Source organism: Streptomyces sp. AV19 (genome assembly GCF_015999245.1).
GTDB lineage: Bacteria > Actinomycetota > Actinomycetes > Streptomycetales > Streptomycetaceae > Streptomyces.
The window spans coordinates 327906-383526 of sequence record NZ_JAEAMR010000009.1 but is presented as its reverse complement, the minus strand read 5'-3'; the positions used below and the strand labels follow the sequence as shown (position 1 = coordinate 383526).

General features: G+C 72.2%; 56 protein-coding genes and 1 riboswitch (1 of these 57 running past the window's edge). Of the genes, 28 read left to right on the top strand and 28 right to left on the bottom strand.

The window, feature by feature from the left end; translation table 11 throughout:
• Both I5Q34_RS18235 and I5Q34_RS18230 read left to right on the top strand, forming a co-directional pair.
• Positions 1–990, top strand: partial view of a bifunctional lytic transglycosylase/C40 family peptidase gene (locus I5Q34_RS18235; protein ID WP_277965554.1) — the 3' portion only. The gene continues 15 nt to the left of window position 1, outside the view; only the last 990 of its 1005 coding nucleotides appear in the window; its start codon lies beyond the left edge, outside the window; it ends in the stop codon at positions 988–990.
• 240 nt (positions 991–1230) lie between these two features.
• A complete protein-coding gene (locus tag I5Q34_RS18230) occupies positions 1231–1926 on the top strand; it encodes a phosphatase PAP2 family protein (RefSeq protein ID WP_374193038.1) in 696 nt (231 codons plus the stop codon).
• A 328-nt stretch (positions 1927–2254) separates the two neighbouring features.
• On the opposite strand, the gene I5Q34_RS18225 is transcribed toward I5Q34_RS18230, so the two are convergent.
• Positions 2255–3823, bottom strand: coding sequence for an FAD-binding oxidoreductase (locus I5Q34_RS18225; protein ID WP_199893346.1), 1569 nt, complete (start codon positions 3821–3823; stop codon positions 2255–2257).
• A 100-nt stretch (positions 3824–3923) separates the two neighbouring features.
• Positions 3924–4130 carry a hypothetical protein gene (locus I5Q34_RS18220; RefSeq protein ID WP_199893410.1) on the bottom strand — a complete coding sequence of 69 codons (207 nt, stop codon included), beginning with the start codon at positions 4128–4130 and terminating at the stop codon, positions 3924–3926.
• 82 nt (positions 4131–4212) lie between these two features.
• Between I5Q34_RS18220 and I5Q34_RS18215 the strand changes: the two genes are divergently transcribed.
• Together I5Q34_RS18215 and I5Q34_RS18210 are read left to right on the top strand one after the other, a co-directional pair.
• Positions 4213–5148 carry a hypothetical protein gene (locus tag I5Q34_RS18215; RefSeq protein WP_199893345.1) on the top strand — a complete coding sequence of 312 codons (936 nt, stop codon included), beginning with the start codon at positions 4213–4215 and terminating at the stop codon, positions 5146–5148.
• A 134-nt stretch (positions 5149–5282) separates the two neighbouring features.
• Positions 5283–5471 carry a hypothetical protein gene (locus I5Q34_RS18210; RefSeq protein WP_199893344.1) on the top strand — a complete coding sequence of 63 codons (189 nt, stop codon included), beginning with the start codon at positions 5283–5285 and terminating at the stop codon, positions 5469–5471.
• Positions 5472–5513: 42 nt separating this feature from the next.
• Here I5Q34_RS18210 and I5Q34_RS18205 read toward each other — a convergent pair whose 3' ends face one another.
• Complete coding sequence (locus tag I5Q34_RS18205; RefSeq protein ID WP_199893343.1) at positions 5514–5891, bottom strand: metal-sensitive transcriptional regulator; 378 nt, start codon at positions 5889–5891, stop codon at positions 5514–5516.
• Positions 5892–6156: 265 nt separating this feature from the next.
• Between I5Q34_RS18205 and I5Q34_RS18200 the strand changes: the two genes are divergently transcribed.
• Positions 6157–6777: a DUF47 domain-containing protein gene (locus I5Q34_RS18200; RefSeq protein ID WP_185941617.1), complete on the top strand. Its 621-nt coding sequence runs from the start codon at positions 6157–6159 to the stop codon at positions 6775–6777.
• Positions 6778–6783: 6 nt separating this feature from the next.
• Entirely contained in the window at positions 6784–7782 is a 999-nt protein-coding gene (locus I5Q34_RS18195) for an inorganic phosphate transporter (RefSeq protein WP_199893342.1), read from the top strand.
• Positions 7783–8008: 226 nt separating this feature from the next.
• Here I5Q34_RS18195 and pstB read toward each other — a convergent pair whose 3' ends face one another.
• From pstB to pstS, 4 genes are all read right to left on the bottom strand, one after another.
• Entirely contained in the window at positions 8009–8788 is a 780-nt protein-coding gene (gene pstB / locus I5Q34_RS18190; protein ID WP_199893341.1) for a phosphate ABC transporter ATP-binding protein PstB, read from the bottom strand.
• Between the two features lie 16 nt (positions 8789–8804).
• Positions 8805–9884, bottom strand: coding sequence for a phosphate ABC transporter permease PstA (pstA, locus tag I5Q34_RS18185; protein WP_199893340.1), 1080 nt, complete (start codon positions 9882–9884; stop codon positions 8805–8807).
• The gene (pstC, locus tag I5Q34_RS18180) at positions 9881–10849 is read right to left on the bottom strand and encodes a phosphate ABC transporter permease subunit PstC (RefSeq protein WP_234429067.1); all 969 of its coding nucleotides are present in this window, start codon (positions 10847–10849) and stop codon (positions 9881–9883) included. Before pstC ends, pstA begins: the two co-directional genes overlap by 4 nt.
• Positions 10850–11034: 185 nt before the next feature.
• Entirely contained in the window at positions 11035–12165 is a 1131-nt protein-coding gene (pstS, locus tag I5Q34_RS18175; protein WP_199893339.1) for a phosphate ABC transporter substrate-binding protein PstS, read from the bottom strand.
• A gap of 358 nt (positions 12166–12523) precedes the next feature.
• Between pstS and I5Q34_RS18170 the strand changes: the two genes are divergently transcribed.
• The gene (locus tag I5Q34_RS18170) at positions 12524–13612 is read left to right on the top strand and encodes a C40 family peptidase (protein WP_199893338.1); all 1089 of its coding nucleotides are present in this window, start codon (positions 12524–12526) and stop codon (positions 13610–13612) included.
• Between the two features lie 224 nt (positions 13613–13836).
• The gene (locus tag I5Q34_RS18165) at positions 13837–15210 is read left to right on the top strand and encodes a SpoIIE family protein phosphatase (RefSeq protein ID WP_374193034.1); all 1374 of its coding nucleotides are present in this window, start codon (positions 13837–13839) and stop codon (positions 15208–15210) included.
• 4 nt (positions 15211–15214) lie between these two features.
• Here the strand turns inward: I5Q34_RS18165 and I5Q34_RS18160 are convergent, their stop codons facing one another.
• From I5Q34_RS18160 to I5Q34_RS18150, 3 genes are all read right to left on the bottom strand, one after another.
• Entirely contained in the window at positions 15215–15553 is a 339-nt protein-coding gene (locus I5Q34_RS18160) for a DUF2516 family protein (protein WP_199893336.1), read from the bottom strand.
• A gap of 131 nt (positions 15554–15684) precedes the next feature.
• Positions 15685–16287: a hypothetical protein gene (locus I5Q34_RS18155; RefSeq protein ID WP_199893335.1), complete on the bottom strand. Its 603-nt coding sequence runs from the start codon at positions 16285–16287 to the stop codon at positions 15685–15687.
• A gap of 40 nt (positions 16288–16327) precedes the next feature.
• Positions 16328–16708, bottom strand: a complete 381-nt coding sequence (locus I5Q34_RS18150; protein WP_199893334.1) for a helix-turn-helix domain-containing protein — start codon at positions 16706–16708, stop codon at positions 16328–16330.
• A gap of 125 nt (positions 16709–16833) precedes the next feature.
• Here I5Q34_RS18150 and I5Q34_RS18145 point away from each other — a divergent pair, with 125 nt between their 5' ends.
• A complete protein-coding gene (locus tag I5Q34_RS18145; RefSeq protein WP_199893333.1) occupies positions 16834–19959 on the top strand; it encodes a BTAD domain-containing putative transcriptional regulator in 3126 nt (1041 codons plus the stop codon).
• Here I5Q34_RS18145 and I5Q34_RS18140 read toward each other — a convergent pair.
• The 7 genes from I5Q34_RS18140 to I5Q34_RS18110 all read right to left on the bottom strand — a co-directional run bounded on the left by I5Q34_RS18140 (position 19940) and on the right by I5Q34_RS18110 (position 26180).
• Complete coding sequence (locus I5Q34_RS18140) at positions 19940–20731, bottom strand: ABC transporter permease (RefSeq protein WP_199893405.1); 792 nt, start codon at positions 20729–20731, stop codon at positions 19940–19942. The genes I5Q34_RS18145 and I5Q34_RS18140 overlap by 20 nt on opposite strands.
• Before the next feature lie 277 nt (positions 20732–21008).
• Positions 21009–21989 (bottom strand): folate-binding protein YgfZ, encoded by a 981-nt coding sequence (locus tag I5Q34_RS18135; protein ID WP_199893332.1) that lies wholly within the window; start codon positions 21987–21989, stop codon positions 21009–21011.
• Between the two features lie 9 nt (positions 21990–21998).
• Positions 21999–22442 carry a Fur family transcriptional regulator gene (locus I5Q34_RS18130; RefSeq protein ID WP_199893331.1) on the bottom strand — a complete coding sequence of 148 codons (444 nt, stop codon included), beginning with the start codon at positions 22440–22442 and terminating at the stop codon, positions 21999–22001.
• Positions 22443–22481: 39 nt separating this feature from the next.
• On the bottom strand, positions 22482–23495 hold the full coding sequence (locus I5Q34_RS18125; protein WP_234429066.1) for an ABC transporter substrate-binding protein: 1014 nt from the start codon (positions 23493–23495) through the stop codon (positions 22482–22484).
• Between the two features lie 11 nt (positions 23496–23506).
• A complete protein-coding gene (locus I5Q34_RS18120; protein WP_199893329.1) occupies positions 23507–24277 on the bottom strand; it encodes an ABC transporter ATP-binding protein in 771 nt (256 codons plus the stop codon).
• Positions 24277–25335, bottom strand: coding sequence for an iron ABC transporter permease (locus I5Q34_RS18115; RefSeq protein ID WP_199893328.1), 1059 nt, complete (start codon positions 25333–25335; stop codon positions 24277–24279). Before I5Q34_RS18115 ends, I5Q34_RS18120 begins: the two co-directional genes overlap by 1 nt.
• Positions 25336–25467: 132 nt before the next feature.
• Positions 25468–25547: riboswitch (cobalamin riboswitch) on the bottom strand.
• 27 nt (positions 25548–25574) lie between these two features.
• The gene (locus I5Q34_RS18110) at positions 25575–26180 is read right to left on the bottom strand and encodes an FABP family protein (RefSeq protein ID WP_199893327.1); all 606 of its coding nucleotides are present in this window, start codon (positions 26178–26180) and stop codon (positions 25575–25577) included.
• Positions 26181–26440: 260 nt separating this feature from the next.
• On the opposite strand from I5Q34_RS18110, the gene I5Q34_RS18105 reads away from it, so the two are divergent.
• Positions 26441–26806, top strand: a complete 366-nt coding sequence (locus tag I5Q34_RS18105) for a DsrE family protein (RefSeq protein WP_199893326.1) — start codon at positions 26441–26443, stop codon at positions 26804–26806.
• A 12-nt stretch (positions 26807–26818) separates the two neighbouring features.
• Here the strand turns inward: I5Q34_RS18105 and I5Q34_RS18100 are convergent, their stop codons facing one another.
• The 6 genes from I5Q34_RS18100 to I5Q34_RS18075 all read right to left on the bottom strand — a co-directional run bounded on the left by I5Q34_RS18100 (position 26819) and on the right by I5Q34_RS18075 (position 30982).
• The gene (locus I5Q34_RS18100; protein WP_199893325.1) at positions 26819–27073 is read right to left on the bottom strand and encodes a DUF3099 domain-containing protein; all 255 of its coding nucleotides are present in this window, start codon (positions 27071–27073) and stop codon (positions 26819–26821) included.
• Between the two features lie 74 nt (positions 27074–27147).
• Positions 27148–27435 (bottom strand): DUF1416 domain-containing protein, encoded by a 288-nt coding sequence (locus I5Q34_RS18095; protein WP_199893324.1) that lies wholly within the window; start codon positions 27433–27435, stop codon positions 27148–27150.
• A gap of 29 nt (positions 27436–27464) precedes the next feature.
• Entirely contained in the window at positions 27465–28307 is an 843-nt protein-coding gene (locus tag I5Q34_RS18090; RefSeq protein ID WP_199893323.1) for a sulfurtransferase, read from the bottom strand.
• A gap of 303 nt (positions 28308–28610) precedes the next feature.
• Positions 28611–29315, bottom strand: coding sequence for a DUF2993 domain-containing protein (locus tag I5Q34_RS18085; RefSeq protein ID WP_199893322.1), 705 nt, complete (start codon positions 29313–29315; stop codon positions 28611–28613).
• A 106-nt stretch (positions 29316–29421) separates the two neighbouring features.
• Complete coding sequence (locus I5Q34_RS18080; protein ID WP_199893321.1) at positions 29422–30684, bottom strand: hypothetical protein; 1263 nt, start codon at positions 30682–30684, stop codon at positions 29422–29424.
• A 10-nt stretch (positions 30685–30694) separates the two neighbouring features.
• Positions 30695–30982 (bottom strand): MoaD/ThiS family protein, encoded by a 288-nt coding sequence (locus tag I5Q34_RS18075; protein ID WP_199893320.1) that lies wholly within the window; start codon positions 30980–30982, stop codon positions 30695–30697.
• Between the two features lie 153 nt (positions 30983–31135).
• Here I5Q34_RS18075 and I5Q34_RS18070 point away from each other — a divergent pair, with 153 nt between their 5' ends.
• Together I5Q34_RS18070 and I5Q34_RS18065 are read left to right on the top strand one after the other, a co-directional pair.
• Positions 31136–32869 carry an ABC transporter ATP-binding protein gene (locus tag I5Q34_RS18070; protein ID WP_199893319.1) on the top strand — a complete coding sequence of 578 codons (1734 nt, stop codon included), beginning with the start codon at positions 31136–31138 and terminating at the stop codon, positions 32867–32869.
• 68 nt (positions 32870–32937) lie between these two features.
• Positions 32938–34836, top strand: coding sequence for an ABC transporter ATP-binding protein (locus I5Q34_RS18065; protein ID WP_199893404.1), 1899 nt, complete (start codon positions 32938–32940; stop codon positions 34834–34836).
• Between the two features lie 444 nt (positions 34837–35280).
• Here the strand turns inward: I5Q34_RS18065 and I5Q34_RS18060 are convergent, their stop codons facing one another.
• Positions 35281–36120 carry an alpha/beta hydrolase gene (locus tag I5Q34_RS18060; protein ID WP_199893318.1) on the bottom strand — a complete coding sequence of 280 codons (840 nt, stop codon included), beginning with the start codon at positions 36118–36120 and terminating at the stop codon, positions 35281–35283.
• Between the two features lie 200 nt (positions 36121–36320).
• Between I5Q34_RS18060 and I5Q34_RS18055 the strand changes: the two genes are divergently transcribed.
• From I5Q34_RS18055 to I5Q34_RS18020, 8 genes are all read left to right on the top strand, one after another.
• The gene (locus I5Q34_RS18055) at positions 36321–37118 is read left to right on the top strand and encodes a response regulator transcription factor (RefSeq protein WP_199893317.1); all 798 of its coding nucleotides are present in this window, start codon (positions 36321–36323) and stop codon (positions 37116–37118) included.
• Between the two features lie 24 nt (positions 37119–37142).
• Positions 37143–38165, top strand: a complete 1023-nt coding sequence (locus I5Q34_RS18050; RefSeq protein ID WP_199893316.1) for a LacI family DNA-binding transcriptional regulator — start codon at positions 37143–37145, stop codon at positions 38163–38165.
• A 272-nt stretch (positions 38166–38437) separates the two neighbouring features.
• A complete protein-coding gene (locus I5Q34_RS18045; RefSeq protein WP_199893315.1) occupies positions 38438–39529 on the top strand; it encodes a S1C family serine protease in 1092 nt (363 codons plus the stop codon).
• A 51-nt stretch (positions 39530–39580) separates the two neighbouring features.
• Positions 39581–40303, top strand: coding sequence for a response regulator transcription factor (locus I5Q34_RS18040; RefSeq protein ID WP_199893314.1), 723 nt, complete (start codon positions 39581–39583; stop codon positions 40301–40303).
• Positions 40300–41685, top strand: coding sequence for a cell wall metabolism sensor histidine kinase WalK (locus tag I5Q34_RS18035; protein ID WP_199893313.1), 1386 nt, complete (start codon positions 40300–40302; stop codon positions 41683–41685). Before I5Q34_RS18040 ends, I5Q34_RS18035 begins: the two co-directional genes overlap by 4 nt.
• A 453-nt stretch (positions 41686–42138) precedes the next feature.
• Positions 42139–43038 carry an Rpn family recombination-promoting nuclease/putative transposase gene (locus I5Q34_RS18030; RefSeq protein WP_199893312.1) on the top strand — a complete coding sequence of 300 codons (900 nt, stop codon included), beginning with the start codon at positions 42139–42141 and terminating at the stop codon, positions 43036–43038.
• On the top strand, positions 43035–43334 hold the full coding sequence (locus I5Q34_RS18025; protein ID WP_234429065.1) for a hypothetical protein: 300 nt from the start codon (positions 43035–43037) through the stop codon (positions 43332–43334). The genes I5Q34_RS18030 and I5Q34_RS18025 overlap by 4 nt, the downstream gene beginning before the upstream one ends.
• A gap of 138 nt (positions 43335–43472) precedes the next feature.
• Positions 43473–43973 carry a hypothetical protein gene (locus I5Q34_RS18020; protein ID WP_199893311.1) on the top strand — a complete coding sequence of 167 codons (501 nt, stop codon included), beginning with the start codon at positions 43473–43475 and terminating at the stop codon, positions 43971–43973.
• Here the strand turns inward: I5Q34_RS18020 and I5Q34_RS18015 are convergent.
• The 3 genes from I5Q34_RS18015 to I5Q34_RS18005 form a co-directional block, all read right to left on the bottom strand.
• Positions 43963–44457 carry a hypothetical protein gene (locus I5Q34_RS18015; protein ID WP_199893310.1) on the bottom strand — a complete coding sequence of 165 codons (495 nt, stop codon included), beginning with the start codon at positions 44455–44457 and terminating at the stop codon, positions 43963–43965. The two genes, I5Q34_RS18020 and I5Q34_RS18015, sit on opposite strands and share 11 nt — an antisense overlap.
• Before the next feature lie 132 nt (positions 44458–44589).
• Complete coding sequence (locus I5Q34_RS18010; RefSeq protein ID WP_199893309.1) at positions 44590–44781, bottom strand: DUF397 domain-containing protein; 192 nt, start codon at positions 44779–44781, stop codon at positions 44590–44592.
• A 9-nt stretch (positions 44782–44790) separates the two neighbouring features.
• On the bottom strand, positions 44791–45642 hold the full coding sequence (locus tag I5Q34_RS18005; protein WP_199893308.1) for a Scr1 family TA system antitoxin-like transcriptional regulator: 852 nt from the start codon (positions 45640–45642) through the stop codon (positions 44791–44793).
• 154 nt (positions 45643–45796) lie between these two features.
• Here I5Q34_RS18005 and I5Q34_RS18000 point away from each other — a divergent pair, with 154 nt between their 5' ends.
• Positions 45797–46066 carry a hypothetical protein gene (locus I5Q34_RS18000; RefSeq protein ID WP_199893307.1) on the top strand — a complete coding sequence of 90 codons (270 nt, stop codon included), beginning with the start codon at positions 45797–45799 and terminating at the stop codon, positions 46064–46066.
• A 69-nt stretch (positions 46067–46135) separates the two neighbouring features.
• Here I5Q34_RS18000 and I5Q34_RS17995 read toward each other — a convergent pair whose 3' ends face one another.
• Positions 46136–47935 (bottom strand): bifunctional UDP-sugar hydrolase/5'-nucleotidase, encoded by a 1800-nt coding sequence (locus I5Q34_RS17995; protein WP_199893306.1) that lies wholly within the window; start codon positions 47933–47935, stop codon positions 46136–46138.
• A gap of 227 nt (positions 47936–48162) precedes the next feature.
• On the opposite strand from I5Q34_RS17995, the gene mshD reads away from it, so the two are divergent.
• The 7 genes from mshD to I5Q34_RS17960 all read left to right on the top strand — a co-directional run bounded on the left by mshD (position 48163) and on the right by I5Q34_RS17960 (position 55392).
• Complete coding sequence (mshD, locus tag I5Q34_RS17990; protein WP_199893305.1) at positions 48163–49080, top strand: mycothiol synthase; 918 nt, start codon at positions 48163–48165, stop codon at positions 49078–49080.
• A 124-nt stretch (positions 49081–49204) separates the two neighbouring features.
• A complete protein-coding gene (locus I5Q34_RS17985; protein WP_199893304.1) occupies positions 49205–49642 on the top strand; it encodes a GntR family transcriptional regulator in 438 nt (145 codons plus the stop codon).
• On the top strand, positions 49639–50574 hold the full coding sequence (locus I5Q34_RS17980) for an ATP-binding cassette domain-containing protein (protein WP_199893303.1): 936 nt from the start codon (positions 49639–49641) through the stop codon (positions 50572–50574). The genes I5Q34_RS17985 and I5Q34_RS17980 overlap by 4 nt, the downstream gene beginning before the upstream one ends.
• Positions 50571–51524, top strand: coding sequence for an ABC transporter permease (locus I5Q34_RS17975; RefSeq protein WP_199893302.1), 954 nt, complete (start codon positions 50571–50573; stop codon positions 51522–51524). Before I5Q34_RS17980 ends, I5Q34_RS17975 begins: the two co-directional genes overlap by 4 nt.
• A 199-nt stretch (positions 51525–51723) precedes the next feature.
• Positions 51724–54087, top strand: a complete 2364-nt coding sequence (locus I5Q34_RS17970; protein ID WP_199893301.1) for an RNA degradosome polyphosphate kinase — start codon at positions 51724–51726, stop codon at positions 54085–54087.
• On the top strand, positions 54068–54988 hold the full coding sequence (locus I5Q34_RS17965) for a CHAD domain-containing protein (RefSeq protein WP_277965520.1): 921 nt from the start codon (positions 54068–54070) through the stop codon (positions 54986–54988). Before I5Q34_RS17970 ends, I5Q34_RS17965 begins: the two co-directional genes overlap by 20 nt.
• Positions 54985–55392, top strand: coding sequence for an NUDIX hydrolase (locus tag I5Q34_RS17960; RefSeq protein WP_374193033.1), 408 nt, complete (start codon positions 54985–54987; stop codon positions 55390–55392). The genes I5Q34_RS17965 and I5Q34_RS17960 overlap by 4 nt, the downstream gene beginning before the upstream one ends.
• The last annotated feature ends 229 nt before the right edge of the window (positions 55393–55621 follow it).

The window sequence follows — 55621 nt, the reverse complement described above, 5'->3', positions numbered from 1 at the left end:
GTGGGCGCCGGAGTCGGTGTCGGGATGTGCCTCGGTCTGCTGGGGCTGCTCTTCTTCGCCGTGTACACCGCCGCCATGAACATCGGAGGCGGAGTCCGGGGCGCGGTGGGCCTTGCCAAGGGCGCGGCTCCCGCCGACTACCAGCCGATGCTGGAGAAATGGGGCAATCTCTGCCCGGCCATAACTCCGGCGCTGCTGGCCGCGCAGCTCTACACCGAGAGCAACTGGGACCCCAAGGCCAAGAGTCCGGCCGGTGCCCTGGGGCTGGCCCAGTTCATTCCGGAGACATGGGCGCACTACGGGGTGGACGGGGACGGCGACAACAGATCGGACGTCTGGAACCCCCATGACGCGATCGCCTCGGCGGCCACCTACGACTGTGCGCTGGCCAAGGACGTCAAAGCTGTCGGCGGGGACGCCACCAACAACATGCTCGCCGCCTACAACGCCGGTCCGTACCGCGTGATCGATGCCGGCGGCATCCCGCGCATCTCCGAAACCCAGGGCTACGTCAAGTCCATCCGCGACCTGGAGAAGAGCTTCGCCCGGCCCGTCGGGCGGGTCGCGCCCTCCCAGCAGGCCGCCGGGGCCATCTACTTCGCCCAGGAGCAGCTCGGCAAGCCCTACCTCTGGGGCGGGGACGGCACCAAGGAGGACGGCGGGCGGTTCGACTGCTCGGGGCTGACGAAGGCCGCGTACGCCTCCGTGGGGATCGAGCTGCCCCGCGTCGCCAACGACCAGTGGAACGCGGGTCCGCACCCCAAGCGGGACGAGCTGATGCCGGGGGACCTGGTCTTCTTCGCACACAACCTCAACGACCCGCGCTCGATCCACCACGTGGGGCTGTACGTGGGCGGCGGTTACATGATCAACGCGCCGCACACGGGTGCCGTGAACCGGTTCGACAAAATCGATACCCCGGACTACATCGGTGCCACGCGCGTTACGGATGCGGGGGCGAAAGCGTTGCCCAGGCCGAACGGCGTGTGAACCCCGGGCCTCCTGCACCGCTCCTGGTCACCCTTGGATAACGTCCTGGTGATCATTGAGTGGAGAGCGGAACGCCGGGTCGGAGCGGCGCGTTCCATGGGGGTGGGAAAGCCGCGCCCCATCAGGGGCGCACGAACCACGGGGGTTTGGCAGCTGCACCGAGCTACAGGCGACAGATAAGGGGGCAAACAGATGCCCGGATCCGGACTCGTGACGGTCCGTCCCCTGGCGGACGCCGCCCTGGCGAACGCCAGGGGAGGCTCGTCGGGCCCCGACGTCGGCCTGCTCTACGACATCAACGGACTGGCCAAGGACGCCCCCGGCTGGTTCGACCGCACCATGGAGTTCGTGGGCGAGTACGGGATCGTGCTCGGGCTGTGTGTGCTGATGGTCTGCGCGTGGTGGAGCCTGCGGCGCGGGCCGGACGCGGCGGGGGGCGTGGCGGCGCTGCTGTGGGCGCCGCTCGCGGCGGGGATCGCGCTGCTGGTGAACGTGCCGATCCGGGGCTTCGTGCGGCGGCCCCGGCCGTTCCTGGAACACCAGGGGCTGGACGTGCTGGTGCGCGGGAAGACGGACTTCTCGTTCGTGAGCGATCACGCGACGCTGACGATGGCGTTGGGCGTGGGGCTGTTCGTGGCGCACCGGAAGTTCGGGCTGGTGGGGATCGGGCTGGCGTTCCTGGAGGGGTTCTGCCGGGTGTTCATGGGGGTGCACTATCCGACGGATGTCGTCGGGGGGTTGGCGCTGGGGACGGCCGTGGTGCTGCTGCTGGCGCCGCTGGCGATGATGGCGTTGACGCCGGTGGTGGGGGTGGTGGCGGGGTCCCGGGCGGGGTGGCTGGTTCGGTCGCGCCGTGCGCGGGTCGCTGTCGCGGACGGGGCGGAGAGTGTGGTCGTGCGACAGGCTCGGCATCGGGACAACGGGCTGGCCGCGTAGGGGGTTTTGCCCCCGCCCCGCCCTTTCACCGTTTCTTCCGGGGCTCCGCCCCTCGGCCCGGCACCGCGCTCCGCGCGGTGGTGCGGGGGCTCCGCCCCCTGCGCCCCCACCGGGGCTGCGCCCCTGGCCCCCCTTGCGGGGCTGCGCCCCCCGCGCCCCGCTTCGGGGCTCCGCCCCGGACCCCGCATCGCGGCTCCGCCGCTTGTCCTCAAGCTCCCCGGAGGGGCAACCCCCGGACGGGCTGGATTGGCGCGCCGATTCAGCCCGTCCGGGGGTTGCCCCTCCGGGGAGCTTGAGGACAACCGCGCCGAGCGCGGTTTCAGGCCCCCTACAGCCCCTGCGGGAACGTGAAGACCCGGCCCGGGTCGTACTGGCGCTTCAGCTTCGCCAGGCGGGGCGCCGCGTCGCCGTAGTACGCGCGGCGCCAGTCCTTCAGGGACGCGTCCGCGTAGTTCTGGTACGCCGCGCCGGACGCGTACCGGCGCATCGCCGTGTGGATGCCGTCCAGCCACGCCGTCTGCGTCGCGCCCGACGCGCTCGGCGACCACGACGTCAGGTACTGGGCGAGGAACCGCGACCGGCGGTGCACGAACGCCGTGTCCAGCGGCTTGACCCGGTTGACCGCGCCGCCCAGGGCCGTCAGCTGAATCGATCCGCCTCCGCCCCCGCCGCGCCGGGCGAAGCGCTCGGTCCGGTCGAGGAGGGTGCGGATGCCGGCCGCGTTCAGGGAGCGGTCGTAGAAGTCGGAGCGCGCCGCGTACGTCTCGCGGCCGAGCTTGCCGGAGCGGTCGCGGCCGGGGGTGCGGCCCGGCAGGTGGGACTGGGCCAGGGTCAGGTCGGCGCAGCCGGCGTAGCGGCGCATGCTGTCCAGGTACGGGCGGCTGCGCACGGAGATCTTCGCCTTGCCGCCGCCGACCTTGGCGGCCAGCTTGTCCAGCTCGTTGGCGAGGTCGCCCTTCGTGCCGAGGGAGAAGGCGGCGACGGCGATCCGCGGGGTGCCGCGGTAGGCCACGGACAGGTCGCAGGCGGACCAGATCTCGTCCGGCCGGCTCGGCCCCCACTCCTGCCAGGCGCGGATCACGTCGGCGGCCTTGGCCCAGGGCCAGGAGACGTAGCCGGTGACGCCGTCGCCCACCCGCCGGGTGCGGAAGCGGAGTTCGGTGACGACGCCGAAGTTGCCGTTGCCGGCGCCGCGCAGGGCCCAGAAGAGGTCGGGGTTGCGCTTGGCGTCGCAGTCGAGGGTCTTGCCGTCGGCCGTGACGAGGGTGGCACCGGTGAGGCTGTCGCAGGTCATGCCGTACGCGCGGGAGAGGACGCCGTGGCCGCCGCCGAGGGCGAGGCCGGAGACGCCGACGGTGGGGCAGGAGCCGGCGGGGATGGTGACGCCGTGCGCGGCCAGGCCGGTGTAGACGTCGATGAGCTTGGTGCCGGCGCCGATGACGGCGGTCGAGGAGGTGGGGGTGCGCACGGTCTTCAGGCGCGATACGTCTACGACCAGCCGGTCGTTTCCGCTCGACCAACCCGCGTAGCTGTGGCCTCCGTTGCGTATGGACACCGGTATGGAGAAGCGGCGGGCGAAGGCGAGGCAGGAGGCTATGTCCGCGGTGCCCGCGACGTAGGCGACGCCGGCGGGCCGCTGGCCGTCGAAGCGGGTGTTGTAGAGCTGCCGCGCGGTGGCGTAGTCGGCGTCCCCGGGGCGGACGATGCCGCCCTTGAGGCCCTTGCCGAGGGCGGTCCAGTCCGCGGCGCGGACCTTCGCCGGGCGGGCGGCCGCCACCGGGCCGGCCGGTCCGGTCGGGCGGGCGGCGGCGCCCGCGGATGTGCTGGTGCCGGCCCAGGCCGTCGCGGTCAGTCCCGTCGCCGCCGCGGCCAGCAGAGTGCGCCTGTCCAAGGCCATGTTTCGCCCCCGGTGTTGCCTGTTGTTCCCCATCTGACTGATGGAACAGATGTCCGGAAGGCGAGGGATGGTTCCGCTGCTTCGTCCGCTAGTTCGTCCGCTAGTTCGTGTGGTTCGTGGCGGTCTGGTTCGTGTGGTTCGTGGCGGTCCCCGCGAGGTGCGCCTCCGCGTCGCCGCGGGCGAGGGAACGGGCGCGGCGGGCGGGGCCGAGCCAGCCGCAGGTGCAGCGGGCGGAGCAGAAGGAGCCGCGTTCGCCGGTGCTGACCATGTGATCGTCGGCGGAGGGTGCGGGGTGCGTATCGGACACACCACCACGCTACCGGCCCGTGACGGCGGCCCGGACGCGGTCGTTGGAAGGAACAGGTTCCACCCGGAGGGGGCTGACGGTCATGGCGGCGCAGGGGCACAGACGCAGGTCCGCCGTGGCCACGGCGGTGGCGGGCGGGCTCGCCCTCGGACTGCTGGTGAGCGGCTGTGCCGAGCAGGAGCCGGCCGAGGAGGCGCAGGACGGGTCCGTCGGCGGGGGCGGGGAGGCCCGCTGGGCGGTGCGGACCGCCGACGCGGTGCGTCCCGGCCGCGCGGTCGAGGCGATGCGGCGGGTCTCGGGGGCGCTCGCGCGGACGGGCGGGGCGCGGGTGCGGACGTCCATGGAGACGGAGAGCGGCGGCACCCGGCTGACGATCCTGGGCCGGGGGGTGTACGACTTCACCCGGCCCGCCGGGAGGCTGACGGTGCTGGTGCCGGAGGACGCGCGGGGCGCCGAGGAGCACCGGCCGATCACCGAGGTGTTCACCCCGGGGGCGCTCTACATGAAGAACCGCGGCGCGGGCGTCCCGCCGGACAAATGGGTACGTCTCGACACCGCCGCGCTCGCCGACGGCGATCTGCTCACCAGCGGTGCCACGGATCCGCTCGCGGCGGCCGAACTGCTGGGCGGGGCGCGGGAGGTGACCTCCATGCGCGACGAGGGGCTGGACGGCATGCCGGTGCGGCACTTCTGGGGGACGATCGACCTGGCCGAGGCGGCCCGCCGGGCGCCCGAGCGGGACCGGGCGGTGCTGGCCGCGGCGGCGCGGGGGTTCTCCGCGGGGACCGTCGCCTTCGACGCCTTCCTCGACGAGGAGGGGCTGCCGCGGCTGCTGCGCTACCGGTTCGGCGTCGGGGGCGGGCGGGACGGAGAGGGACGGGACGGGGGCGGTCCCGGGAAACGGACGACGACCGTGGTCTCCACGGTCGAACTGTCCTCCTTCGGATTCGCGCCCGACATCCGGCTCCCGGAATCCGCCGATATCTATGCGGGGACGGTGGGTTCACCGCGGAAATAACGCGGCCCGGAGTGGTTGGCCATGGAAATGGTCCTTCTGTGTCATGCCCGGGGTCTGTGCCGGTCCCTAACCTGGGAACCGGACCCTCCCTCGGAGGGGGCACTCACGACGCAAGAGCCGAGGAGGTGAATCACGTGGTTTCGCGGCGCGGTTCGTCGGCCGGTCCGGATCCCGTGGCCCTCATCGAGATCGATCTCTACGGTGAGTTGATGATCGCCGCCACGGGCGCGGCGGAGGAGCGGCTGAGTCCGGACCGCATCGACGAGGTGCTCAGGGTCGTCCGGTTCCGGCGGCCCGGCGCGTCCGGGGACGCCGACGTCTGAGGCCCGCCCCGGGGGCTTCCCGGGGCGGCGCGGCGGTGTCCGTCAGGTGCGCAGCAGCCGGGCGATGGCCGCGGTGGCCTCGGCGACCTTGGCGTCGATCTCGTCCCCGCCCTTGACGGCCGCGTCGGCGACGCAGTGCCGCAGGTGCTCCTGGAGGAGCTGGAGGGCGAAGGACTGGAGCGCCTTGGTGCCCGCCGAGACCTGGGTGAGTATGTCGATGCAGTAGACGTCCTCCTCGACCATGCGCTGGAGGCCGCGGATCTGGCCCTCGATCCTGCGCAGGCGCTTGAGGTGCTGGTCCTTCTGCTTGCTGTAGCCGTGGGGGCCGTGGTTGTGACCCTCGTCGCTCCCGGGGCCGGTGTGGCAGGCTGCCGCGGCGGGCTCGCCGGCGTCGGCCGCTGTGGTGTCCGTGGTCGTCATGGCGTCCTCCGTGGCGGTGCTCCGTGGCGGTGTTCCGGTGTGTGCCTCGGGGCTTATACCTCGTCGATATACCCCCACCGGGTATATCGTACCGAATTCGCCGGTGCGAGTCGGTGCGGGACCGGTGCGGGACGGGCCGTGAGGCCGTACCGGCTTGGTGAGCACTCTGCCCGATGGGCGACACTGAGGGAATGCCAGTTAGCTGTGGCCCGATGATGCGCCTAGCATCAACGAGACCGAATCCGCTGCACCCCGAGGATCCCACGTGCGCTTTCGTCTGACCCCCAGGGAGACGAGCTTCTACGACATGTTCGCCGCGTCCGCGGACAACATCGTCACGGGCTCCAAGCTCCTGATGGAACTGCTCGGTGCGGAGCCGTCCGCCCGAGCCGAGATCGCCGAGCGGATGCGGGCAGCGGAGCACGCCGGGGACGACGCGACGCACGCGATCTTCCACCAGCTGAATTCGTCGTTCATCACGCCGTTCGACCGCGAGGACATCTACGCCCTCGCGTCCTCGCTCGACGACATCATGGACTTCATGGAAGAGGCCGTCGACCTGGTCGTCCTCTACCAGATCGAGGAACTGCCCAAGGGCGTCGAGCAGCAGATCGAGGTCCTGGCGCGGGCGGCCGAGCTCACGGCCGAGGCGATGCCGAACCTGCGCACGATGACCAACCTCACCGAGTACTGGATCGAGGTGAACCGCCTGGAGAACCAGGCGGACCAGATCCACCGCAAGCTGCTCGCACACCTCTTCAACGGCAAGTACGACGCCATCGAGGTGCTCAAGCTGAAGCAGGTCGTGGACGTACTGGAAGAGGCGGCGGACGCGTTCGAGCACGTGGCGAACACGGTCGAAACCATCGCGGTCAAGGAGTCCTGACCTCCGGTGGATACGTTTGCACTTGTCGTGACCATCGCGGTCGCGCTCGGATTCACCTATACGAACGGCTTCCACGACTCCGCGAACGCCATCGCGACCTCGGTCTCCACGCGGGCGCTGACCCCGCGCGCGGCCCTGGCGATGGCGGCGGTGATGAACCTCGCCGGTGCCTTCCTCGGCAGCGGGGTCGCGAAGACCGTCAGCGAGGGCCTGATCGAGACGCCGGTGGGCGACAAGGGGATGGGCATCCTCTTCGCGGCCCTGATCGGCGCGATCGCCTGGAACCTGATCACCTGGTACTTCGGCCTGCCCTCGTCCTCCTCGCACGCCCTGTTCGGCGGCATGGTGGGCGCGGCGCTCGCGGGCGGCACGACCGTCATCTGGTCGGGAGTCGTCGAGAAGATCGTCATCCCGATGTTCCTCTCGCCGTTCGTCGGTCTGATCCTCGGCTATCTGGTGATGGTCGCGATCATGTGGATGTTCCGCAGGGCCAACCCGCACAAGGCCAAGCGCGGCTTCCGGATCGCCCAGACGGTGTCGGCCGCCGGCATGGCGCTCGGTCACGGTCTGCAGGACGCCCAGAAGACCATGGGCATCGTGGTGATGGCGCTGGTCATCGGCGATGTGCAGGGCAAGGGCGACGCCATCCCGGTCTGGGTGAAGGTCGCCTGTGCGCTGATGCTCTCGCTGGGCACGTACGCGGGTGGCTGGCGCATCATGCGCACGCTGGGCCGGAAGATCATCGAGCTGGACCCGCCGCAGGGGTTCGCGGCGGAGACGACCGGCGCGTCCGTCATGTTCACCACCGCGTTCATGTTCCACGCGCCGATCTCCACGACGCACGTCATCACCTCGGCGATCATGGGCGTCGGTGCGACCAAGCGGGTCAACGCGGTGCGCTGGGGAGTGGCCAAGAACATCATCCTCGGCTGGTTCATCACCATGCCGGCCGCGGCGGTCTTCGCCGCGCTCAGCTTCTGGGCGGTCAACCTCGTGTTCGGCTGATGTGTTCGGCCGATGCGTTCGGCCGATGCGTTCGGCCGACGCTTTCGGCTGATGCTTCGGAGAAGCGTGTGGGCCCGCCCCTCGGTACGTACGTACCGAGGGGCGGGCCTTTTGCCTCGCGGCGGCACCGCCATGCAGCGCCGCAAGGCGGCTTGCGGTTCCGGGGCCGGGCGCGGCCCGTCCCCCGGTTCCCCCCTTGCGGAACGACTGCCCGCAACCGTCCGGCTCAGCCGAAGCGGCCCGAGATGTAGTCCTCCGTCGCCTGGACCGACGGGTTCGAGAAGATCCGCTCCGTGTCGTCGATCTCGACCAGCTCGCCCGGCCGTCCGACACCCGCCAGGTTGAAGAAGGCCGTGCGGTCCGAGACCCGCGCCGCCTGCTGCATGTTGTGGGTCACGATCACGATCGTGAAGCGCTCCTTCAGCTCCCCGATGAGGTCCTCGATCGCGAGCGTCGAGATCGGGTCGAGCGCCGAGCACGGCTCGTCCATGAGCAGGACCTGCGGTTCGACCGCGATCGCGCGGGCTATGCAGAGGCGTTGCTGCTGGCCGCCGGAGAGGCCCGCGCCCGGCTTGGCCAGCCGGTCCTTGACCTCCTTCCAGAGGTTCGCGCCCTTGAGCGACTTCTCGACGATCGCGTCCAGTTCCGACCTGCTGCGGCGGCCGCCGTTGAGGCGGACGCCCGCGACGACGTTCTCGTAGATCGACATCGTGGGGAAGGGGTTCGGGCGCTGGAAGACCATGCCGACGGTGCGGCGGACGGAGACGGGGTCCACGCCCGGCCCGTAGAGGTCCTCGTCGTCGAGCAGCACCTTGCCCTCGACGCGGCCGCCGGGTGTGACCTCGTGCATCCGGTTCAGGGTGCGCAGGAAGGTGGACTTGCCGCAGCCGGACGGCCCGATGAAGGCGGTCACCGAGCGCGGCTCGACGGTCATGGAGATGTCGTCGATGGCCTTGTGGCTGCCGTAGTAGGCGGAGAGGCCGCTGACGTCGATTCGCTTGGCCATGGGGATCGTGCCTCTTTCAGCGGGGGTTCTTCGGGGCCTTCCAGCGGGCGATGCCCCTGGCCACCAGGTTGAGGATCATGACGAAGGCGATCAGGACGAGAGCCGCCGCCCAGGCGCGGTCGTAGCCGGCGTCGTTGCCGGCCGCCCACTGCTCGTAGATGTAGTAGGGGAGGGAGGACTGCGCCCCGTCGAACGGGTTGTTGTTGATCACCTGCGAGCCGAAGACCAGCAGCACGATCGGCGCGGTCTCGCCCGCGACGCGGGCGACGGCGAGCATGACGCCGGTGGCGATGCCGCCGATGGCGGTGGGCAGGACGACCTTGAGGATCGTGCGCCACTTGGGCACCCCGAGGGCGAGGGACGCCTCGCGCAGCTCGTTCGGGACGAGCTTGAGCATCTCCTCGGTGGAGCGGACCACGACCGGCATCATCAGGATCGCGAGCGCCATCGCGCCGGCGAAGCCGGAGTAGCCGAAGTCCAGCATGATGATCCAGAAGCTGAGGACGAACAGGCCGGCGACGATCGAGGGGACGCCGGTCATGACGTCCACGAAGAAGGTCACGGCCTTGGCGAGCCGCCCGCGCCCGTACTCGACCAGGTAGACCGCGGTGAGCAGGCCCACCGGGGCCGCGATGGCGGTGGCGAGGCCGACCTGCTCCAGGGTGCCGATGATCGCGTGGTAGACGCCGCCGCCGGGCTGGACGGTCAGCACGCCGGCCATGGAGTGGGTGAGGAAGCCCCCGTCGAGGACCTTCACGCCGCGCGCGACGGTCTCCCAGATCAGCGAGACGAGCGGGACGACCGCGACCAGGAAGCAGGTCCACACCAGGCTGGTGGCGAGGCGGTCCTTGGCCTGGCGGAAGCCCTCGACGCGGGCCGTCAGCCCGTACGTCAGGGCGACGAAGAGCACCGCGGCGATCAGGCCCCACTGGAAGCGGCTGCTCAGACCGGCCCCGAGGCCGATGCCGCAGCCGACGGCGGCCGAGAGGGCCGCGATCGCGGCCGGGGCCCAGCGGGGCAGCCGCGGGCGGCGCAGGCCGGCGGACGGGGGGACGGCGTCGGCCGGTACGGGCCGGCCCAGGGTCGCGTCGGTCATGCCGAGTACTCCTTGCGGCGCGCGATGATCATCCGGGCCGCGCCGTTGACCAGCAGGGTCAGGACGAACAGGACGAGGCCGGAGGCGATCAGCGCGTCCTTGCCCGTCTCGCCGGACTCCTTGAAGCTGCTCGCGATGTTCTGGGCGAACGTGCCGCCGCCCGGGTCGAGCAGGCTCTTGGAGATCAGGAAGCTGGGGGAGAGGACGGTGGCGACGGCCATCGTCTCGCCGAGCGCGCGGCCCAGGCCCAGCATCGAGGCGCTGATGACGCCGGAGCGGCCGAAGGGCAGCACCGACATCCGGATGACCTCCCAGCGGGTCGCGCCGAGCGCGAGCGCGGCCTCCTCGTGCGTCTGGGGGGACTGCCGGAAGACCTCGCGGCTGACGCTGGTGACGATCGGCAGGATCATGATCGCCAGCAGGATGCCGATGGTGAACAGCGAGCGCGCGGCGCCGTCGTGGTAGGCCAGGACGCCGGTCCAGCCGAAGTATTCGTCCAGCCAGGAGTAGAGCCCGCCGAGGTGCGGCACCAGGAACAGGGCGCCCCACAGGCCATAGACGATCGAGGGCACGGCGGCCAGCAGGTCGATGACGTACGACAGCGGCGCGGCCAGCCTGCGCGGCGCGTAGTGCGAGATGAACAGCGCGATGCCGACGGCGACCGGCACGGCGAGCACCATGGCGATCAGCGAGCTGACGACCGTGCCGAAGGCGAGGACGGCGATGCCGAAGACCGGCGGATCGACGTTGGCGTTCCACTCGAAGGTCGTGAAGAAGTTGCCCTGGTCCTGCGATATCGCGTGCGCGGCGCGGACGGTGAGGAAGACCGCGATGGCGGCCATGATCACCAGGAGGAGGATCCCGGAGCCCCGGGAGAGCCCGAGGAAGATCCGGTCGCCGGGGCGGGCGGCGGCCTTGGCCGGGCGTCCGGCGGGTGGTTCTGCTGGTTCTGCTGAAGTCGTCATTTCCATGTCGTCCACGGGAGTCTCCGGTCTGCGGGGCCGGGCGCGGGGCGTCCGGCCCCGGTGCGGCGGTGCACCGGACGGCGCGGCCTGCCGGGATCCGGAGGGGGAGCTCCGGGGGAGGGCCGGCCGCAGGGTTCAGAAGTGGCCCGCCGGGCCCGTCGGGCTTGCCGGGCCCGGCGGGTTCGTCAGGAGAGGCTCGCGATGTTCTCGCGGACCTTCTTGGCGATCTCGGCGGGCAGCGGGGCGTAGCCGAGGTCCTTGAGGACGGACTGGCCCTCCTCGCTCGCGATGTAGGTGAGGAAGGACTTGGTGGCGGGCAGGGTCTCGGCCTTGTTGCCCTTGTCGCCGACGATCTCGTAGGTCACCAGGGTCAGCGGGTAGGCGCCCTCGGCCTTGGTGGTGTAGTTCAGCTTGAGCGCGAGGTCCTTGCCCTGGCCGGTGATCTTCGCTTCGGCGATGGCCTTGGAGGCGTTCTCGGAGCTGGCCTCGACCGGGGCGGACGCGCCGGTGTTCAGCTTGACCGTCTTGATGCTGCTCGCGGTGGCGTAGGACAGCTCGAAGTAGGAGATGGCGCCCTGGGTCTGCTTGACCTGGGAGGAGACGCCGGCCGAACCGTCCGCCGCCTGGCCGCCCTTGGGGGCCCAGGCCTTGGCGGGGGCGTAGGGCCACGACTTGTCGGCGGCGGCCTTGAGGTACTTGGTGAAGTTGTCCGTGGTGCCCGACTCGTCGGAGCGGTGGAACGCCTGGATCTTCAGATCGGGGAGCTTGGCGTCCTTGTTGAGCTTGGCGATCGCCTCGTCGTTCCACTTGTCGATCTTGCCGTCGAAGATCTTGGCGAGGGTCTCCGCGTCCAGCACCAGGTTGTCCACGCCCGGGACGTTGTAGCCGATGGCGATGGGGCCGCCGACCAGGGGGAGGTTGATGCCCTGGCCGCCCTTGACGACGCTCTTGGACTTGGCGACCTCCTCCGGCTTCAGCGGCGAGTCGGAGCCCGCGAAGGCGGTCTTGCCCTGGAGGAACTCCTGGATGCCGGCGCCGGAGCCAGTGGCCTTGTAGTTGATCTGGATGTCCTTGCAGGCCGCCATGAAGTTCTTGACCCACAGGTCCATGGCGTTCTTCTGGGCGGACGAGCCGGAGGCCAGCAGCTGGCCCTTGCCGTCGCACTTGACGTCGCCGGCGGCCTTGGTGGAGCCGGTGCCGCCGGAGCCGCCGGCGCTGTTGTCGTCGGAGCCGCACGCCGTGAGGACCAGGGCGCCGGAGACGGCGATGGCGCCGAAGGCGACGGCCCGGAGCCGGTTCTTGCGCTGAAGCTTCACTTTTCGGGTGTTCCTTCCGATGGCCGCCGCTGGGGCGGCGTGCGAGAGCTGGGTGCGGGTGTGGCGGGAGTTTCCACAGCGCGGCCACTGGTTCGTGGGTGGCCGTGCAGCCCCTGTTCCACGGCCGAAATTAAGCAGATCAGGTGAAGCCGTCGAAGGGGTGGGGTGAACACGCGGTGAACCTCGGCCATCAGTGCGGTGCCACCGAACGGATCTCGCCAGAACGGGTTTCCGGCCAAGTGTGATGCAGCTCTCTGTTGGTTTTGTGACGCTCGTGACACGATCCGTTCCGCGCGTCGCGGCAGGTGAAGCCGTGGGGGTCGAATCGCGGAGGTGTCCGGTGGGGCGGAACGGTGCCATGGTCGGCAGGAGCACGGGCGGCGGGGACGGGGCCGTCCGGAGACCGCCGCACGCCCGGCGCGTCCTCGTCGCCACCGCCCTCGTCTGCGCGGCCGTCGCGGCCGTGCCCCAGACCGCGTGGGCCGATCCGGCGCCCCCGAAGCGGAGCCTGGAGGACGTCCACAAGGAGGTGGAGTCCCTCTACCGCAAGGCCGAGGCGGCCACCGACGCGTACAACGCCGCCGACGAGCAGGCCAAGCTCCAGGAGAAGAACGCCACCGGCCTCGCCAAGAAGGTCGCCGACGCCGAGAAGCGGCGGCGGGAGATCGAGGACCGCATCGGCGAACTCGCCCGCTCCCAGTACCGCTCCGGCGGCCTGGCCCCCTCGGCCCGGCTGTTCCTCGCCCCCTCGCCCGACGACTTCCTCGCCGCGCTGGACTCGACCCGCCGCGGCCAGGACGCCACCCGCCGCCTGCTCGCCGAGACCGAGTCGGTCAAAGAGGAGCTCGGCCGCTACGCGAAGGCGGCCGACGAGCGCTGGAAGCGGCTCAAGGAGGAGCGGAAGAAGAAGGCGGACGCGAAGAAGGAGATCGAGGCCCGGCTCGACGCCGCCAGGAAGCTCGAATCGCGTCTGGAGGACGCGGAGCGCGAGCGGCTGAAGAAGCTGGAGGAGGAGAAGGCCCGCCGGGCCCAGCAGCAGTGGCTCGCCTCCGACGCGGTCAAGGGCCTCTCCCTCAAGGACTCCGCGGGGTCCTCCACCGACGCGGGGCGGCGCGCGGTCGAGTTCGCGACCGCACAGATGGGCAAGAACTATGTGTGGGGCGCGGTCGGTCCCGACACGTACGACTGCTCGGGCCTCACCTCCCGGGCCTGGGCCACGGCCGGGCGCCCGATACCGCGCACCTCGCAGGAGCAGTGGCGGCAGCTGCCCAAGGTCGAGGTCAAGGACATGCGGCCCGGGGACCTGATCATCTACTTCTCGGACGCCAGCCACGTGGCGATGTACATAGGCGACGGGACGATGGTGCACGCGCCCCGGCCCGGGCGGCAGGTGACGCTCGCGGGCGCCGGCTCGATGCCGGTCCTCGGGGTGGTCCGGCCGGGCTGAGCCGGACGAGGCCGGCGCCGGAACGGTCACCGAAGCCGTCACGGGGACTGGGACCCCTGCCGCACAACGGCCATGAGACGCCCGCCACAACGGTGTTGAGGCGCGCGTCACGTAACCCCCGTCACTCGTCCTCCTGAACGCCCGCCGCACACCCGTCCCCGGCGTGACGTATCTCATGGCGCATTCCCGCCTCCTCGCCCCAAAAGCCCCGTTGGCAACGGCATATGACAGAGGCGGGTGGCTCCGTACCATTCCGTTCGCCCGCGCCCTCCCGCTACTGTCACGTCGGGCGCCGCTCCCCGCGGAGCCGCCCCGGGGGGCACCTCCCGGCAGCCGCCGGGGGAGGAAGGAATACCGACGTGACGCCCGTAACCGCACCCGGCCCGGCGGGGACCCCCGCCGGACCGCCCGACGGCGGGCTGACCCTGCTGGTCATCGAGGACGACCCGGCGGGGTCGCTCTCCGTGCCCGAGCTGGCCGACATGACCGTCGTGGCCGGCAAACCCGTTCGCATCCGCACCGCGCGCAACCTCACCGAGGCCGAGCGGCTGCTCACCGACGACGTCCACTGCGTCCTGCTCGACCTCGACCTGCCCGCCGCGGACGGCGCCGCCGGTGAGCTGGAGGCCCTGCGCCGCGTGCTGCGCCTGGCCCCCGGTCACGCCGTGCTCGCGCTGACCTCCGGGAACGACGCCGAGCGCGCCGCCGAGGCCGTGCGCGTCGGCGCGCAGGACTACCTCTGCCGCGACGAGCTCGACGGCCCCGTGCTCAGCCGCGCCGTCCGCTACGCCGTCGAGCGCAAGCGCGCCGACCTCGCCCAGCGGCAGCTCACCGAATCCCGGCTGCGCGCCCAGGAGAACGCCCGGCTGGAGCGCGGGCTGCTGCCCAACCCCCTGCTCGACGGCTCGGAGTTGAGCTTCGCCGCGCGCTACCGGCCGGGCCGCAGCCGCGCCCTGCTCGGCGGCGACTTCTACGACACCGTCCGCACCCCCGACGGCACCGTCCGCGCGATGATCGGCGACGTCTGCGGCCACGGCCCCGACGAGGCCGCCCTCGGTGTCGAACTGCGCATAGCGTGGCGGGCGTTGACCCTCGCCGGGCTGAGCGGCGAGGCGCTGCTCGGCACGCTCCAGGAGGTGCTGGAGCACGAGCGCGCCGACCACGAGATCTTCGCGACGCTGTGCATGCTGGACATCGCGCCGGACGGCCGCTCCGCCGGGCTCCACCTGGCCGGGCACCCGGCCCCGCTGCTCGCGCGCGGCGGCGAGGAGCCCCGCCTGCTGCCGCAGGACGGCGGCGGCCCGGCCCTCGGCCTGCTCGCCGGGGCGCGCTGGCCCCGCCTGGACGTCGGACTCGGCGGTTCCTGGAGCCTGTTGATGTACACCGACGGCCTGATAGAGGGCCGGGTGGGCGCGGGCGCGCGGCGGCTCGGACAGGAGGGGATGGTCGAGATGATCGGCCGTCGGATGAAGGAGGGGCTGGCCGGCGAGGAGCTCCTCGACGCCGCCGTGGCCGAGGTACGTGCCCTGAACGGCGGGGAGTTGACGGACGACCTGGCCGTCCTGCTGCTCGACCGCGCCGGCCGTCTCGGTCGCTGACCGGTCAGCGGCCGCCGTTGTACGGCCCGTACGGACCGTCCGAGCTGGAGCCGCGGCGGCGCGGGCCGCGGCCGGAGACCTGCTTGAGTGCCGGGCGCACGTCCACGAAGTAGACGATCGTGGCGATCAGGCCGAGGATCGGCAGGAAGCCCCAGACGCCGAGGAAGATGTTCACGGCGACGGCGACGCCGAGGATGATCAGCCAGAAGCCCTTGTTCTGCTTGTCCGCGGCGCGGTACGCGTCGTCCCGGTGGACGGCCGCGTTGACGAAGGCGGCCAGCGCGAAGACCAGGAGGCCGAGGGAGATCCAGCCCCAGATCATGTTGAAGCCCTGTACCAGCATTGCCGCCCACCTCTTGTCGTCTGCGACGTCGCCTGTGACGCGTACGGTCAGCCTCTCGCTGCCCACCGTACCCGGGGAACGATCCGGGCACCGTGGAGGTGCCCGGATCGTTTCCGCGTACGTGCCGGCGGCTAGGAGGCGTCGTCCGCCTTGGCCTCGGCCTTGCGGGCCGTGGTGCGGCGCGGCGCGGCCTTCTTCGCGGCGGGCTTGTCGTCCTCCTCCGCCTTGCTGTCCTCGGCCGTCTTGCCGTCCTCCGTCGCCTTGACGTCCTCGGCGGCCTTCGCGTCCTCCGCCGCCGCCTGCTCCTGCGGCTCGGTGGCCACGGGGATCTCCGCGGCCTCGTTCGCCGGCTGCTCGCCGTTCCAGGTCTTCACGGCCTCCCGGCCGCGCTCGGCCAGCTTGTCGAAGGCCTCGCCGCCCTTCGCGGCGAGCCCGACGGCCTGGCCGACGCCCTGCAGCGCCAGGTCCTGCACGGTCTGGCCGAACTTCTTGAAGTCCCCGTCGAGAGTTCCGACGATCTCGCCGACCTTGGCGGTGACCTTGTCCTGGGCCTCCTTGGCCCCCTTCGTCACCCGGTCGCCCAGGGCCTTGGGGTCCGTGCGGCGCAGCTGCTCGAACTTCGCGGGGGCGTCGGCGACGACCTGCCCGAGCTTCTCGGCGGTGAGGTCGGCGAGGCCGGCCGCCGCGTAGGCCGTGTCGGTGGCCGCCTTGCGGATGTCCTGGGTCGTGGCCATGCGTGGGTCTCCCGTCTCGCGGACCGGCTGCCCCGGTGGGTCAGCCGGAGGGCTTGCTGTCGTCGTTGTCCTTCGACGACCCGTTCTCCCTGCGGAACGAGTCGTAGATCTCCAGCAGAATCTGCTTCTGCCGTTCGGTGATCGAGGGGTCGGAGAGGATCGCGCTGCGGACCTCCGCCTCCTCCCGGCTCCGCTCGTCGAGGATCCCGGCCTGCACATATAGCGTCTCCGCGGAGATCCGCAGCGCCTTGGCCAGCTGCTGGAGGATCTCGGCGCTCGGCTTGCGCAGACCGCGCTCGATCTGGCTGAGGTACGGGTTGGACACGCCCGCCGCGTCGGCGAGTTGACGCAGTGTCAGCTGCGCGTTGCGCCGCTGCTCGCGCAGGTACTCGCCGAGGTTGCCGACGTTGAGCGATGCCATGCCGCCGATGCTGCCGCACGTTGCTAACTTTTGCAAGCGAGTGCTTGCTTTGGTTTATCCGGGGCTTACGCGCCCGCCCGCGGCCGGGAGTTACCGGCCGCCGGGCCTTGGCCTAATCTGCACGGATGACCACCGACCTGACCCTGCTGCCGCGTGTCGCCCATCGCGGACAGGAGGTCACCGCGCCCCGGCTCCGCGGCCTCCTCGCCCTGCTCGCGGGCGACTTGCGCACGGGCTGCAGCACCGAGCGGCTCGTGGCGGGGCTGTGGCCGGACGCGCTGCCGGAGCGGCCGGGGAAGGCGGTGCAGGTCCTCGTGTCCAGGGCGCGGGCGCAGCTGGGCGCCGACGTCCTCGCGAGCACGCCGGCCGGATACCGGCTCACCCTCGCCGAGGAGCAGGTCGACAGCTCCGCCCTGCTGCTGCACGCCGCCGCGAGCGCGGACCGGGCCAGGGCCGGGGACCACGCGGGATCGCTGGCCGCGGCCGAGGCCGGGCTCGCGCTGTGGGAGGGCACCCCCGACGGGGGCGGTGGCACCGACGACCCCGTGGCCGCGTTGCGTGCCGAGCGCGCCCCCGTCCGCGGCGCGCTCGTCCGCGCGCGGGCGCTCGCGCTCGCCCGCCTCGGACGGCACGCGGAGGCGGCCGGGCCGCTGGCCGCGGCCGCCGCGGAGCATCCGCGCGACGAGGAAGTGCTCGCCGAGCTGCTGCGCGGCGAGGCGGCGACGGCGGGCCCGTCCGCCGCGCTGACGCGGTACGAGGCGTACCGCCGTGAGCTGCGCGACGGGCTCGGCACGGATCCGGGCGCCGGGCTCAAGGCCGTGCAGCAGGAGCTGCTGCGCGGCGAACCGCCCGTGGTCAGACATGGTGTGCCGCACGAGCCGAACCCGCTCCTCGGCCGGGACGAGGACATCGCCGCGGTGGAGCGGCTGCTGCGCGCCTCCCGCGCCGTCACCGTCGTCGGCCCCGGCGGCCTCGGCAAGACCCGGCTCGCGCACGCCGTCAGCCGCCGGGCCGAGCAGCGCGTGGTGCATTTCGTGCCGCTCGCCGGCGTCACGGCGGACGAGGACGTGGCCGCGGAGGTGGCCTCCGCGCTCGGCGCGGGCGAGGGGCGGCCCGGCGCCGCGGGCGGCCACGCCGGGGCCGACCCGGTGTCCGGCATCCGCGGCGCGCTCGGCTCCGGGCCCGCGCTGCTGGTGCTGGACAACTGCGAGCAGGTCGTCCGGGGCGCCGCCGGCCTCGTCCGGGACCTCGTCGCCTCCTGTGAGGACCTGCGGGTGCTCGCCACCAGCCGCGCCCCGCTCGGTCTGACCTCCGAGGCGGTGTACGCGCTGCCGGAGCTCGGCCTCGACGTCTCGGTCGAGCTGTTCACCCAGCGCGCCCGCGCCGCCCGCCCCGGCGTGGAGCTGCCGCACGACGCGGTGGCCGCCCTGTGCCGCCACCTCGACGGGCTGCCGCTCGCCGTGGAACTGGCCGCCGCCCGCGTGCGGGTGCTGTCCGTACCCGAGATCGCCCGCCGCCTCGGCGACCGGTTCGCGCTGCTGCGCGGCGGCGCCCGCGACGTACCGGAGCGGCACCGGACGCTGCACGCGGTCGTGGACTGGAGCTGGAACCTCCTCGACGAGGACGCCCGCACCGCGCTGCGCACGCTGTCCGTCTTCCCCGGCGGCTTTTCCGGCGAGGCGGCGGAGCGGGTGCTGGGCGACGACGCGCTGCTGCTGCTCGAGCGGTTGGCCGACCAGTCGCTGGTGACCGCGGCCGACACCCCGGCCGGGGTGCGGTTCCGGATGCTGGAGACGGTACGGGAGTTCAGCGCGGCCCGGCGCGCGGAGGCGGGGGAGGACGAGGAGGCCGCCGGCCGTTTCCTCGCCTGGGCGCGGGGCTTCGGCCTCGCGAACCACGACGTGCTCTTCGGCGCCGAGCCGCTCGCCCACTGGGAGTCGCTGCGGGCCGAGCAGGACAACCTCGTCCTCGCCCTGCGGTACGCCCTCGCCCGCGGCGACGACCCGACGACCGCGTCCTGCACCGCCATGCTCGCCGCCATCTGGTCCACCGGCTCCAGCTTCGAGCGCCTCGCCGCCCTCGCCGCCGACACCGGCCCGGCGCTGTCGCACTACCGCCCGGACGCGGCGCACACCGAAGTGGCCCGTACCGCCGCGGCGGTGTGCACCGCCGCGCTCTTCCTCGGCTTCGGCCCGAGCCCCGTGCGCCAGCTCGTCACCCTGCGCCGGCTGCCGCCGGCCGCGCCCGACACCCTCGTCCGGGCACTCGCCCGAGTGCTGTGCGCGGTGCCGCGGATGCGGCCGCCCGCGTACGCGGCGCTGCGGGAGCTGTGCGACAGCCCCGAGCCGATGCTCTCGGGCATCGCCTGCGCCGTCGCCAGCTACGTCTGGGAGTACGAGCACGACCTGGAGCGGGCGATCGAGGCCGCCCGCCGGATGGCCGGCGTGCTGGGGCGGCTCGGCAATCCGCTCACCGAGATCCTTGCCCACGGCCGGCTGAGCGAGCTGAGCCTCCACGCCGACCAGGGGGAGGAGGCGTACGAGCGGCAACTGGCCATGGTCGACGCGCTGCGCCGGCTCGGCGACACCGGCGACTCCCTCGGCGTTCGCTGGGGCCTGGCGCTGGCCTGCCTGCAGCGCGGCGCCTGGGAGGAGGCCGAGGAGTGGCTGCGGCTGGCCGAGGAGAACCAGCCGGCGGACTTCGGGCTCCACTCCCCCGATCTCGCGACCCGCGCCGAGATCGCCATCGCCCGGGGCACCAGCGAGGTCGGCCTCGGGCTGTGGCGGCGCGCGGTGGCCAGGCTGCGTGAGAACGCGCCGGGCCAGGGCATGGACCCGTACACGGACCCGTGGGCCCTGCAGATCTTCGGCACCGCCGTGACCGCGCACGCCTGGGCCGGACGGCTGGAGCCGGTCGGGGAGCTGCTGGCGGAGCTGCGGGAGCGGCTGCGTGCGACGCTGTCCCGCCGGGACGCGCCCTCGCCCCAGCTCTCGGCGTACGGCACCGCGCTGTACGGGCTCGCCGTGGCCGGGCTGACCACGGGCGACGCCTCGGCGGTGCGGCTGCTGGCGCTGGCCGAACGGCTCGGCGTGCTGCGGGAGTTCCAGCCGACGATGGCCGCCGGCCGGGCCCGGCGGGCGGCCTCGGACGCGGACGGGGCGGCGTACGCCGACGCGGTGTCGGAGTACGCCGCCCTCGGCCGGGACGAGCTGCGGGAGGCCACTTCGGCGGCTATCGCGGATCGCGGTTGAACTGCGCCTTCGACCAGAAGTAGCCGAGTGCGGCGAGCGCCAGGCACCAGGCGACCGCGAGCCATCCGTTGTGGCCGATCTCGGTGCCGAGGAGCAGGCCGCGCAGGGTTTCGATGGCCGGTGTGAACGGCTGGTACTCGGCGATCGGCCGGAACCAGCCCGGCATCGCGTCGGCCGGGACGAAGGCGCTGGAGATGAGCGGGAGGACGATGAGCGGCAGCGCGTTGTTGCTGGCCGCCTCGGCGTTCGGGCTGGCCATGCCCATCCCGACCGCGATCCAGGTGAGCGCCAGGGCGAACAGCGCGACCAGCCCGAAGGCCGCCAGCCACTCCAGGGCCGTGGCGTCCGTGGACCGGAAGCCGATGGCCACGGCGACGGCCCCGACGAGGACCACGCTGGCGAGCGACTGCAGCACGCTGCTGATGACGTGTCCGATGAGCGCGGACCCTCGGTGGATCGCCATCGTGCGGAAGCGGGCCATGATGCCCTCGGTCATGTCGGTGGAGACGGACACCGCGGTCCCGATCGTGGAGCTGCCGATGGTCATCAGCAGGAGGCCCGGGACAAGGTAGGCGATGTACGCGGAGCGATCGCCGCCGCCGATGCCCGCGCTCATCACGTCGCCGAAGATGTAGACGAAGAGCAGCAGCAGCACGATCGGCGTGAGCAGCAGGTTCAGGGTGAGGGACGGGTAGCGCCGTGCGTGCAGGAGGTGGCTCCGCCCCCTGCACCCCCGAAGCGCCCTCCGGGCGCTGTCCTCAAACTCCCCCAGAGGGGGTGCCCCCAGACGGGCTGAATCAGCCCGTCCGGCGTTTGAGGACGAGCGGCGAAGCCGCGACACGGGGTCCGGGGCGGAGCCCCGAAGCGGGGTCCAGGGGGCGCAGCCCCCGGTCAACGCGGCGAAGCCGCGTTGCGGGCCGAGGGACGGAGTCCCGCCCACCCGCGCGGAGCGCGGTGCCGGGCCCCGGGGCGCAGCCCCGGAAGAGACAGTGAGAGTGGGGGTGCCCCCTCTGGGGGAGGGTCCGGGGCACAGCCCACCCCCCACCCCCCTACGGCTCGACCACGACCTCCTGCGACGCCGCCGTCCCCTCCCCGACCAGCAACCCCGCCCCCACGGGAACATTCCGCTTCACCAGCGCCAACGCGATCGGCCCCAGCTCGTGGTGCCGCGCCGACGTCGTCACGAAGCCCAGCTGGCGCCCCTCGGGGCCGTCCGACGCCAGGCGGACCGGCGCGCCGTGCCCGGGCAGGTGCACCTCGCTGCCGTCGAGGTGGAGGAAGACCAGCCGCCGCGGTGGCTTGCCCAGGTTCTGGACGCGGGCGACCGTCTCCTGGCCCCGGTAGCAGCCCTTCTGCAGATGGACCGCCGTGCCGATCAGGCCCACCTCGTGGGGGATCGTCCGGTGGTCGGTCTCCAGCCCCAGCCGCGGCCGGTGCGCCTCGACGCGCAGCGCCTCGTAGGCGAGGACCCCCGCCGCGGGCGCGTGCGAGGCCGCGAAGGATTCGAGCTCACCGCGCGGCAGGAAGACGTCACGGCCGTACGCCGTCTCGCGGACGACGACGCCGTCGGGGACGGACGCGATCGAGCCGGCCGGCAGGTGGACGACCGCGAAGTCGTCCGTCCGGTCGGCCACCTCGACCCGGTAGAAGAACTTCATGCTCTCCAGATAGGCCGCGAGCGCCTCCTGCGTGCCGGGCTCGACGTGCGCCCAGACCGTCTCCCCGTCGTCGACGAGGTAGAGCGCGTGCTCGATGTGGCCGTTCCCGGTGAGGATCAGCGCCTCCGTCGCCTGCCCGGGCGGCAGTTCGGTGACGTGCTGGGTGATCAGCAGGTGCAGCCAGCTCAGCCGCTCGGGGCCGGAGACGGTGACCACCCCGCGGTGGGAGAGGTCGACGAAGCCGGAACCGTCGGCGAGGGCGCGCTGTTCGCGGAACAGGTCGCCGTAGTGCGCGGCGACGCCTTCGTCCGGGCCCTCGGCGGGGACGGCGCCGGGCAGCGACAACAGAGGGCTCTTCGATTGACGCAGCATGGGCCCAGCCTACGACCCGGCGGAGTCGTCCTCCGGGGCGCGGGAGCACGAGGCGCACCGCCCGAAGATCGCGAAGTGCTTCATGTCCGTGTCGAAGCCGAATTCCTCGCGCAGCCGCGCGGTGAAGTCGTCCGCCACCGACAGGCCCGCCTCGGTCACCCCGGTGCAGTCCCGGCACACCAGGTGTATGTGGTCGTGCCGGTCCGCGAGGTGGTACGTGGGGGCGCCGTGCCCGAGGTGGGCGTGGCTGACCAGGCCCAGTTCCTCCAGGAGCTCCAGCGTCCGGTAGACGGTGGAGATGTTGACGCCACCGGCGGTCTTCCTGACCTCGGTGAGGATGTCGTCCGGCGTCGCGTGCTCCAGCCGGTCCACCGCCTCCAGCACGAGCTGGCGCTGCGGGGTCAGCCGGTAGCCGCGCCTGCGGAGATCGCTCTGCCAGTCGGTGTCCACCACGCTTCCAGTCTAGGCGGGCTCAGGACCCCCGTACCCTTCTCAGTCCCGGACCCCCTTCAGATAGCCCGCCAGGGCCGCGATGGCGTCCGGGTTGCGCGGGCTCTCGACGAGGTCGACGTAGTCCAGGACGAAGATCCGCTTGTTCTTGATCGCGGGCACGTCCTTCAGCGGCGGGTAGGAGAGCAGGAACCGCTTCTTCTCCTCGGCGCTCACCGCCCCGTAGTTGTTGATCACGATGACCTCGGGCCGGCGGTCCACCACCGTCTCCCAGCTCACCGTCGTCCAGGTGTCCTTGATGTCGCCCATCACGTGGTCGCCGCCGGCCTTGGTGATGATGTCGTGCGGGCCCGCGAACGCCCCCGAGGTGACGGGCTTGTCGCGGCCGTCGTCGTAGAGGAAGACGCTCGGCCGCTTCCCGTCCTTCGGGATGCCCGCCTGCGCGTCCGCGACCTTCTTGCGGAAGCCGGCGACGAGCTTCGCCGCCCGGTCCTCCACGTCGAAGATCTTCCCGAGCGTGGTGAGGTCGGTGTACAGCGCCTCCAGCGGCGGCATCACACCGCGCTCGTTGCCGCTCCCGCTGCGGCAGGACTCGGTGAGGACGTACGAGCCGATGCCCAGCTTCTTCAGCGCCGCGGGCGTGAAGTTGTCGCCCTCGCCGAAGCCGTAGTTCCAGCCCGCGAAGACGAGGTCCGCCTTCGCGTCCAGCACCATCTCCTTGTTGATCTGCTTCTTGGAGAGCCACTTGACCTTGTCGTAGCCGTCCTTCCAGGGGACGTCCTGGCGACTGGCCCGGTAGTCCGGCGCCACGTAGCCGGCCATGTGCTTCTCCAGGCCCAGCGCGAACATGATCTCGGCGATGCCGACGTCGTTGGTGACCACGCGCCGCGGGGCCTTGTCGTACGTGGTCTTCACGCCGCAGTTGGAGACGGTGACGGGGTAGTGGCCGGACGACTCGGCCTTGTCCCCCGGCTCGGACGACTCGGACACCTTCGCGCCGCACCCGGCCAGGGCGACGACGGTGACCAGTGCTGCGGCGGTGCGGGTGATGCGCATGGTGGGGATCCTCATCGGGGAAGGCGGTCGAAGAGCAGCTGCGGTATGCCGGTCTCCGGGTGGGGCACCCGGTGCGCCCGTACGCCGAAGACGTCGGCCAGCAGCCCGGTGGTCAGCACCTCGCCGGGCGGGCCGGAGGCGACGAGGCGGCCGCCGGCGACGACGTGCAGGACGTCGCAGTGGGTCGCGGCCAGGTTGAGGTCGTGCAGCGCGGCCAGCACGGTGAGCCCGGACTCCCGTACCAGCGCGAGGACTTCGAGCTGCTGGCTGATGTCCAGGTGGTTGGTCGGCTCGTCCAGCACCAGCACCTTCGGCTGCTGGGCCAGGGCGCGGGCGATCAGCACCCGCTGCTTCTCGCCGCCGGAGAGAGTGAGGAAGCCGCGCTCGGCGAGGTGCCCGGCGCCGACCCGTTCCAGGGCCGTCGCGCAGATCTCCCGGTCCTCGGCGCTCGTCCGTACGGCCGCGCGCTGGTGCGGCAGCCGTCCCATGGCGACGATCTCGGCGACGGTGAAGTCGAACTCGCTGCCCGACTCCTGCGGCAGGGCCGCCAGCCGCCGCGCGCCCTCGCGGGCATCGAGGGCGTGCAGGTCGTCGCCGTCCAGCAGCACCCGCCCGTGCGTGGGCCGCAGCGCGCGGTAGACGCAGCGCAGCAGGGTGGACTTGCCGCTGCCGTTGGGGCCGACGATCCCGACGAACTCGCCGCTGCCGACGCGCAGTTCGACGTCCCGGACGAGCCGGGTGCCGGAGATCTCGACGGACAGGTCCTCGATGTCGACGCGCATCAGGCACCCCCGAAGACGTAGCCGCGGCGCCGCATCAGCAGGACGAAGCAGGGCACCCCGATCACCGAGGTGATCACCCCGACGGGCAGTTCGACGGGGGCCAGCAGCAGCCGCGAGATCACGTCCACCCACACCAGCAGCACCGCGCCCAGCAGCGGGGCGACGGCCAGCACCCGGCGGTGGTCGGCGCCGACCAGCATCCGGGCGGCGTGCGGGACCATCAGCCCGACGAACCCGATGGCGCCGCTGACCGCGACCACCGCCCCGGTGACGGCCGCGACGACGACGAACAGCACCCGGCGCCGCCGCTCGGGGTCCACGCCCAGCGCGGAGGACGTCTCGTCGCCCATGGCCAGGACGTTCAGTGCGCGGGCCGACCAGAAGAGGTAGCCCAGGCCGAGGAGGACGGCCGCGGCGGCCAGCGGGACGGACTGCCAGCTCGCGCCGCCCAGGCTGCCCAGCAGCCACATCATCGCGGAGCGGGCCGCGTCGCCCCGGTCGGCGCTGAAGACCATCAGCGCGGTGATCGCGGAGAAGCCGTAGTACATGGCCGTGCCGGTGAGCACCAGCCGCAGCGGCGTCAGCCCGTGCGCCGTGCGGGCCGCGGCGTACACCAGGGCCATGGAGGCGAGCGCCGAGATGAACGCGGCGCTGGACAGCGCCCAGACGCCGAGCGAGCCGAGCGCGCCGAAGAGCAGCACCGTGTTGGCGCCGACGGCGGCGCCGGAGGAGATGCCGAGGACGAACGGGTCGGCGAGCGCGTTGCGGACCAGCGCCTGGGTGGCCACGCCGACGGCGGAGAGCCCCGCGCCGACCACGGCGGCCAGCAGGGCGCGCGGGAAGCGCAGCTCCCAGACGATGGTGTAGGCGGAGATCTCGTCCGCCCCGATCTCCCCGCCGGTCAGCCCCGCGCGCAGATAGCGCAGGACGTCCCCCCAGCCGATGCCCGAGGAGCCGAGCCCCACGCAGCAGAGGATCGAGACCAGCAGGGCGACGCCCAGCCCGGTCACCAGGAGTGGCAGCGGCAGCCGCCGGGACGCGGCCGTCGAGGGTTTCACGGAGCTGTGCCTTCGCCTCGGGCCGTGGGCCTGGGCGGTACGGCGTACGCACCGAGGAGCGCCCCGCGCCGCGAGCCCGCGGGGGCCTCCCCTCGCAGTCCACGGCGAGTTGTCAGGAGAGCGCGCCGCCGCGGGTGATCGGGCTCGCGGAGTGCTTTCGCGCACTCCGCCCACCGTTGCGGGTCAGCGCCGGACTCTCACCGGACTTCCCCCGCGGGGCGCTGTCGAGCGGCCGTGGGTTACGGCTGCTCGGGGTTGTACGGGGTGCCGTCCGGGCGGAAGAAGGAGACGCCGTCGGGCAGGTCGTCCGGCAGGTTCCGGGCCCACTCCTCCAGGGCGGCCACGTCGGCGGTCTTCTTCAGCTGCGCCGACATGTACGGCCGGAGCGGCACCTCGGGGGTGGCCTTCTCGCCGACCCACATCAGGTCGCCCTTGACGTAGCCGTAGAGGCGCTTGCCGCCGGAGTACGGGCCGGACGCGGCGGTCCGCGCGACCGCGTCGGTCACGATGTCGATCTGCGGCTTCTTGTCGGCCAGCTCGCCGTACCAGACCTCGACGATGCCCTGGTCGCGGATCATGACGACCTCGACCTGGCGGTTCTTGTCGATCCGCCAGTAGCCGCTCTCGGTCTCCAGCGGCCGCACCTTGTTGCCCTCGGCGTCGAGCACCCAGCTGTGCGACGTGTACTCCAGGAAGTCCCGGCCGTCGTGGGTGAAGGTGACCTCCTGGCCGAAGTTGCACTTCTCGGAACCGGGGAAGTCGGCGACGCCGGCACCCTCCCACTTGCCGAGGAGGAACACGAGGGGGACCAGGTCCCGGTGCAGGTCGGACGGAATCTCGATCATGAGCTCAGACGATCTGTAGGGGGGTGAACAAGGAGGGTCAGCGCTGGCCCTGGTACAGCTTCTTCCAGGTCAGTGCCGAGAAGGCGAGAACGCCGACGGCGACCAGGACCAGCAGGGCGGTGAAGAAAGCCTCAAGCACGAGCGCGCTCCTCGGTCGGAGGGGGAGTGTTTACGGACCGGGTCGAGTCTAGTCGGAGGGCCGTGCCGCGGCTCTGTGAGGTCGGTCCCGCCCCTTCGGGGCGGCCCCCTAGAGTGGCCCCATGCGGAAGAAGCTCGTGATCAAGGTGACGGCGGGCGCGGACGCGCCCGAGCGGTGCTCGCAGGCGTTCACGGTGGCGGCCGTCGCCGTGGCCAGCGGGGTCGAGGTGTCGCTCTGGCTGACCGGTGAGTCCTCCTGGTTCGCGCTGCCGGGGCGGGCGGCGGAGTTCGAGCTGCCGCACGCGGCGCCGCTGCCCGAGCTGATCGACGGGATCCGGGCCGGCGGCGGGATGATCACGGTGTGCACCCAGTGCGCGGCCCGGCGGGGCATCGAGGAGAAGGACCTCATCGAGGGCGCCCGGATCGCCGGCGCGCAGGTCTTCGTCGGCGAGGTCATGGCCGACGGCGTGCAGGCGCTCGTGTACTGACGGCACCGTCCGTCATCTGTGGTCGCGGTCGTCGAGCTCGTTCCACCAGCGGTCCGACTCGGGGTCCCCGGTCTCGTCCCACCAGCGGTCGTCCGGGCCCCGGCGGTTGGCCACGACGGCCGCCACCGGCGGGATGACCATGGCCACCAGGCACATCCCGATGGCCGCGGGCACCGACCAGAGCCGCACGACGGCCCAGGCCAGGACGAACAGTCCGATGCAGGTGCCCATCATGGCGAAGTACACGTGCCGTCGCCGTGCGTACATACGTCAACGGTACGGCGGCGCGGGCCGCGCGGCGAGGGCCGCGCCCCGGGTGGGGAACGCGGCCCCCGCGCACGTCAGACGGCGATGGCGACCTCGGCCAGGCCGCCCTTCTGCGCCACGACCGTGCGGTCCGCCGTCGCGCCCGGGACGAGCGCGCGCACGGTCCACGTGCCCTCGGCCGCGTAGAAGCGGAACTGCCCGGTCGCGGAGGTCGGGACCTCGGCGGTGAACTCGCCCGTGCTGTCCAGCAGGCGGACGTAGCCGCTGACGGGCACGCCGTCGCGGGTCACGAAGCCCTGGATGGTCGTCTCACCGCTCCTGGCGGTCGAGGCGTCGGGGCCGCCGGCCTGTGCTCCACACATGATGATCCTTACCGTTGGTCGTCGCGCGGTCAGTTGGCGCCGAGCTCGATCGGCACGCCGACGAGGGAGCCGTACTCGGTCCACGAGCCGTCGTAGTTGCGGACGTTGGCCTGGCCGAGCAGCTCGTGCAGCACGAACCAGGTGTGCGCGGAGCGCTCGCCGATGCGGCAGTACGCGATGGTGTCCTTCCCGAAGTCCAGCCCGGCGTCCGCGTAGAGGGCGCGCAGCTCGTCGTCCGACTTGAACGAGCCGTCGTCGTTGGCCGTCCTCGACCAGGTGACGTTGCGGGCGCCGGGGATGTGGCCCGGGCGCTGCGACTGCTCCTGCGGCAGGTGCGCGGGGGCGAGCAGCTTGCCGCTGAACTCGTCGGGGGAGCGGACGTCGATCAGGTTGAGGTCGCCGATGGCGGCGAGGACGTCGTCGCGGAAGGCGCGGATCGAGGTGTCCTGCGGCTTGGCCTTGTACTCGGTGCGCGGGCGCTTCGGCACCTCGGCGACCAGGTCGCGGGAGTCCAGCTCCCACTTCTTGCGGCCGCCGTCCAGCAGGCGGACGTCCTGGTGGCCGTAGAGCTTGAAGTACCAGTAGGCGTACGCGGCGAACCAGTTGTTGTTGCCGCCGTAGAGGACGACGGTGTCGTCGTTGGCGATGCCCTTCTCGGACAGCAGCTTCTCGAAGCCCGCCTGGTCGACGAAGTCGCGGCGGACCGGGTCCTGGAGGTCGGTCTTCCAGTCGATCCGGATCGCGGACTTGATGTGGTTCTTGTCGTAGGCGGAGGTGTCCTCGTCGACCTCGACGATGACGGTCCTGGGGTCTCCCGCGTCGATGCGGGCCTGGATCCAGTCGGCGTCCACGAGGACGTCACTGCGGCTCATGTCGTTTCTCCTCCGGGGCAGTTGCGGGATAGCGCTTGCACGCGAGGGGCGCGCGGCGGTCGTGCGGGGAGGGGCCGTGAGCGGCCGGAGCGTCGAAGAGGGGAGCCGAACTCCCCGTCAGGGACGGCGACACAGGGTGGCGGCCATGCGGCCGAGGTCGACTGCCCGCCGCTTCGTGAGATCCGCCTGTCGCCTCATGGTGCCGATCGTAGGGACGGTGGGGGAGGTGTGTCACCGGTTCGCCGGATACTGAGATGAAGTGTCCCGGTATGTGGGATGGGTGGTGCCTCCCCCGGCGCGGTCTCAGCCCGCCAGGCGGACGTCCGTCCCGCCCAGCTCGATGTCGATGCCGCCCTGCGTCGGGTTGACCTTCGCCAGCGTGACGCCCTTCGGCAGGCCCGTGATCTGCCGCTCGAAGTCCGTCTTCTTGCGGATCAGGCCCTCCAGCCCCGGCAGGTCGTCCGGCACCTTCTCGGCGTGCACCCGCACGGTCGTGCCGTTCACCAGGGTCACCGAGGAGAAGACGCTGCGCGTCACCTGGCCCATCGGCAGCGGCAGGCTGCCGGTGACCTTGACCCGGCCGTTGCCGGAGGCGTCCTTGCCGCCGTAGCCGACGGTGATGCCCATGCCGGCGATCCGGCTCAGGTCGGCGTACGAGATGTGGGCCGTGCCCGTGGCCCGCTCGGCGACGGCCGAGGTGAAGCTGGAGTCGATCTCCACCCCGTGCAGGGTCGCGTCGAAGTCGGTGACCCGGATGGTGTTCTCGCCGGTGCCGGCGGTGACGCCGCCGCCCAGCGAGACCTCGACCTCGTCGAGCTTCTTGCCGGCGACCTGGGTCAGGAAGGGGAATCCCTTGATGGACACGTCCGGTGTGCCGGACATGTTCTGGCTGCTGCGTATCTTGTCCGCGGCTTCCTTCTCCGCGTACCAGACCGCCGCCCGGTCGGCGGCCACGAACAGGCCCGCCAGGACCACGGCGACGATCAACAGGGTGCGTATGGCGCGCATCGGGTGACGATCCCCCAGGTTCGGTTGGCCCACTGCCTTCCGGCGAGCCTAACCGGGTGACGGGGAAAACCCGTCGGACCCGGTCGGACCTGGGGGAAATCGCCCGTCAGAACAGCATCCGCCCCACGACGTACACCGCGGGCGAGGCCAGCGCCAGCGGCAGGGCCACGCCCGCCGTCATGTGGACGAAGCGCGACGGGTAGTCGTAGCTCGCCGCGCGCAGACCGGCCAGGGCACAGACGCCGGCCGCCAGGCCCAGCAGGGCGGCGGACGGGCCGGCGTGCACGAGCTGCCCGCCCAGGACGCCCGCGCCCGCCGCCGCGGCCAGCGCGATCACCGGCGCGGCCAGGGAGGGCAGCGGGAGGGCCCGGGCCAGCGCCGTCGCCGCGACGGCGAGGGCGCCGACGACCACGGCGTCCGGCTCCGCCGCCAGGTGCCCGGCCGCGAGGACGGCCAGCGCCGACGAGGCGGCGGCCGTCGTCAGCCCGTACAGCCGCTCGTCCGCCCCGGCGTGGCTGCGCAGCTGGAGCACGACGACCAGCAGCAGCCAGACGCCCAGCGTGCCGATCACCACCGTGGGCGCGTGCACCCGCTCGGTGGCCAGCAGGCCGGCGTCGGCGGCCAGGCCGCCGAGGAACGCCAGCGCGATGCCCTGCCGGGCCGGCCACATCCCGTTGAGCCGGAACCAGCCCGCCGCGGTGACCGCCTGGAGCAGCACCACGGGGACGGCCAGCGCGTACTGGCCCAGGTGCGCGGCGACCGCGGTCAGGGCCGCCAGGACGGCCGTCAGCAGGGCGGGCCGGAAGCCCGGCGAGAGGATCTGCGGGCGGCCCTCGGCCCTGGCCTTCTCGGCGGCCGTCAGCGGGCGGGCCGGCTCCTGCGCGAGGACCGGTGCGGGCGCCGGCGCGGGGGCGGGAGCGTGCGCGGGAGCGGGCTCCGGCCGGTACGCGGGCGCGGGCTGCTCCTGGGGCGCTCCCCAGGTGTTCTGCGCGGCCGTCTGCGCGGGGCCGCCGTAGGACGGCTCGGTCACCGGCAGCTGCTGCTGCCAGGACTGCGCGTCCCAGGACGGGGTCTCCCACGTCTGCGTCGGCTCGTCCACCGGCGCGTAGCCCTGCCGGCCCTGCTGCTGCCCGCCGGCGGCCGGCCAGGCGGCGGCCTGGTCCTGCGGCGCGGGCTGCTGCTGCGGGGCGTAGCCGTAGTCGTACGCGCCCTGCTGCGCGCCGTAGTACGGCTCGTGCGGGGCGTGCTGCCCGTACGTGTCGTGCTGCGGCTGCTGTTGATGTTGCTGCGGTTGCTGTGGCTGCCGCGGTTGTTGTGGCGGCTGCTGCTGGCCGTACGGATCGTACGGGTCGCGGTACTGGTCGCTCATGTGCCGGTTCTCACCCTCCTGCGAAGGGCGGGAGCACTTCCACCGTGCCGCCCTCGGCCAGCCGGACCGTGGAGTGTTCGCGGGTGCCGACCGGGTCGCCGTCCACGAGGAAGGAGCAGCGCGCGAGCACCCGCGCGAACTCCGGACGCCCCGCGTGCCGCTCCCGGGCCGCGGTCAGTGCCTCGGCCAGCGTCCCCGCCGCGTAGGGCTCCTCGGCCGTGCCGACGGCGGCCTTCGCCGCGGCCCAGTACCGGATCGTGCCGACCGGTGCCGGTCGCGCCGTGTGTGCGGTCGCCACGGCCCACCCCGCTTCCACGTTCTCGTATCTCGTTTCTCGTCGGCCTCCATGATGACGGGTGCCGGACCGGGCCCGGCGCCGAGCCGGAAAACCAGGGAAGAACCGGGGAAAAACCAGGGGATCCGATGAAAGGTGTTCGCATAGGCTGCTGGTGTGTTGGTACGTCTCCTCCGGGCTCATCTGAAGCCCTACTCCCGGCCGATCGCGCTGGTGGTGCTTCTGCAGCTCGTGCAGACCCTCGCGACGCTCTATCTGCCCACCCTCAACGCGGACATCATCGACAAGGGCGTCGTCAAGGGCGACACCGGATACATCCTCACCACCGGCGGCGTGATGATCGCCGTCACCGTTGCCCAGATCGCCTGCGCCATCGGCGCGGTGTACTTCGGTGCCCGGACGGCCATGGCGGTCGGCCGCGACCTGCGGGCCGCGGTCTTCGACCGGGTGCAGTCCTTCTCCTCCCGCGAGATGGGGCAGTTCGGGGCGCCCTCCCTGATCACCCGGACCACCAACGACGTCCAGCAGGTCCAGATGCTGGTCCTGATGTCGTTCACGCTGATGGTCACCGCGCCCATCATGTGCGTCGGCGGCATCGCGATGGCCCTCAACCAGGACGTCGCGCTGTCCGGCCTGCTGCTGGCCATCGTGCCGGTGCTCGGCATGGTCGTCTCGCTGGTGATCTGGCGGATGCGGCCGGTCTTCCGCGGCGTCCAGAAGCGCATCGACACCGTCAACCGCGTGCTGCGCGAGCAGATCACCGGCATCCGCGTGATCCGCGCCTTCGTCCGCGACACCCATGAGCGCGAACGTTTCGGCACCGCCAACACCGAGCTCATGGACGTCTCGCTGCGGGCCGGCCGGCTGATGTCGGTGATGTTCCCGGCCGTGATGCTCGTGGTGAACGTGTCCTCGGTCGCGGTCCTGTGGTTCGGCGGACACCGCATCGACAGCGGCGACATGGAGATCGGCGCGCTCACCGCCTACCTCGCCTATCTGATGCAGATCCTGATGGCGATCATGATGGCCACCTTCATGTTCATGATGGTGCCGCGCGCCGAGGTCTGCGCCGAGCGCATCAACGAGGTCCTGACCACCGACTCCAGCGTCGTGCCGCCCGCCGCGCCCGTCACCGGGCTGCGCCGGCCCGGCCATCTGGAGCTGCGCGGCGTCGAGTTCCGCTACCCGGGCGCCGAGGAGCCCGTCCTCAAGGACGTCTCCCTCACCGCCCGTCCCGGCGAGGTCACGGCCGTCATCGGCTCCACCGGCAGCGGCAAGTCCACGCTGCTGGGCCTGGTCCCCCGGCTCTTCGACGCCACCGGCGGCGACGTCCTGGTGGGCGGGGTGGACGTCCGTGAGCTCGACGCGGCCGCGGTGTCCCGCGCCGTCGGGCTCGTCCCGCAGAAGCCCTACCTCTTCTCCGGCACCGTCGCCTCCAACCTCCGCTACGGGCGCCCCGACGCGACCGACGAGGAGCTGTGGCGCGCGCTGGAGACCGCGCAGGCCCGCGACTTCGTCGAGGCCATGGAGGAGGGGCTCGGCGCGCCGATCGCCCAGGGCGGCTCCAACGTCTCCGGCGGCCAGCGCCAGCGCCTGGCCATCGCCCGCGCCCTGGTCGGCCGCCCCGGCATCTACCTGTTCGACGACTCCTTCTCCGCGCTGGACTACGCCACCGACGCCCGGCTGCGCGCGGCCCTCGCCGACGGGACCGGGGACGCGACCGTCGTCATCGTCGCCCAGCGCGTCGCCACGATCCGCGACGCCGACCGGATCGTGGTCCTCGACGAGGGGCGCGTCGTCGGCACCGGAACCCACACCGAGCTGATGGCCTCGAACGAGACCTACCGGGAGATCGTGCTCTCCCAGCTCACCGAGGAGGAAGCCGCGTGAGCAGCGCCGAGAAACCGAAACCGGCGCAGCGCCGTGGCCCCGCCCCGGCCACCGGCATCGCGCGCCACATGGGCGGCCAGCCCACCGAGAAGTCCATGGACTTCAAGGGCTCCAGCCGCCGGCTGTTCGCCCGGATGCGGCCCGAGAAGCCCAGAGTCGTGGCCGTGCTGCTGCTCGGCCTGGCCAGCGTGGCGCTCACCGTCGTCGGCCCCAAGGTCCTCGGCCACGCCACCGACCTGATCTTCTCCGGGGTCGTCGGCGCGCAGATGCCCTCGGGCACCACCCGCGAACAGGCCCTGGAGGGCCTGCGCCGCGAGGGCCACGGCAACGTGGCGGACGTCCTGTCCGGCGTCTCCTTCACCCCCGGCCAGGGCATCGACTTCGACGCGGTCGGCACCGTCCTGCTCTGGGTGCTGCTGATCTACGTCTTCGCCTCGCTGTTCAGCTTCGTCCAGGGGCGGGTCGTCACCACCGCCATCCAGCGCACCGTCTTCCGGCTGCGCCAGGACGTCGAGGACAAGCTCGGCCGGCTGCCGCTGAGCTACTTCGACAAGCAGCAGCGCGGCGAGGTCCTCTCCCGGGCCACCAACGACATCGACAACATCGCGCAGACCCTCCAGCAGACGCTGAGCCAGATCATGGCGTCCGTTCTGACCATCGTGGGCGTGCTGGCCATGATGTTCTGGATCTCCTGGCTGCTGGCCCTGGTCGCGCTGGTCACCGTGCCCGTCTCGGTGATCGTCGCCACCGCCGTCGGCAAGCGCGCGCAGCCGCAGTTCGTCGCCCAGTGGGCCTCGACGGGCAAGCTCAACGCGCACATCGAGGAGATGTACACCGGGCACTCGCTGGTCAAGGTCTTCGGCCGGCAGCAGGAGTCCGCCGAGGTCTTCCGCCGGGAGAACGAGGAGCTCTACCGGGCCGGTTTCAAGGCCCAGTTCATATCCGGGCTCATCCAGCCCGCGATGATGTTCATCGGCAACCTCAACTACGTGCTCGTCGCCGTCATCGGCGGGCTGCGGGTCGCGAGCGGCTCGCTGTCGATCGGTGACGTCCAGGCGTTCATCCAGTACTCGCGGCAGTTCAGCCAGCCGCTCACGCAGGTGGCCTCCATGGCCAACCTCGTCCAGTCCGGCGTCGCCTCCGCCGAGCGGGTCTTCGAACTCCTCGACGCGGACGAGCAGTCGGCGGAGCCGGCGGACGCGGCCGCGCTCGGCGCCGTGCGCGGCGAGGTCTCCTTCGAGAAGGTGGCCTTCCGCTACGAGGCGGACAAGCCGCTGATCGAGGACCTGTCGCTGACGGTCCGGCCCGGCCAGACGGTCGCCATCGTCGGCCCGACCGGCGCCGGCAAGACCACGCTGGTCAACCTGCTGATGCGCTTCTACGAGGTCGGCGGCGGACGCATCGTGCTGGACGGCGTCGACGTCGCCTCCCTGTCCCGGGAGGAACTCCGGTCCCACATGGGCATGGTGCTCCAGGACACGTGGCTCTTCGGGGGCACGATCGCGGAGAACATCGCGTACGGGGCGGAGGGCGCTTCCATGGAGCGGATCGTCGCGGCGGCGAAGGCCACGCACGTCGACCGCTTCGTCCGCACCCTTCCCGACGGCTACGACACCGTCATCGACGACGAGGGCTCCAACGTCTCCGTCGGCGAGAAGCAGTTGATCACGATCGCCCGGGCGTTCCTGGCGGAGCCGGAGATCCTGATCCTGGACGAGGCGACGAGCTCGGTGGACACCCGCACCGAGGTCCTCATCCAGCAGGCGATGGCCCAACTGCGCACGGGCCGCACGAGCTTCGTGATCGCGCACCGGCTGTCGACGATCCGCGACGCGGACGTGATCCTGGTGATGGAGGCCGGACGGATCGTGGAACAGGGCGATCACGAGTCGCTGCTGGCGTCCGGGGGCGCGTACGCCCGCTTGTACGAGGCGCAGTTCGCGCAGCCGGTGGCGGAGGGGGCGTAGGGGGTTCCCTCCGGGGGCTCGTCCAGGGGGTTTGCCCCAGCCCCGCCCTTTCACCGTTTCCGCAGGGGCCGCGCCCCTTCGCAACCCGCGGGGCGGGGGGCGGTGGCGCGGGGCGCGCCGGGCCCGCGCTCCGCGCGGGCGGGCGGGGCTCCGCCCCTGCACCCCGCCGGGGGCTTCGCCCCCTGGCCCCCTTTTCAGCCCGTCCGGCGCTTGAGGACGAACGCGGCGCAGCCGCGTTGCGGGGTCCGGGGCGAAGCCCCGAAGCGGGGTCCAGGGGCGGAGCCCCGGTGGGGGTGCAGGGGGCGAAGCCACCGCTCCACCGCTCCACCGCTCCACCGCTCCACCGCTCCACCGCTCCACCGCTCCACCGCGCGGAGCGCGGTGCCGGGCCCCGGGGCGGAGCCCCGGAGGAAACGGTGAAAGGGCGGGGCGGGGAGCAAACCCCTACCGGATCGCCCACCGGGCGATCCGTTCCAGCAACCCCACCCCCGCCGCCCCCTCCGCATGCCCGAACCCCCGCTCGATCCACAGCTCCGTGGACGCCGGATCCCCGGCCGCCGCCAGCGAGCGCGGGTGATCCAGAGGGAAGTACGCGTCCCGGTCGCCGTGCACGATCAGCAGCGGGCGCGGCGCGATCCGCTCCACCGCCGCCACCGGCGGCACCGGGACCGGGTCCCACTCCTCGCCCAGCACCCGCGTCCGGAGACCGAGGCGCGTCACCACCCGCCCCGACGGCCGCGTCACCGCCCAGTGCAGCCGCCGCATCGGCGCCGTCCCCCGGTAGAACCAGCGCGCGGGCGAGCTGACCGACACCACCGCGTCGGCGTGCGCCTCGGCGTGTGCTCCCGTGCGCCCCTCGTGCTCCGAAACGGTCCCGGGTACGTACAGCCCCCCGTGCCGCAGTACCACCGAGCCGCCCATCGAGAAGCCCACCGTGACCACTCGCCGGTGCCCCAGCGCACGTGCCCACCACACGGCGGCGGCCAGGTCGAGGACCTCCCGGTCGCCGACGGTCGAGCGGCCGCCCGACCGTCCGTGCCCCCGGAAGGAGAACGTGACGACGGCCGCGCGCCGGGCGAAGACCTCCGCCGCGCGCCGCAGCGCGGGCCGGTCCAGCGCCCCGCCGAAGCCGTGGGCGAGCACAATGGCAGCACCGCCGGCACCGGGTTCGTAGGCCGCCTCCACGCGCACCCCGTCGGCCGTCAAGAGGACGATGCGATGACCACCCGAAGTGATCGACGAAACACAAGGTCGGGCAAAGTCTCCGGGGCCCTTCGAAGTCATGTGGGTTATTCTGCTGCCCAGAGAGGATCCGGGCAGAGTCGCCCCCGGGTCCTTTTGTGCATTCGGACGCTCGTGAGCGCGAGTGGTGCGCCCGGACGCACGCGTGGGAGGCACCCCCGTCGCAGGGACCGAGGAGGAACCGACGTCATGGGCGAGCGAAGTGTGCACGACCGTACGAGGACCGGGGCGGGTGGCCGCCGATGAGCTCCCTCCTGCTGCTGACCAACGCACTCCAGCCCTCCGCCGAGGTGCTGCCCGCGCTCGGACTGCTGCTGCACAGCGTGCGCGTGGCCCCGGCCGAGGGCCCGGCCCTGGTGGACGTGCCGGGGGCCGACGTCATACTGATCGACGGCCGGCGGGACCTCCCGCACGTCCGCAGCCTGTGCCAGCTGCTCCGCTCCACCGGACCCGGCTGCCCGCTGATCCTGGTCGTCACCGAGGGCGGCCTGGCCGCCGTCACCGCGGACTGGGGCGTGGACGACGTCCTCCTCGACACCGCGGGCCCGGCCGAGGTGGAGGCCCGGCTGCGGCTGGCGATGGGCCGGCAGCAGATCTCGACGGACGACAGCCCCATGGAGATCCGCACCGGGGACCTCTCCGTGGACGAGGCGACGTACAGCGCCAAGCTCAAGGGACGGGTGCTGGACCTCACCTTCAAGGAGTTCGAGCTGCTGAAGTACCTGGCCCAGCATCCGGGCCGGGTCTTCACCCGGGCCCAGCTGCTCCAGGAGGTCTGGGGCTACGACTACTTCGGCGGCACCCGCACCGTGGACGTCCACGTCCGGCGGCTGCGGGCGAAGCTGGGGCCGGAGCACGAGTCGCTGATCGGCACTGTCCGGAACGTCGGCTACCGGTTCGTCCTCCCCGAGAAACCGGAAAAAGCGGAGAAAACGGAGAAAAGCGAGAAGGCGGACGCTTCCGCGCCGCCCGCGGCCCACGCCCCCGATCCCGGCCCCGATCCCGCGCGAACGAGGGGCGCTCGACCGGCCAAACGGTAGGTGGACCCGCGTAGACTGCCCGCCGTGGCCAAGGTGACGCGGGACGATGTGGCGAGGCTGGCGGGGACATCCACCGCGGTGGTCAGCTACGTCATCAACAATGGACCGCGCCCGGTGGCACCGGCGACGCGGGAACGGGTGCTGGCCGCGATCAAGGAGCTCGGCTACCGGCCCGACCGGGTCGCCCAGGCCATGGCCTCGCGCCGGACGGACCTCATAGGCCTGATCGTCCCGGACGCGCGGCAGCCCTTCTTCGCGGAGATGGCGCACGCGGTGGAACAGGCCGCGGCCGAGCGCGGCAAGATGGTCCTGGTCGGCAACTCCGACTACCTCGACGAACGCGAAGTCCACTATCTGCGGGCCTTCTTGGGCATGCGGGTCTCCGGGCTGATCCTCATCAGCCAGGGCCCCAGCGAGCACGCCGCGATCGAGATCGACGCGTGGGACGCGCGGGTGGTGCTGATGCACCGGCGCCCGGACGCGATCGACGACGTGGCCGTCGTCACGGACGACGTCGGCGGCGCCCAGCTCGCCACCCGCCACCTCCTCGAACACGGTCATCCGTACGTCGCCTGCCTCGGCGGCCTGGAGCACACGCCGGCCGTCGGCGACCCCGTCACGGACCACGTCGAGGGCTGGCGGCGGGCGATGCGCGAGGCCGGCAAGCCCACGGAGGGCCGGCTCTTCCCCGCGCCCTACAACCGCTACGACGCCTACAAGGTCGCCCTGGAGCTGCTGGCCGGCCCCGACCGCCCGCCGGCGATCGTCTGCGCCACGGACGACCAGGCCATCGGCGTCCTGCGGGCGGCCCGCGAACTGCGCATCGACGTGCCGGGGGAGCTGGCGGTGGCCGGCTTCGACGACGTCAAGGAGGCCGCCCTCACGGACCCGCCGCTGACGACGGTCTCGTCGGACCGGCAGGCGATGGCGCGATCGGCGGTGGATCTGGTGCTGGACGACGGGCTGCGTTTTTCGGGGACGCGGCGGGAGAGGCTGAAGCAGTTTCCGTCGGCGCTGGTGGTGCGGCGCTCCTGCGGGTGCGGGTAGTTGTCCGCGGGGCGGTTTTCCCCACACCGCCCTTTCTCCCCCAGAGGGGGTGCCCCCAGTTTCCCGTGCGCTCCGCGCGGGTGCGACGCGGCTTCGCCACGTTGGTCCTCAATCGCCGGACGGGCTGAATCGCCGGACGGGCTGAATCAGCGCGGGTCCGGGGCAAAGTCCCCCTACCGCAACCACCCCCACACCCGAATCCCACACCCTTCTCGCGCCCTTCTCAGCCCTCGCTCAGACTGTTCTCATGAACACGGAGGACAGTCATACACATGACGACGGAGAACCCCCGCCCCGGCGGCCACCAGTACTCTGACCAGCCCTTCCACGCCTACCCGAGCCCCCCGCCGCACCCGCCGCAGGCCCCGGTCAGCACCCCCGAGGGCACCACGGTCTGGCCCGGCGACGGCGGGAACGGCGGGAACGGCGGCCACGATCCGTACGCCTACGCCGGCTTCGCCGCGGACCCCGCCCCCGAAGCACGCCGCAGGCCCCGCCGCGCCGGCACCCTCGTCGCCGCCTGCGCGCTCGTCGCCGCGCTCGTCGGCGGCGGCTCCGCCGCCCTGGTCAACGGGCTGACCGGGAAGGACGGCGGCGGCAGCAGCCAGTCCACCCCGGTGCAGAACGCCTCCGCCAAGAGCAACGGCGTCGGCGCCGTCGCCCAGGCCGTCAGCCCCAGCATCGTCGAGATCAAGGCCAACACCGACAGCGGCCGGTCCACCGGCTCCGGCGTGATCATCAGCGCCGACGGCGAGGTCGTCACCAACAACCACGTGGTCGCGGGCGCCGACAGCGTCCAGGTCACCCTGAACGACGGCACCACCAAGACCGCCAAGGTCGTCGGCACCGACCCCGGCAAGGACCTCGCCCTCATAAAGATCCAGGGCGCGTCCGGCCTCAAGGCCGCCAAGCTCGGCGACTCCGGCAAGCTGCGGGTCGGCGACCAGGTCGTGGCCATCGGCTCCCCCGAGGGCCTCACCGGCACCGTCACCAGCGGCATCGTCTCCGCCCTCAACCGCGAGGTCACCGTCCCCAAGGAGTCCGGCGGCGACGGCCGGCAGCAGCGACAGCAGCGCCAGTGGCCGTTCGAGTTCGGCGGCAACCAGTACAACGGCGACACCGGCTCGTCCAAGACCACCTACAAGGCGATCCAGACCGACGCCTCCCTCAACCCCGGCAACTCCGGCGGCGCCCTCATCAACATGAACGGCGAGATCATCGGCATCAACTCGGCCATGTTCGCGCCCGGTTCGGGCGGCGGCTCCTCCGACAGCGCCGGCAGCGTCGGCCTCGGCTTCGCGATCCCGGTCAACGACGTGAAGGCCGACCTCGCCTCCCTCCGCGCGGGCGGCAGTGGCGACTGACGCCGTGCGAAGCTGGAGATCACAGCCGTTCGCAGAGCACGAGGTACGCCGATGAGCCCCGCCGAGCCCGCCGCCCGCATCCTGGTCGTGGACGACGAACCCGCCGTCCGCGAGGCGCTCCGCCGCAGCCTGGCCTTCGAGGGCTACGACACGGAGCTGGCCGTGGACGGCCTGGACGCGGTCGAGAAGACGGCGGCGTACGGGCCCGAACTGATCGTCCTCGACGTGCTGATGCCCCGCATGGACGGCCTCACCGCCGCCCGCCGGCTGCGCGCCTCCGGCGTCACCACCCCCATCCTCATGCTGACCGCCCGCGACACCGTCGGCGACCGGGTCACCGGCCTCGACGCCGGCGCGGACGACTACCTGGTCAAGCCGTTCGAGCTGGACGAGCTCCTCGCCCGCATCCGCGCCCTGCTGCGCCGCAGCTCCTACGCCGCGCCCGCGGCGCCCGTCGAGGAGTCGCCCGCCCTGTCCTTCGCCGACCTGCGGATGGACCTCGCCACCCGGGAGGTCACCCGGGGCGAGCGCAAGGTCGAGCTCACCCGCACCGAGTTCACCCTCCTCGAACTCTTCCTCCACCACCCCCGGCAGGTGCTCACCCGCGAGCAGATCCTCAAGCACGTGTGGGGCTTCGACTTCGAGCCGTCCTCCAACTCCCTGGACGTGTACGTGATGTACCTGCGCCGCAAGACCGAGGCCGGGGGAGAGCCGCGGCTGGTGCACACCGTGCGCGGCGTCGGCTACGTCCTCCGGGCGGACGGCGCCGAATGATCGAGCGACTCCGCCGGCTGCCGCTGCGCTCCCGGCTCGCCCTGCTGACGGCCGCGGCCGTCGCCGTCGCCGTCGCCGTGGCGGCGGGCGCCTGCTGGATACTCACCAAGCAGCAGCTCGAACAGCAGCGGGACGTCTCGCTCACCAGCCAGCGGGTCGGCGACGACACCGTGAGCCAGCTGCTGCGCACCTGCGGCGCCCAGGTGAACGGCGAGCTGCGGTACCCGACCCCGTACACGATCCAGGTCGTCACCTCGGACGGCGTGGCCTGCACCCAGGTCGGGAAGTCGCCGATCCGCGTCACGGTGGACGACCTCGCCGTCGCCGACGGGCAGCTGCCCGACGCGCTGCACGACGCGCGCACCAAGGACGGCAAGGAGATGCGCGTCGCCACCAGCCCGGGGCCGGGCTCCACCGCCGTGATGATCGCCCAGCCGACGAACGACATCGACAAGCCGATGAACGCGCTGGCCCTCGTCCTCGTCATCACCGCCGGCGTCGGCGTCCTCGGCGCGGCCGCCATCGGCCTGGTCGTCGCCCGCGCCGCGCTGCGCCCGGTCGACCAGCTCACCGACGCCGCCGAGCACATCGCCCGCACCGAGGACCTGGCCGTGCGCATCCCCGCCGAAGGGGAGGACGAAATCGCCCGCCTCTCCCGCTCGTTCAACTCCATGACGGCGGCGCTGGCCTCCTCCCGCGACCGCCAGCAGCAGCTCATCGCCGACGCCGGGCACGAGCTGCGCACCCCGCTCACCTCCTTGCGCACCAACATCGACCTGCTCGTGCGCAGCGAGGAGTCCGGCCGGGCGATCCCGCCGGACGACCGCAAGGCGCTGCTCGCCAGCGTCAAGGCGCAGATGACGGAGCTGGCGGACCTGATCGGCGACCTGCAGGAGCTGTCCCGTCCGGACGCGGCCCCCGGCACCGCGCCGCTTTCGGTCATCGGCCTGCACGAGACGGTCGAACGCGCCCTGGAACGGGCCCGCCTGCGCGCGACGGGCCTGACCGTCACGTCGTCCCTGGAGCCGTGGTACGTCCGGGCCGAGGCGCCCGCCCTGGAACGGGCGGTGGTCAACCTCCTCGACAACGCGGTCAAGTTCAGCCCGCCGGGGGGCGAGGTGGAGGTACGTCTGGCCGCGGGCGAACTCACCGTGCGCGACCACGGACAGGGCATCCCGGCGGACGAACTCCCGCACGTCTTCGACCGGTTCTGGCGCTCGCCGTCCGCGCGCAGCCTGCCGGGCAGTGGGCTGGGCCTGTCGATCGTGGCCCGCACGGTCCGCCGCGCGGGCGGCGAGGTCGCCCTGCGCCCGGCGGAGGGCGGCGGAACGGTGGCCGTGCTCCGGCTGCCGGGGGCGCCGGTGGAGCCGCCGGCGCTGTGAAGGGACACGCGGGGCGGCTGTCGCAGAGGTACGAGCATCCGATGCGCAGTGCCGCCAACGCGGCGTCGAGGCGGCGGCGTTGGCGTTCGTCCACGCCCTCCGGCCAGTCGCCGGGATCGATGAATCCCCAGGTGATCACGGACTCGCCACAGGCGACCCGGGGAGCGTGACGAACCGTGTCCGGGCGGTGCCCAGGGTGCCGCCGGTGGCCGGTTCCGCGCGTGGTGCAGTGCGGCGAGGAGTACGGACGCTGGCTCGCCCTCGTACGCCAACTGGCCACCACCCATGGGGTGGAGGCCGCCTGGAAAGGCGAACTCCGCCGCACCATGAAGTGGATGTGGTTCACACTGCACACCCCCGCCGTTTCTAACGCACGTACGAGCGACCCGCTCGAACGAGTGGTCGTCGATCGACCGCCGGGCGTGTGCCCGTTCGCGGCCATAACGTCAGCCCATGGTCACTTCACACCATGAGGCGTCACACCGGATCTTCGAGAAATATCCGGAGCTGCTGGCGCCCGTGTTCCGCGTCCTGGGCGTGCCGATGCCTGCAGGGGAGCCCGAGCCGCTCACGTCCGATGTCACAGAGGTCAAACCGATCGAACGGCGGGTGGACACCGTGCTGCGGGTCCGCTCCCCGGGCGGCGGAAGCGGCCGTCTGATTGTCGCCATCGAGGCGCAGGGTGCCAAGGATCCGGACAAGCCGGTGAGCTGGGCATACTACTTGTCGTACTTGAAGTCCAAGTACCGTTGTCCCGCGCTGCTCCTCGTGGTCTCCAGCAACAAGTCCACTGCCGACTGGGCCAAGGGCCCCTTTGAGCTCGGCACCGAGGCCCATCCCGCGTTGACCGTGCACCCGCTGGTCATGGGGCCTGGAAACACTCCTGAGATCGTTGATCCCGAGGAGATCGCTCAGGACCCGGTCATGGCGGTCTTCTCCGCCATCACTCACGCGCGGAGCGAGGTGATCGAGGACATACTGGACCCGCTGGCCCGTGTCCTGGGCGCCGAAGACTCGGAGGCCCACGCGTACCTCATCGAGTTGGTGGAATGCGGCCTGGCGGACTTCCAGGCCGCGAAGGAGATCTGGGAGGAAAAGATCATGGCCGTTCGCAGCTACTTCCCCGGCCGGGGCACGATCATCGAGAGGACCCTGCAGGAGGGCGAGGCCAAGGGCCGGGCCGAGGGCCGGGCCAAGAGTGTGCTCGGCGTGCTGGAGATGCGGGACGTGTCCGTGCCACCGGAGGTCCAGGAACGGGTCATGGGCTGCACCGATCTGGGCGTCCTGGACAGGTGGTTCACCCGGGCCTTCAGCGTGGTCGGCGCCGAGGAGCTCTTCGAGGGGGAGAGTTGACCGAGCTGGTCGCGGAGGCGGCTTTCAGCCAGGAGCAGCAACGCGTCCGCGACGGTTGGATCGGTGGCGGTCTGGATCCCTTCCTCGTGGTGCTCGGACTGTCATTGCGCAGGGAGCACCGGGCCGGGGTGCGTGCGCGCGAGGTCCTGCGCGTGCTGGAGAATCGGGGTGTTCCCACGCCTCCCGAGGTCCGGGCGCGGATCGAGCGCTGCAACTGCTTCGATGTCTTCGACCGCTGGTGGCACCGGGCCTTCACGGTGACCAAGGCGGAAGACATCTTCGACGAGAACAACTGAGACTCTTGTTCCGCCGGGTCGTTCCCGGCGGGACGAAGGGGCGTCCGCCCGCCCGTGTTCGTGGGGGTGGCCCACCCTACGTTCACCCGGGAGCGGAAAACCAGCCGCTCGCCTGAGGCGCCGCCTCAGCGGAAGGGGATGAGCGGGCCGTCGACGTCGAGGGATGTGGGTGGGCGCGTCCGCTTCACCGGTCTGCATGCGTCCCTTCCGCTCGGCGAACTCGTCGGCGACACGCCCGGTCAACTCGCCGCCATGCGCGAATGGTTCGACCTCGCCGACCCGGTCGCCTCCTTCGCGGTGGGCGTCACTGCGGTCGGCGGACCGGTGATGTCCGGCAGGCTGCAGGACGCGAGGGACGCCGTTGCGGAACGGCTCGACGGCATTGCGGGCCATGAAGCCACGTACGAGGAGGCCGGCATGCCGGGCCTGGCGGGTGCACGCGGCGAGCGCGGCTTCAACAGGGCGCGGGAGCGTGGCGTACTGCGCTTCGCCTGCTGTACGAGGGAGTGGTCGCCGGACGTCGCCGTGCGGCTGGCCGAGGAGGCGGGCGGCGCGCTGCGCGGGGCCGGGTGCGCGGAACAGGTGGTGGTGAGCGCGTCGCTGTCTCTCGCGGACGCCGTCGGCACTGTCAGGCGGTGACGGCGTAGGACGAGAGACGGCGGCCGTTGCGGAGGTAGGGGCAGCCGGTGTCGAGGGCCGTCAATGCCGCCTCGATGCAGCGCTGTTGCTGCGCGTCCACACTGTCCGGCCAGCGGGCCGGGTCCACGAAGCCCCAGGCCAGGATCTCCGTGTCGCCGCCCTGGGGGAGCGTGATGCACGCGGTCTGCGCGGTGCGCAGAGAGCCGCCGTGGACGACGACCGTGAGGGATTCCGCGTCCCCGGGCGACGACGGCTCGGGGTCCGTGTGGTCGATGGTGAGGACGGGGCCCGGGTCCCTGTGGATGCCGAGCTGGCGGCGTACGTGGTAGGCGGCTGTCCAGAGGGCGGTTTCGCGGCGGAGGGCGGTGCCGCCGGGGAGTTGGCGGCGGCCGGTGGCGCCGGAGGTCACGAGGAGCGGATGGCCGAGTTCGTTGGTGAGGAGCATCTGGCCGATGAGGCGTCGGGGTGGGGTGTGATCCGTCATGGGGCAGCGGGCTCCCTTGCGGTGAAGTGCCGTGTGGGCAGGCGGGGTTGCCGAGTGGCGGCAACGTAGCGCCGCCCACAGTGGAGTCGCAAGCGTTCTACGTCGAACGAGTGCGACGCATCGCGCATTCCGCTACATCGGGTGATCGAGCGTCCCCGCCTTGACGCCCAGGAGGAGGGGCCGCAGTCTCTCCGGGGTGGTGCGGACCGCGACCCCGGGCTCGTCGCTCTCGCGCAGGAGGATGTGTATGCCCGGGTGGGCGAGTTCTATGCAATCCACCGAGTCGGTGGAAAACGAAGACTTTTGCCACCTGATATCCGACATGTGTAGCCTTCACAGTTCTTGAGCGATGGCGCGCAGGAAGTCACGCGTGGCCTTGGGGTCAAGGGAAAGCTTTTCCGTGTGGTCCAGGATGAACCTGTGGTTCGCCAGATGCGTTTCCGTATCCAGTAGAGCATTGCCGTTCGCCACGTCGAGGTGAATGGTGTCCAGTTGGGGAACGGGCCCCGCCGCGTACTTCGTGGACGTTCCCGCGTTGGGGAACCCGCCGGCCGAGAACGGGACGGCGCGTACGGTGATGTTGCTCCGTTCCGAAGCTTCCAGTACGTATTCCAGTTGGTGCCGGGTCACCTTCGGGCCGCCGAACTCCATGCGCATGGCCGCCTCATGGATGAGGAACATGCAGGTCAGGCCATCCTTCTTGTCGAGGACGTCGCGGCGCCTCATCCGGAACGAAAGCCTGCGGCGCAGTTCCACGGGTGAGGGCGCGGGTGCCGCCGTCGAGAGGACGGCCTTCGCGTAGTCCTCGGTCTGGAGCAACCCCGGCATATGCATGATTTGCACGGAACGCAGGCTGCGGGCGTGGTGTTCGAGCTCGGCCAGATCGAGCGCGCCCCTGGTGATGGTCCCCCGATACTCCTCCCACCACCCCTTCCCCCGCTCCTCCGCCATGGCGGCCAGGGCGTCGACGTACGCCTGATCCGCGCACTCGTAAATGCGCGCGAGCGATCGCACCCGTTCCGCGCTGACCCCGAATCGTCCGGCCTCGATATTGCTGATCCCGGTGCGGTTGGTCCCCAACTGGTCGGCTGCCTGTGGGGCGTTCATGCCCGCTCGCTCGCGCATCTTGCGCAACTCCGCGCCCAGGCGCTGCTGGCGGGCGGTCGGTGCTGTTCTCGGTGGCACGGTCTCGTTCCTCCCCAAGGTCGCCCCCATGCTGCCATGTGCGCCCCCGGCCGACAGGTTTGGCAGAGGGGTTTGCCGGTTTGGGTAGTAGAGGTTCTACGGGGTGCCCTATTGTCCTGGAGCCATGGGCCGGTTGGAGTTCAGGAGGCACCTCATGAGTACAGCCACAGTTACAGCCACAGCCACCCCCGCGTACCGCATACTGGCCCCCGCCGAGCCCGCCTCCGCAGGTGTCGCGAGCGAGTTCGTCGCGGCGGTGCTCATCGTCCTCGGGCGGGTCGCGCTGATCAACGACGCGCGGCTGTGCGTGGCGGGGATGGTGGACGACCTCGTACAGGCGGGCAGGGAAGGTGAGTTGACGGTCGGCGTCGGGATGCGCGGCGGAGGGGTCGTCGTCACCGTCGCCGTGGACGGCGGCGCTTGAAACGACAACGCGGGCCCGCACCCGTTCGAGAACGAGTGCGGGCCCGCGGAGGGAAAGCCGGAAAGCCGGTTACTTCACGATCGTGATGCGCTCCGCCTTCGGCGGGTCCAGCGGCGCGGACTTCGACGAGTGCGCGCCCAGGTACGACAGGAAGGCGTCCAGGTCGGAGACGCCGTTGAGCTTGTTCTTGGCCTCCTTGAAGGCCGGGAAGCCGTCGCCGCCGCCCATCAGGAACTCGTTCGCCGCGACGCGGTACGTCTTCGCCGGGTCGATCGCCTCGCCGTTGAGCTTGACCGACGAAACCACGAGACGGTCGGCGCCGGTCTTCTTCATGTCCAGCGTGTACGTCAGGCCCTTGCTGATCTGCAGGATCTTCGGCTGCGAGCCGTTGACCGCGCCGCTGACCTGCTGCTGCAGGACGGAGATGACCTGCGCGCCGGTGAGGTCGGCGACCTGCGTCATGTTGGTGAACGGCTGGACGGTGAACGCCTCGCCGTAGGTGACGACGCCGTCGCCCTCGTCGCCCGACGCCTTGAAGGCGAGGTCGGAGCGGACGCCGCCGGCGTTCATGAAGGCGATCTGGGCACCGCCCTTGTCGGCGGGGGCGTGGGCCTCCAGCTGGGCGTCGGCGATGACGTCGCCGAGCGGCTTCTCGTACGCCTCGGAGCCGCGGCCGTTGATGTCGGCGGAGATGTAGCCGACGGCGCGGTTGGCGACCGGGGCGGCCAGCTTCTTCCAGCGGTCGATGAGGGCGGTCATGTCGGCCGCCTTCGGCCGGTCGTGGTCCACGACGTGGTTCGCGGCCCGCGCGTGCTGGACCGGCGTGCGGACGAAATCCTTGGTGCGGCGGTCGTACTTGAGCGTGGTGTCCGTGTACAGGCGGCCGAAGGAGGACGCGGAGGTCACCGTGCGCGGGTTGCCGGCCGGGTCCGGGATGGTGCAGTTGTACGCCTGGTGCGTGTGGCCCGTGATGAGGGCGTCCACCTTGGGCGTGACCTTCTTGGCGATGTCGACGATCGGGCCGGAGATGCCGGCGCCCGCACCCGGGGTGTCGCAGTCGTAGTTGTACGAACCGGAGGCGGGCATGCCGCCCTCGTGGACGAGGGTGACGATGGCCTTGACGCCCTTGCGGTCCAGCTCGTTCGCGTACTTGTTGATCGTGGCGACCTCGTCGGCGAACTTCAGGCCCTTGACGCCCTGGGCGGTGACGACGTCCGGCGTGCCCTCGAGCGTCAGCCCGATGATGCCGACCTTGACGCCCTTGTGGCGCCAGATCGTGTAGGGCTTGAGGATCTGCTTGCCGGTCTTCTCCTCGGTGACGTTGGCCGCGAGGTAGGAGAAGTCGGCGCCGCGGAACTTCTTGCGCTTCTCGAAGCAGCCGTCCTTCGGGTGGCAGCCGCCGCGCTGCATCCGCTGCAGCTCCGCCTTGCCCTCGTCGAACTCGTGGTTGCCGACCGAAGTGGCGTCCAGCTTCAGCTTGTTGAGCGCCTCGATGGTCGGCTCGTCGTGGAAGAGGCCGGACATCAGCGGGCTGGCGCCGACCATGTCGCCGGCCGCGGCGGTGATCGAGTACTCGTGCCCCGCGCGGGCCGAGCGCAGCGCGCTGGCCAGGTACTCCATGCCGCCGGCGGGTATGACCTTCTTCGTCCCGTCCGGCTGGTCCTCGGTGACGGTGCCGGAGGAGCCCTGCGGGGCCTCCAGGTTGCCGTGCAGGTCGTTGAAGGACAGCAGCTGGACGTCGACCGTCCGGTTGCCGTGGTGGAAGATCGCCGCCCCGGCGGGAGCGGCGGTGAGGACACCGGCGGTGGCGGCGAGGACGGCGGCCGTGGCCAGCCGTCCCGCGAGGCGCTTCCGTGGCGTCGCGTGCATGGGTACCCCTTATGTACGTCTGCGGAGGTGTCGGGAGAAGTGACTGCGGAAGCCTATGGTCAACGCGCGTAGCGCCGCAGCCTGGGGCTATGTGACGAATTGGTGGAGGTTGGGTTCCGGCCGGTCGTCACCGGCGGGACGGTGGCCGGAAATCGACTGTCCCCGGCCGGAAAACGTCGATGCGGGCACTGCCTCGGCCCGCCGGGCGCCCGGCATAGGCTCGCACCATGACTGACGAGCTGAAGGACGTGGGCGGGCGGCGGGTCGAGGTGCTCGAGGAGCTGGCACCCGAGTCGGTGCGGGAGGTGCTGGACCTGATCGCCGCGGCGGCGGCCGCGGACGGCCAGCAGGCCGTCTCCGAGCAGGGCCGGCTGCAGCTGCGGGGCCGCCGGGCGGGCGTACGGCACGTACTGCTGCGCGAGGACGGCGAGCTCGTGGGGTACGGGCAGCTGGAGGACACCGACCCGGTGGAGGCCCCGGCGGGCGAGCTGGTGGTGCACCCCGCGCGCCGGGGGCGCGGCCACGGCCGGGCGCTGGGCAGCGCGCTGCTCCAGGAGTCCGGCAAGCGGCTGCGGGTCTGGGCGCACGGCGGCCACCCGGCCGCGCGGCACCTCGCCCAGGTGCTGGGGATGAGCCTGTTCCGCGAGCTGCGGCAGATGCGGCGGCCGCTGGCGGATCTGGAGCTGGGCGAGCCGGTCTTCCCGGAGGGCGTGACGGTGCGGACCTTCCGGCCCGGCGAGGACGACGCGGCCTGGCTGGCGGTGAACGCCGAGGCGTTCGCCCACCACCCCGAGCAGGGCTCGCTCACCCAGCGGGACCTGGACGACCGCAAGGCGGAGGGCTGGTTCGACCCGGAGGGCTTCTTCCTCGCGGAGCGCGCGGGGCGGATCGTCGGCTTCCACTGGACGAAGGTGCACGCCGCGGAGGGGCTGGGCGAGGTGTACGTCGTCGGGGTGCGCCCGGGCGCCCAGGGCGGCGGGCTGGGCCGGGCGCTGACCGCCCTCGGCCTGCGCCACCTGGCCGCGCGGGGGCTGCCGACCGCGATGCTCTACGTGGACGCGGACAACCTCCCGGCGGTCGCGGTGTACGAGCGGCTCGGGTTCGCCGTCCACGAGACCGACCTGATGTACCGGACGGAGAGCTGACGGACCGGACGGAGAGGGCGGAGAGCTGACGGACTCCGGCGGGCTCGCTCCGGCGGGCTCGCGCTTGACACATACCGGCCACGCCATCACCCTTTCACTAGTCAATTAGTGAAAGGGTGATGGCGTGGTCGAGTTCCGCATCGACCGGCGCAGCGGAGTCGCCACGTACCTGCAGATCGTCCAGCAGGTGAAACAGGCCCTCCGGCTGGGCCTGCTCGCGCCCGGCGACAAGCTGCCGACGGCCAGGGAAGTCGTCGCCGCCACGGCCATCAACCCCAACACCGTCCTGAAGGCCTACCGCGAGCTCGACCGCGAGGGCCTGGTCGAGGGGCGCCCGGGACTGGGCACCTTCGTCCGGCGCTCCCTGGCCCGGCCCGGCGCCTCGGCCGGCTCGCCGCTCCGCGCCGAGCTGGCGGCCTGGGCGGAGCACGCCCGCGCCGCCGGGCTCGACCGGGAGGACGCGGCCGCGCTGGTCTCCGCCGTCCTGGAGGAGACCTTCGGCGAGACCCCCGGCGGGGCCTTCGAGGGACGGGCGGCACAGCCTGTGAAGGGGACCGGATGACCGACCTGACGTTTCTGCCCGGCCGGACCGCTCTGGAGGCGGTCGGCCTGGGGGTGAGATACCGGCGCGGATGGGCGCTGCGCGACTGCTCGTTCCGGGTGCCGGCGGGCCGGGTCTGCGCGCTGGTCGGACCCAACGGGGCGGGAAAGTCCACCCTGTTGTCGGTCGCGGCCGGGCTGCGCCGGGCCGGCGAGGGCGCGTTGTCCGTCCTGGACGGCGCCCCGGGCGCGCCCGGCGTCCGGCCGCGGGTCGCCCACCTCGCCCAGGACAAGCCGCTCTACTCGTACTTCACGGTCGAGGACACCCTGCGCATGGGCCGGGAGCTCAACCCGGGCCGCTGGGACCAGGGCGCGGCCGAGCGGCTGGTCAAGGAGGGAAACCTTCCTCTGCACGCCCGCGTCGGCCGGCTCTCCGGCGGCCAGCGCACCCGCGTCGCGCTCGCCCTCGCCTTCGGCAAGCGGCCCGAACTGCTGCTGCTGGACGAGCCGATGAGCGACCTCGACCCGCTCGTGCGGCACGAGATGATGGCCGCCCTGATGGCCGAGGCGGCGGAGAACGCCACCACCATCGTGATGGCCTCCCACGTCCTCGCCGAGCTGGAGGGCGTCTGCGACTACCTGCTGCTGATCGGCGACGGCCGGGTGCGGCTGGCGGGCGAGGTCGAGGACCTGCTCTCCGCGCACCGCCGAGTCGTCGGCCGGCACGAGGACACCGCCCCGCCGCGCGCGTTCGCCGCGCACACGGTGATCTCCTCGCGGACCACCGGGCGCCAGCTCACCGCCATGATCCGGCCCGAGGGCCCGCTCGCCGGGCAGTGGGAGGCCGAGGAGCCCTCGCTGGAGGACCTGCTCCTGGCGTACCTGCGCAACCCGGAGGCCCCGTCCCTGCTCACCCCGAGCGCCGAGCCGCGCTCCCGGAAGGCGGCGGCATGAGCGCGCTCGCCCTGGCCCCCAGGGGGCTGACCTGGCTGGTGCTGCGCCAGCGCCGGGGAGCGGTGTGGACCGGGCTGGCGGCGCTCTTCGTGGTCGTCGTGCAGCTGGTGATCCTGCGGTTCGCGATGGTGAACGTCATCGAGCGCGACGGGCTCGGCGAGGGGTGCACCTCGGCCGGCTGCCTGAACGCGACGGACGCCTTCCGCTCGTCCTACGGCGACGTCCTGCACTACAACGGCCTGCTGTTGCAGTTCCTCCCGCTGGTCATCGGCATGATCGTGGCCGGTCCCATGGTCGCCCGCGAGCTGGAGAGCGGCACGTTCAAGGTGGTCTGGACCCAGTCCGTGACGCCGGTGCGCTGGCTGCTGGCCCAGCTCGCGGTGCCCACCGCCGCCGTGCTCGCCGGGGTGTCCCTGCTGGCGGCGGTCTACACCTGGACGTGGTCCGCGGTGCCGGACGGCGTGCTGCCCGGCCAGATCTGGTACCAGTCCTTCGACATGCTCGGCCCGGCTCCCGTCGCCGACGCCCTGGCGGGCATCGGGCTCGGCGCGCTGGCCGGCCTGCTGGTGCGGCGCACGGTCGGCGCGATGGGTCTGGTGTTCGTCGGCCACGGGCTGCTCGGGCTGGGCCTGGGGGTGCTGCGGCCCTTCCTGGTCGCCCCCTGGACGCAGACCACGCCGGAGCTGCCCGGTCTCTCCGGCGACGACAGCTGGCGCTTCGAGCGCGGCATCATCACCCGTGCGGGTGAACGCATCGTGGACGCCCAGTGCGACGTCGGAGTGGATCCCGTCCGCTGCCTGGCGCAGCACGGCGCGGACCAGTGGTACCTGGACTACCACCCCGCCTCCCACCTGTGGCCCCTGGAGTGGGCCGAGGCCGGGATCCTGGTCGCCGTCGCCGTCCTCGCCGGCACGGCCGCCGTCCGGCTCGTGCGGCGTATGCAGCCCTGAAGGGCCCGGCGGCCGCCCCGCGCCACCGCGGGGAGGCCGCCGGGTTGCCCGGACGCCATGTGGGCGTCACCCGCGGTTCAACCGCGGTTGCGAGCCTGGCGGAATGCAGCCCTTCGCCCCCCGCGGACGACGGGGCGGGCCACGAGCCGCCCCCGTCTCCGTCGTGCCCGCTCCGCGCGCGGAGCGGCACCATGAAGGTATGGCAGATCCCTCGGCGTCCGAGCGTCCCCGGGACGAGGACCGTTCCCGGGACGAGGACCCACCGCGCGACGACCGGCGGGCGGTGCCCCGCCCCGCCGGCTTCCTCACCGCGCGCCGGCCCGGTGCGGCCTTCTCCCCGCTCGTGCCCGAGCTGGAGCCGGACCTCGACGGCGAGCTGGACGCGTACGACGCCTACGCGTCCGGGGAGTCCCGCTCGTACGCGGACGCCCGCGGCATCGACTACGTGGACGGCTACGACGAGCGCGAGGGCGACCCCGCCCGCGACGCCGAGCCGCTGCCCGAGGGCCGCTTCCTGGACCGCGAGCGCAGCTGGCTGGCGTTCAACGAGCGGGTGCTGGAGCTGGCCGAGGACCCGGCCACGCCGCTGCTGGAACGCGCCAACTTCCTGGCGATCTTCGCCAGCAACCTCGACGAGTTCTTCATGGTCCGGGTGGCCGGGCTCAAGCGCCGCATCGCCACCGGGGTCGCCACCCGCTCCGCCTCCGGGCTGCAGCCCCGCGAGGTGCTGGAGCAGATCTGGACCCGCTCCCGCGAGCTCATGGCCCGGCACGCCGCCTGCTTCCAGCAGGACGTCGCCCCCGAGCTCGCCGAGCAGGGCGTCCACCTGATCCGCTGGCCGGAGCTCACGGAGAAGGAGCAGGGCCGCCTGTTCACCCTCTTCCGCCAGCAGATCTTCCCCGTCCTCACCCCGCTCGCCGTCGACCCGGCGCACCCCTTCCCGTACATCTCCGGGCTCTCGCTCAACCTCGCGGTGGTCGTCCGCAACCCCGTCAGCGGGCACGAGCACTTCGCACGCGTGAAGGTCCCGCCGCTGCTCTCCCGCTTCCTGGAGGCGTCCCCGCAGCGCTACGTGCCGCTGGAGGACGTGATCGCGGCGCACCTGGAGGAGCTGTTCCCGGGCATGGAGGTGCTCGGGCACCACATGTTCCGGGTGACGCGCAACGAGGATCTGGAGGTCGAGGAGGACGACGCGGAGAACCTGCTCCAGGCCCTGGAGAAGGAGCTCATGCGGCGCCGCTTCGGGCCGCCGGTGCGCCTGGAGGTCGAGGAGTCCATCGACCCGTACGTCCTGGACCTGCTGGTCCGCGAGCTGAAGATCACCGACGCCGAGGTCTGCCCGCTGCCCGGGCCGCTGGACCTCACCGCGCTCCTCGGCATCGCCGCCCTGGACCGGCCCGAGCTCAAGTACCCCAAGTTCGTCGCCGGCACCCACCGCGACCTCGCCGAGGTCGAGTCCGCCTCGGCGCCCGACGTCTTCGCGGCGCTGCGCGAGCGGGACGTGCTGCTGCACCACCCGTACGACTCCTTCTCCACCTCCGTGCAGTCCTTCCTCGAACAGGCCGCCGCCGACCCGGACGTCCTCGCCATCAAGCAGACGCTCTACCGGACCTCCGGCGACTCGCCGATCGTCGACGCGCTCATAGACGCGGCCGAGTCCGGCAAACAGGTCCTCGTCCTGGTCGAGATCAAGGCGCGCTTCGACGAGCAGGCCAACATCAAGTGGGCCCGCAAACTGGAGGAGGCCGGCTGCCACGTCGTCTACGGGCTGGTGGGCCTCAAGACGCACTGCAAGCTGTCGCTCGTGGTCCGGCAGGAGGGCGACATCCTGCGCCGCTATTCCCATGTGGGAACGGGCAATTACCACCCCAAGACCGCCCGGCTCTACGAGGACCTCGGCCTGCTCACCGCCGACCCGCAGGTCGGCGCCGACCTCTCCGACCTCTTCAACCGGCTCTCCGGCTACTCCCGCCGCGAGACCTACCGGCGGCTGCTGGTGGCCCCCCGGTCGCTGCGCGACGGCCTGGTCACGCGCATCTCCAAGGAGATCGCCCACCACCGGGACGGGCGGCCCGCCGCCATTCGCATCAAGGTCAACGCCATGGTCGACGAGGCCGTCGTCGACGCCCTCTACCGGGCCTCGCGGGCCGGGGTGCCGGTGGATGTCTGGGTGCGCGGCATCTGCGCGCTGCGCCCGGGCGTGCCCGGCCTCTCCGAGAACATCCGGGTGCGCAGCGTCCTGGGCCGCTTCCTGGAGCACTCCCGGCTGTTCGCCTTCGCCAACGGCGGGGAGCCCGAAGTCTGGCTCGGCAGCGCCGACATGATGCACCGCAACCTCGACCGGCGCATCGAGACGCTCGTCCGCGTCACCGACCCCGCGCACCGGGCCTCGCTCACCCGGCTCCTGGAGCTCGGCATGTCCGACCGGACGGCCTCCTGGCACCTGGGGCCGGACGGCGAGTGGACCCGGCGCGCGACGGACCCGGACGGGCAACCGCTGCGCAACGTACAGGAGATGCTCATAGACGCCCGGAGGCGCCGGCGTGGTTCAGCGACACCGTGATCCGCTGCTCGCGGAGAGGGGCGGGCAGCGGCCCGCCGGGGACGCCCTCGGGCGCTATCTGCACCGGCAGGCGACGGATTTCCTGCGCGGCCTGCGGCTGCACGCGGAGGCCGGGGAGGCGGCCGGGGCCGCCGGGCTGCTGCGGTCCGCCGCCCGGCGGATCTCCGGCGCGCTGGAGGTCTACGGCCCCCTGACGGACGCCGACTGGTCCGACGCCTTCCGCGCCGAACTGGCCTGGGTGACCGAGACGCTGGGCCGCGAGTACGTCTGCGAGGCGCGGCTGGCGCGGCTGCGCGGCGCCCTGCACCGGCTCTCCTGCGGGGCGCCCGACGTGGGCTCGGCCCGCGCCGGGGCCCTGCTGGAGCGGCAGTTGACGCTCGCCCGGAACCGGGCGCACTCGGCGGCGCTCCAGGCGCTGGGCTCCGCGCGCTTCCACGCCGTCGCCGACACGGTCGCGTTACTGTCCGCCGACCCGCCGCCGGCCCCCGCCGCGCGCGAGACGCTCCCGCTGCTCGCCGACCGGGCGCACCGGCGGCTCCTCGACGCGGTCGGCGTCCTGTCCTACGACACGGAGGCGCTGGCCCTGGGCGAGGACGGACCCTGGCACCGGGTGCGCTCACTGGTGCGGCTGCGCCGGTACGCGCAGGAGGTGCTCGACGAGCAGCACGGGGCGGAGGCCGAACCGGCCCTGTCCATCCACCTGTTGAGCGCCGGGCAGGCGCTCGACCGGCACCGCGACGCGGCCGGGGCGGCCGCCGCGGCCGCGTCCGCGGCCCGGACGCCGCGCATCGCGCCGGCGACGGCGTACGCGCTCGGGGTGCTCCACGCGGACCAGCGGCACGAGGTGGAGGCGGCGCGGTTCGCGTTCGGGCGGGTCTGGCAGAGGGGGGTTCCGTCGTGACGGTGGTCCTGGCTGCGGGCTGCGTCCTGTGGCGCCGGGCGCCGCTCTCGGGCATCGAGATAGCCCTGGTCCACAGGCCGCGCTATGACGACTGGTCGTTCCCGAAGGGCAAGCTCAAGCGGGGCGAGGAGCCGGGGGCGGGCGCGATGCGCGAGGTCCGCGAGGAGACGGGCATGGACTGCCGCCTGGGCCCGCCCCTGCCGACGGCCCGCTACGTCCTGGAGGACGGCCGCCGGAAGGAGGTCCGCTACTGGGCGGCGGAGGCGACGGGCGGCACGTTCGCGCCGAACCGGGAGGTGGACCGCGTCCGCTGGCTGCCGCCGCCGGAGGCGCGGGCGCTGCTGACGCAGGAGCGGGACGGGGAGCTGGTGGGCGCGCTGCTGGCGGTGCTGCCGGGTGGGTGATCCCCCGCCCGCCCTTTCACCGTTTCCCGGGGCGGGGCCCCGGACGCGGTGGGCGGGGCTCCGCCCCTGCACCCCGCCGGGGGCTTCGCCCCCTGGCCCCCTTTTCGGGGCTGCGCCCCTGGCCCCCGAAGCGCCCTGCGGGCGCTGTCCTCAAGCGCCGGACGGGCTGGATTGGGCGCGCCATTTCAGCCCGTCCGGCGTTTGAGGACGAACGCGGCGCAGCCGCGTT

Bases quoted from the DNA above. Each gene is read 5' to 3' on its own strand.
- I5Q34_RS18225 (WP_199893346.1), bottom strand. From the start codon at position 3,823: ATGGCCTTGGACAGGCGCACTCTGCTGGCCGCGGCGGCGACGGGACTG.
- I5Q34_RS18215 (WP_199893345.1), top strand. From the start codon at position 4,213: ATGGCGGCGCAGGGGCACAGACGCAGGTCCGCCGTGGCCACGGCGGTG.
- I5Q34_RS18205 (WP_199893343.1), bottom strand. From the start codon at position 5,891: ATGACGACCACGGACACCACAGCGGCCGACGCCGGCGAGCCCGCCGCG.
- pstB (WP_199893341.1), bottom strand. From the start codon at position 8,788: ATGGCCAAGCGAATCGACGTCAGCGGCCTCTCCGCCTACTACGGCAGC.
- pstA (WP_199893340.1), bottom strand. From the start codon at position 9,884: ATGACCGACGCGACCCTGGGCCGGCCCGTACCGGCCGACGCCGTCCCC.
- pstC (WP_234429067.1), bottom strand. From the start codon at position 10,849: ATGACGACTTCAGCAGAACCAGCAGAACCACCCGCCGGACGCCCGGCC.
- I5Q34_RS18170 (WP_199893338.1), top strand. From the start codon at position 12,524: ATGGTCGGCAGGAGCACGGGCGGCGGGGACGGGGCCGTCCGGAGACCG.
- I5Q34_RS18165 (WP_374193034.1), top strand. From the start codon at position 13,837: ATGACAGAGGCGGGTGGCTCCGTACCATTCCGTTCGCCCGCGCCCTCC.
- I5Q34_RS18160 (WP_199893336.1), bottom strand. From the start codon at position 15,553: ATGCTGGTACAGGGCTTCAACATGATCTGGGGCTGGATCTCCCTCGGC.
- I5Q34_RS18155 (WP_199893335.1), bottom strand. From the start codon at position 16,287: ATGGCCACGACCCAGGACATCCGCAAGGCGGCCACCGACACGGCCTAC.
- I5Q34_RS18150 (WP_199893334.1), bottom strand. From the start codon at position 16,708: ATGGCATCGCTCAACGTCGGCAACCTCGGCGAGTACCTGCGCGAGCAG.
- I5Q34_RS18145 (WP_199893333.1), top strand. From the start codon at position 16,834: ATGACCACCGACCTGACCCTGCTGCCGCGTGTCGCCCATCGCGGACAG.
- I5Q34_RS18135 (WP_199893332.1), bottom strand. From the start codon at position 21,989: ATGCTGCGTCAATCGAAGAGCCCTCTGTTGTCGCTGCCCGGCGCCGTC.
- I5Q34_RS18125 (WP_234429066.1), bottom strand. From the start codon at position 23,495: ATGCGCATCACCCGCACCGCCGCAGCACTGGTCACCGTCGTCGCCCTG.
- I5Q34_RS18120 (WP_199893329.1), bottom strand. From the start codon at position 24,277: ATGCGCGTCGACATCGAGGACCTGTCCGTCGAGATCTCCGGCACCCGG.
- I5Q34_RS18110 (WP_199893327.1), bottom strand. From the start codon at position 26,180: ATGATCGAGATTCCGTCCGACCTGCACCGGGACCTGGTCCCCCTCGTG.
- I5Q34_RS18105 (WP_199893326.1), top strand. From the start codon at position 26,441: ATGCGGAAGAAGCTCGTGATCAAGGTGACGGCGGGCGCGGACGCGCCC.
- I5Q34_RS18100 (WP_199893325.1), bottom strand. From the start codon at position 27,073: ATGTACGCACGGCGACGGCACGTGTACTTCGCCATGATGGGCACCTGC.
- I5Q34_RS18095 (WP_199893324.1), bottom strand. From the start codon at position 27,435: ATGTGTGGAGCACAGGCCGGCGGCCCCGACGCCTCGACCGCCAGGAGC.
- I5Q34_RS18090 (WP_199893323.1), bottom strand. From the start codon at position 28,307: ATGAGCCGCAGTGACGTCCTCGTGGACGCCGACTGGATCCAGGCCCGC.
- I5Q34_RS18085 (WP_199893322.1), bottom strand. From the start codon at position 29,315: ATGCGCGCCATACGCACCCTGTTGATCGTCGCCGTGGTCCTGGCGGGC.
- I5Q34_RS18080 (WP_199893321.1), bottom strand. From the start codon at position 30,684: ATGAGCGACCAGTACCGCGACCCGTACGATCCGTACGGCCAGCAGCAG.
- I5Q34_RS18065 (WP_199893404.1), top strand. From the start codon at position 32,938: ATGGGCGGCCAGCCCACCGAGAAGTCCATGGACTTCAAGGGCTCCAGC.
- I5Q34_RS18060 (WP_199893318.1), bottom strand. From the start codon at position 36,120: ATGACTTCGAAGGGCCCCGGAGACTTTGCCCGACCTTGTGTTTCGTCG.
- I5Q34_RS18055 (WP_199893317.1), top strand. From the start codon at position 36,321: ATGAGCTCCCTCCTGCTGCTGACCAACGCACTCCAGCCCTCCGCCGAG.
- I5Q34_RS18045 (WP_199893315.1), top strand. From the start codon at position 38,438: ATGACGACGGAGAACCCCCGCCCCGGCGGCCACCAGTACTCTGACCAG.
- I5Q34_RS18040 (WP_199893314.1), top strand. From the start codon at position 39,581: ATGAGCCCCGCCGAGCCCGCCGCCCGCATCCTGGTCGTGGACGACGAA.
- I5Q34_RS18035 (WP_199893313.1), top strand. From the start codon at position 40,300: ATGATCGAGCGACTCCGCCGGCTGCCGCTGCGCTCCCGGCTCGCCCTG.
- I5Q34_RS18030 (WP_199893312.1), top strand. From the start codon at position 42,139: ATGGTCACTTCACACCATGAGGCGTCACACCGGATCTTCGAGAAATAT.
- I5Q34_RS18020 (WP_199893311.1), top strand. From the start codon at position 43,473: ATGAGCGGGCCGTCGACGTCGAGGGATGTGGGTGGGCGCGTCCGCTTC.
- I5Q34_RS18015 (WP_199893310.1), bottom strand. From the start codon at position 44,457: ATGACGGATCACACCCCACCCCGACGCCTCATCGGCCAGATGCTCCTC.
- I5Q34_RS18010 (WP_199893309.1), bottom strand. From the start codon at position 44,781: ATGTCGGATATCAGGTGGCAAAAGTCTTCGTTTTCCACCGACTCGGTG.
- I5Q34_RS18000 (WP_199893307.1), top strand. From the start codon at position 45,797: ATGAGTACAGCCACAGTTACAGCCACAGCCACCCCCGCGTACCGCATA.
- I5Q34_RS17995 (WP_199893306.1), bottom strand. From the start codon at position 47,935: ATGCACGCGACGCCACGGAAGCGCCTCGCGGGACGGCTGGCCACGGCC.
- mshD (WP_199893305.1), top strand. From the start codon at position 48,163: ATGACTGACGAGCTGAAGGACGTGGGCGGGCGGCGGGTCGAGGTGCTC.
- I5Q34_RS17980 (WP_199893303.1), top strand. From the start codon at position 49,639: ATGACCGACCTGACGTTTCTGCCCGGCCGGACCGCTCTGGAGGCGGTC.
- I5Q34_RS17975 (WP_199893302.1), top strand. From the start codon at position 50,571: ATGAGCGCGCTCGCCCTGGCCCCCAGGGGGCTGACCTGGCTGGTGCTG.
- I5Q34_RS17970 (WP_199893301.1), top strand. From the start codon at position 51,724: ATGGCAGATCCCTCGGCGTCCGAGCGTCCCCGGGACGAGGACCGTTCC.